Origin of the sequence: Vibrio sp. Vb1127, from assembly GCF_033338735.1 — a bacterium.
In the GTDB taxonomy this organism is placed as follows: domain Bacteria; phylum Pseudomonadota; class Gammaproteobacteria; order Enterobacterales; family Vibrionaceae; genus Vibrio; species Vibrio alginolyticus.
In genome coordinates this window covers 1-57,671 of the sequence record NZ_JAWOTF010000019.1, presented here as the reverse complement: position 1 = coordinate 57,671, position 57,671 = coordinate 1, and the positions used below count along the sequence as shown (strand labels likewise).

At 45.3% G+C, this 57,671-nt stretch carries 42 protein-coding genes, 1 tRNA gene and 1 riboswitch (1 of these 44 running past the window's edge); of the genes, 10 read left to right on the top strand and 33 right to left on the bottom strand.

All coding sequences use genetic code 11. From position 1 onward, the window contains the following. Positions 1-244, top strand: the 3' portion of a protein-coding gene (gene mgtE / locus R7H07_RS19430; protein ID WP_005381121.1) for a magnesium transporter. The gene continues 1,115 nt to the left of window position 1, outside the view; only the last 244 of its 1,359 coding nucleotides appear in the window; its start codon lies off the left edge, out of view; its stop codon occupies positions 242-244. A gap of 64 nt (positions 245-308) precedes the next feature. Here mgtE and pmbA read toward each other — a convergent pair whose 3' ends face one another. Further along, positions 309-1,652 carry a metalloprotease PmbA gene (gene pmbA, locus R7H07_RS19425; protein ID WP_065274892.1) on the bottom strand — a complete coding sequence of 448 codons (1,344 nt, stop codon included), beginning with the start codon at positions 1,650-1,652 and terminating at the stop codon, positions 309-311. A 110-nt stretch (positions 1,653-1,762) separates the two neighbouring features. Between pmbA and yjgA the strand changes: the two genes are divergently transcribed. Beyond that, a complete protein-coding gene (gene yjgA, locus R7H07_RS19420) occupies positions 1,763-2,290 on the top strand; it encodes a ribosome biogenesis factor YjgA (protein WP_005381124.1) in 528 nt (175 codons plus the stop codon). Positions 2,291-2,378: 88 nt separating this feature from the next. On the opposite strand, the gene R7H07_RS19415 is transcribed toward yjgA, so the two are convergent. Both R7H07_RS19415 and R7H07_RS19410 read right to left on the bottom strand, forming a co-directional pair. Then, positions 2,379-3,341, bottom strand: a complete 963-nt coding sequence (locus R7H07_RS19415; RefSeq protein ID WP_065274893.1) for a D-2-hydroxyacid dehydrogenase — start codon at positions 3,339-3,341, stop codon at positions 2,379-2,381. 103 nt (positions 3,342-3,444) lie between these two features. Further along, entirely contained in the window at positions 3,445-4,197 is a 753-nt protein-coding gene (locus tag R7H07_RS19410) for a pseudouridine synthase (protein WP_005381128.1), read from the bottom strand. A 342-nt stretch (positions 4,198-4,539) separates the two neighbouring features. Between R7H07_RS19410 and R7H07_RS19405 the strand changes: the two genes are divergently transcribed. Beyond that, a complete protein-coding gene (locus tag R7H07_RS19405; RefSeq protein WP_005381130.1) occupies positions 4,540-5,805 on the top strand; it encodes an NRAMP family divalent metal transporter in 1,266 nt (421 codons plus the stop codon). Between the two features lie 108 nt (positions 5,806-5,913). Here the strand turns inward: R7H07_RS19405 and rapA are convergent, their stop codons facing one another. Then, on the bottom strand, positions 5,914-8,823 hold the full coding sequence (gene rapA, locus R7H07_RS19400) for an RNA polymerase-associated protein RapA (protein ID WP_005388434.1): 2,910 nt from the start codon (positions 8,821-8,823) through the stop codon (positions 5,914-5,916). A 561-nt stretch (positions 8,824-9,384) separates the two neighbouring features. Between rapA and R7H07_RS19395 the strand changes: the two genes are divergently transcribed. After that, the gene (locus R7H07_RS19395; RefSeq protein ID WP_005381133.1) at positions 9,385-10,761 is read left to right on the top strand and encodes a PhoH family protein; all 1,377 of its coding nucleotides are present in this window, start codon (positions 9,385-9,387) and stop codon (positions 10,759-10,761) included. A gap of 66 nt (positions 10,762-10,827) precedes the next feature. Here the strand turns inward: R7H07_RS19395 and tldD are convergent, their stop codons facing one another. The 26 genes from tldD to R7H07_RS19265 all read right to left on the bottom strand — a co-directional run bounded on the left by tldD (position 10,828) and on the right by R7H07_RS19265 (position 41,582). Continuing rightward, positions 10,828-12,273, bottom strand: coding sequence for a metalloprotease TldD (tldD, locus tag R7H07_RS19390; protein ID WP_065274895.1), 1,446 nt, complete (start codon positions 12,271-12,273; stop codon positions 10,828-10,830). A gap of 11 nt (positions 12,274-12,284) precedes the next feature. Beyond that, the gene (locus tag R7H07_RS19385; protein ID WP_085344285.1) at positions 12,285-13,106 is read right to left on the bottom strand and encodes a carbon-nitrogen hydrolase family protein; all 822 of its coding nucleotides are present in this window, start codon (positions 13,104-13,106) and stop codon (positions 12,285-12,287) included. Between the two features lie 33 nt (positions 13,107-13,139). Next, a complete protein-coding gene (locus R7H07_RS19380) occupies positions 13,140-17,021 on the bottom strand; it encodes a YhdP family protein (RefSeq protein ID WP_206959932.1) in 3,882 nt (1,293 codons plus the stop codon). Positions 17,022-17,033: 12 nt separating this feature from the next. Continuing rightward, positions 17,034-18,503, bottom strand: a complete 1,470-nt coding sequence (gene rng, locus R7H07_RS19375; protein WP_005381138.1) for a ribonuclease G — start codon at positions 18,501-18,503, stop codon at positions 17,034-17,036. Between the two features lie 18 nt (positions 18,504-18,521). Continuing rightward, the gene (locus R7H07_RS19370) at positions 18,522-19,091 is read right to left on the bottom strand and encodes a Maf family protein (RefSeq protein WP_048626847.1); all 570 of its coding nucleotides are present in this window, start codon (positions 19,089-19,091) and stop codon (positions 18,522-18,524) included. 4 nt (positions 19,092-19,095) lie between these two features. Next, positions 19,096-19,584 carry a rod shape-determining protein MreD gene (gene mreD, locus R7H07_RS19365; RefSeq protein WP_012841380.1) on the bottom strand — a complete coding sequence of 163 codons (489 nt, stop codon included), beginning with the start codon at positions 19,582-19,584 and terminating at the stop codon, positions 19,096-19,098. Continuing rightward, on the bottom strand, positions 19,574-20,473 hold the full coding sequence (mreC, locus tag R7H07_RS19360) for a rod shape-determining protein MreC (RefSeq protein ID WP_046873599.1): 900 nt from the start codon (positions 20,471-20,473) through the stop codon (positions 19,574-19,576). The genes mreD and mreC overlap by 11 nt, the downstream gene beginning before the upstream one ends. A gap of 150 nt (positions 20,474-20,623) precedes the next feature. Beyond that, entirely contained in the window at positions 20,624-21,667 is a 1,044-nt protein-coding gene (locus tag R7H07_RS19355; RefSeq protein WP_005381144.1) for a rod shape-determining protein, read from the bottom strand. Between the two features lie 151 nt (positions 21,668-21,818). Next, the gene (locus R7H07_RS19350) at positions 21,819-25,874 is read right to left on the bottom strand and encodes a DUF6701 domain-containing protein (RefSeq protein WP_206959930.1); all 4,056 of its coding nucleotides are present in this window, start codon (positions 25,872-25,874) and stop codon (positions 21,819-21,821) included. An 8-nt stretch (positions 25,875-25,882) separates the two neighbouring features. Beyond that, entirely contained in the window at positions 25,883-26,317 is a 435-nt protein-coding gene (locus R7H07_RS19345) for an MSHA biogenesis protein MshP (RefSeq protein ID WP_186584633.1), read from the bottom strand. Continuing rightward, entirely contained in the window at positions 26,307-27,020 is a 714-nt protein-coding gene (locus tag R7H07_RS19340) for a PilW family protein (RefSeq protein ID WP_104979757.1), read from the bottom strand. The genes R7H07_RS19345 and R7H07_RS19340 overlap by 11 nt, the downstream gene beginning before the upstream one ends. Beyond that, on the bottom strand, positions 27,020-27,601 hold the full coding sequence (locus tag R7H07_RS19335) for a prepilin-type N-terminal cleavage/methylation domain-containing protein (RefSeq protein WP_132937235.1): 582 nt from the start codon (positions 27,599-27,601) through the stop codon (positions 27,020-27,022). The genes R7H07_RS19340 and R7H07_RS19335 overlap by 1 nt, the downstream gene beginning before the upstream one ends. Then, positions 27,598-28,077, bottom strand: coding sequence for a type II secretion system protein (locus R7H07_RS19330; RefSeq protein WP_206959928.1), 480 nt, complete (start codon positions 28,075-28,077; stop codon positions 27,598-27,600). The genes R7H07_RS19335 and R7H07_RS19330 overlap by 4 nt, the downstream gene beginning before the upstream one ends. 124 nt (positions 28,078-28,201) lie before the next feature. Further along, the gene (locus R7H07_RS19325) at positions 28,202-28,426 is read right to left on the bottom strand and encodes a type II secretion system protein (RefSeq protein ID WP_199266800.1); all 225 of its coding nucleotides are present in this window, start codon (positions 28,424-28,426) and stop codon (positions 28,202-28,204) included. Positions 28,427-28,503: 77 nt separating this feature from the next. Then, positions 28,504-29,010 (bottom strand): type II secretion system protein, encoded by a 507-nt coding sequence (locus R7H07_RS19320; protein WP_047103654.1) that lies wholly within the window; start codon positions 29,008-29,010, stop codon positions 28,504-28,506. 291 nt (positions 29,011-29,301) lie between these two features. Then, on the bottom strand, positions 29,302-29,763 hold the full coding sequence (locus R7H07_RS19315; RefSeq protein WP_054579426.1) for a hypothetical protein: 462 nt from the start codon (positions 29,761-29,763) through the stop codon (positions 29,302-29,304). A gap of 3 nt (positions 29,764-29,766) precedes the next feature. Further along, positions 29,767-30,990, bottom strand: a complete 1,224-nt coding sequence (locus tag R7H07_RS19310) for a type II secretion system F family protein (RefSeq protein WP_206959926.1) — start codon at positions 30,988-30,990, stop codon at positions 29,767-29,769. A gap of 8 nt (positions 30,991-30,998) precedes the next feature. Continuing rightward, positions 30,999-32,723, bottom strand: coding sequence for a GspE/PulE family protein (locus R7H07_RS19305; RefSeq protein ID WP_005381188.1), 1,725 nt, complete (start codon positions 32,721-32,723; stop codon positions 30,999-31,001). Next, a complete protein-coding gene (locus R7H07_RS19300; RefSeq protein ID WP_206959925.1) occupies positions 32,720-33,814 on the bottom strand; it encodes a tetratricopeptide repeat protein in 1,095 nt (364 codons plus the stop codon). Before R7H07_RS19300 ends, R7H07_RS19305 begins: the two co-directional genes overlap by 4 nt. Next, complete coding sequence (locus R7H07_RS19295; protein WP_053303467.1) at positions 33,811-34,656, bottom strand: ExeA family protein; 846 nt, start codon at positions 34,654-34,656, stop codon at positions 33,811-33,813. The genes R7H07_RS19300 and R7H07_RS19295 overlap by 4 nt, the downstream gene beginning before the upstream one ends. 44 nt (positions 34,657-34,700) lie before the next feature. Continuing rightward, positions 34,701-36,341, bottom strand: a complete 1,641-nt coding sequence (mshL, locus tag R7H07_RS19290) for a pilus (MSHA type) biogenesis protein MshL (protein ID WP_005388471.1) — start codon at positions 36,339-36,341, stop codon at positions 34,701-34,703. Positions 36,342-36,361: 20 nt separating this feature from the next. Further along, entirely contained in the window at positions 36,362-36,694 is a 333-nt protein-coding gene (locus tag R7H07_RS19285) for an MSHA biogenesis protein MshK (protein WP_065274907.1), read from the bottom strand. Further along, positions 36,687-37,337, bottom strand: a complete 651-nt coding sequence (gspM, locus tag R7H07_RS19280) for a type II secretion system protein GspM (RefSeq protein WP_005381197.1) — start codon at positions 37,335-37,337, stop codon at positions 36,687-36,689. Before gspM ends, R7H07_RS19285 begins: the two co-directional genes overlap by 8 nt. After that, the gene (locus tag R7H07_RS19275) at positions 37,334-38,779 is read right to left on the bottom strand and encodes a hypothetical protein (RefSeq protein WP_005387799.1); all 1,446 of its coding nucleotides are present in this window, start codon (positions 38,777-38,779) and stop codon (positions 37,334-37,336) included. The genes gspM and R7H07_RS19275 overlap by 4 nt, the downstream gene beginning before the upstream one ends. Positions 38,780-38,790: 11 nt before the next feature. Further along, positions 38,791-40,800 carry an RNase E specificity factor CsrD gene (gene csrD / locus R7H07_RS19270; RefSeq protein WP_005381201.1) on the bottom strand — a complete coding sequence of 670 codons (2,010 nt, stop codon included), beginning with the start codon at positions 40,798-40,800 and terminating at the stop codon, positions 38,791-38,793. A 242-nt stretch (positions 40,801-41,042) separates the two neighbouring features. After that, the gene (locus R7H07_RS19265; RefSeq protein WP_005381235.1) at positions 41,043-41,582 is read right to left on the bottom strand and encodes a single-stranded DNA-binding protein; all 540 of its coding nucleotides are present in this window, start codon (positions 41,580-41,582) and stop codon (positions 41,043-41,045) included. Positions 41,583-41,859: 277 nt separating this feature from the next. On the opposite strand from R7H07_RS19265, the gene R7H07_RS19260 reads away from it, so the two are divergent. From R7H07_RS19260 to R7H07_RS19245, 4 genes are all read left to right on the top strand, one after another. Next, positions 41,860-42,504, top strand: a complete 645-nt coding sequence (locus tag R7H07_RS19260; RefSeq protein WP_005381237.1) for a LuxR C-terminal-related transcriptional regulator — start codon at positions 41,860-41,862, stop codon at positions 42,502-42,504. A 159-nt stretch (positions 42,505-42,663) separates the two neighbouring features. Then, a complete protein-coding gene (galU, locus tag R7H07_RS19255; protein WP_005381239.1) occupies positions 42,664-43,536 on the top strand; it encodes a UTP--glucose-1-phosphate uridylyltransferase GalU in 873 nt (290 codons plus the stop codon). Positions 43,537-43,685: 149 nt separating this feature from the next. Beyond that, positions 43,686-46,508 (top strand): excinuclease ABC subunit UvrA, encoded by a 2,823-nt coding sequence (uvrA, locus tag R7H07_RS19250; protein ID WP_206959923.1) that lies wholly within the window; start codon positions 43,686-43,688, stop codon positions 46,506-46,508. Between the two features lie 67 nt (positions 46,509-46,575). Beyond that, a complete protein-coding gene (locus R7H07_RS19245; RefSeq protein WP_206959913.1) occupies positions 46,576-48,357 on the top strand; it encodes a PglL family O-oligosaccharyltransferase in 1,782 nt (593 codons plus the stop codon). 59 nt (positions 48,358-48,416) lie between these two features. Here R7H07_RS19245 and R7H07_RS19240 read toward each other — a convergent pair whose 3' ends face one another. Then, positions 48,417-49,538, bottom strand: coding sequence for a pyridoxal-phosphate-dependent aminotransferase family protein (locus R7H07_RS19240; RefSeq protein ID WP_206959912.1), 1,122 nt, complete (start codon positions 49,536-49,538; stop codon positions 48,417-48,419). A gap of 220 nt (positions 49,539-49,758) precedes the next feature. Beyond that, a riboswitch (Lysine riboswitch) is annotated at positions 49,759-49,937 on the top strand. Between the two features lie 101 nt (positions 49,938-50,038). On the opposite strand from R7H07_RS19240, the gene lysC reads away from it, so the two are divergent. Continuing rightward, positions 50,039-51,391, top strand: coding sequence for a lysine-sensitive aspartokinase 3 (gene lysC / locus R7H07_RS19235; protein WP_206959911.1), 1,353 nt, complete (start codon positions 50,039-50,041; stop codon positions 51,389-51,391). Between the two features lie 86 nt (positions 51,392-51,477). Here lysC and metH read toward each other — a convergent pair whose 3' ends face one another. After that, positions 51,478-55,158, bottom strand: coding sequence for a methionine synthase (gene metH, locus R7H07_RS19230; RefSeq protein WP_053306798.1), 3,681 nt, complete (start codon positions 55,156-55,158; stop codon positions 51,478-51,480). A gap of 191 nt (positions 55,159-55,349) precedes the next feature. Between metH and R7H07_RS19225 the strand changes: the two genes are divergently transcribed. Further along, on the top strand, positions 55,350-56,681 hold the full coding sequence (locus R7H07_RS19225) for a cation:proton antiporter (protein WP_053306797.1): 1,332 nt from the start codon (positions 55,350-55,352) through the stop codon (positions 56,679-56,681). Positions 56,682-57,444: 763 nt separating this feature from the next. Here R7H07_RS19225 and R7H07_RS19220 read toward each other — a convergent pair. After that, positions 57,445-57,521 (bottom strand) — tRNA-Asp (locus R7H07_RS19220). Positions 57,522-57,671: the final 150 nt, after the last annotated feature.

The window sequence follows — 57,671 nt, the reverse complement described above, 5'->3', positions numbered from 1 at the left end:
GTGGGCGCTGATTATTGGTGGTATTGTTGTTGCTTGGAAAGGTAACTGGATGCTCGGAGGAATCATTTCCGCCGCCATGCTGACCAACTTATTGGTCGCAGGTATTGCAGGAGTAACGATTCCAATCCTATTGAAAAAAATGAACATCGATCCTGCTTTAGCTGGTGGTATGGCATTAACGACGGTGACGGATGTGATTGGTTTATCTGTCTTCTTAGGGCTTGCCACAATACTGATTACCTAACAGAAAAAACGAAAAAGCCTGATGAACACATCAGGCTTTTTTGATTCTGAATTGCTAGAAAAGCTTATTCACCCGCCACTTTCATGGTATCCAGTAGGATAGAGCCCGTTTGGATTTGTGAGCGCGTTTCAATATCACTACCAACCGCCACAATCTTGGTGAACATGTCTTTTAGATTACCTGCGATGGTAATTTCTGATACTGGGTATTGGATTTCGCCATTCTCAACCCAGAAGCCTGCGGCACCGCGAGAGTAATCCCCCGTTACCACGTTCACACCTTGTCCCATGACTTCTGTCACTAGAAGACCAGTACCGAGCTCTTTAAGCATTTGTTCGAAGTTTTGGCCTGTCGACTTCACGTACCAGTTATGAATCCCACCAGCGTGACCTGTCGGCGTCATCTTCATTTTACGTGCGGCATAACTGGTTAACAGATAAGTTGTTAGCACACCGTCGGTAATGATCTCACGGTCTTGAGTGTACACACCTTCACTATCGAATGGACTTGATGCCAAACCACGCAATACATGCGGACGTTCTGAGATATTGAACCATTCAGGAAGCACTTGTTTGCCTAGATGGTCAAGTAAGAAAGAAGATTTTCGGTACAGGTTACCACCGCTGATCGCCATAACGAGATGGCCAATCAAGCCTGTCGCAACATCAGCCGCAAACATGATTGGGTATTGACCTGTTTTTAGACGCTGCGCATCTAAGCGGTTAACCGTATTCTCTGCCGCCTTACGACCCACCGTTTCTGGGGTCCATAAGTCATCACGATGACGTGCCACGGTGTAGCTGTAATCACGTTCCATCTCGCCGTTTTGACCAACGCCAATTACACAACAGCTAGTACTATGGCGGCTAGACGCATAACTAGCTAATAAGCCATGGCTATTGCCATACACTTTCACGCCGTAATGACTATCATAACTCGCGCCATCACTTTGTTTGATTGCACTGTTATAACTTAGCGCCTCTTTTTCTGCTGCAATCGCCACATTGGCAGCATAGTCTGGATCGGGTGCGTCAGGGTGGAAAAGATCAAGCTCAGGGATCTCTTGCACCATGTATTCTTTCGCTGCAGGGCCTGCAAATGGGTCTTCAGATGTGTAATGTGCAATATCTAGCGCCGCTATAACGGTTTGCTCGATCGCAGCTTCACTTAAATCAGACGTGGAAGCACTGCCTTTGCGTTGACCTCGGTAAACGGTAATGCCCAGCGCACCATCGCTGTTGAACTCGACATTTTCTACTTCACCCATACGAGTTGAAACACTTAAACCAGTGCTTTTAGTAATTGCGACTTCGGCGGCGTCAGATTTTGCCGATGCAAGCTTTAAGGCTCTTGCGACGGCTTGCTCTAGCTCGGTACGTTGCTCAGCAACCTGCTGTTTAATATCCATTGTCTTTCACATCTTGTCTTTGATGAACAATAGGATAACAAGAATTTCGCTTTCTCCCCATGATTCTTGTTAAAATAGTCATAATATTAATCAAAACACAGGCAACTGAAATGGCACGTAAGAATCAAAAAGCGCCATGGGAACCAGAAGAAGAGATCATCTGGGTAAGTAAATCCGAGATGAAGCGAGACATGGAAGAACTGCAAAAGCTAGGTGAGGAGCTTGTCGGCCTCAAACCTTCAGTTCTAGAAAAGTTTCCATTGAGTGAAGATTTGCGAGAAGCAATTGCTGACGCGCAACGTTTTAAAAATGAAGCGCGTCGTCGCCAATTACAACGTATTGGTAAATTGATGCGTTACGAAGATCCAGAGCCAATCCAAGCCGCACTGGATAAAATTCGTAATAAGCACTCTCAATTAACGGCGGTATTCCACAAACTTGAAGCGTTGCGTGATCGCGTAGTGGAAGAAGGTGACAAAGCCATTGATGACGTAATGGAAATGTACCCAGAAGCGGATCGTCAGCGTCTACGCCAACTTGCTCGCCAAGCAGCGAAAGAGAAAAAAGCTGGGAAACCAGCAAAAGCGTACCGCGAAATCTTTCAGATCCTTAAAGGTCTAAACGAAGAAGAGTTTTAATTCGACGGCTCAAGCAATGAGCATTCGATTTAAACGCAAAAAGCAGACGTCAATGTCTGCTTTTTTATCTTTGGTTTTACAGTCAGCGTTACACTAAGCGATTAACGCGGTCTCCGCGCTCGAAAGCGTTAATGTTCTCAATCAGGATTTCCGCTAAACGTTGGATAGATGAGTCGCTGCCCCATGCAACATGCGGTGTCAGTAACAAATTAGGTAAACTCATATTGGCAATCAGCGGATTGCTCTCATCAGCCGGTTCTTGTGTAAAAACATCAAAACCAGCCGCTGCAATTTCTTGCTGTTTTAAGGCATCCACCAGCGCGCTCTCATCCACCAAACCTCCACGCCCTGTATTAATCAAAATGGCGTTGGACTTCATTTGTTGCAACTCTGCTTGACCAATTAAATTCTGAGTATGATCGTTGAGCGGGCAATGCAAAGTCAGCGCATCGGAGCGTTTTAATACTTCCTCAAACGGCACATAACCTGGTCTACATTCTGCCGCCCCTTTACGCTCAGAAAACAAGACGGTCATTCCTAACGCTTGAGCCAGATTCGCCGTCGCTTGCCCTAGTGCCCCACTACCAACAACACCTAACGTGCTACCACCAATATCCCCGATTGGGTGAGTAAAAAAACAAAACTGCTGGTTACGCTGCCACTCACCTGCGGCAATATCTTGGTGGTACCCAAATAAATTCCGTCTTAAAGCGAATAACATTGCCATCACGTGCTCGGGCACCGAACGCGTCGCGTAACCACGTACATTAGCAACCGCAATATCATGATTAGCACAGTAGTTCACATCGACGTTGTTAAAACCAGTTGCGGCAACCGCGATCATCCGTAATTTTGGTAGTTGCTCTAATACATGTTGGTCAAGCAGGACTTTATTGCTAATCACGATATCGGCATCTGCTAACCTTTCTATTACCTGCCCAGGCGCAGTTAGGTCGTACTCACGCCAGTGGTGCGGAAAGCCAGGTCGTGGGATCTCAATATGTTCTGGGATGGTCGCTCGATCTAAAAATACGATGCTTGGCAAAGACATAACAACTCCTTGTTCACGGCTGAAAGACAGGATACATCAACCACAGTAACGAAATAGCCAAAAATAGCGAACTAGAAAGAACCGCTGTTGAGTGCAATTGGCATTAAGGGTGTGGCAACGTTTTATAATCAGGCAATGTACGCTCTGGCGAAAAATAGTTAAAGATCATCGCCTCGGCTTCAGAATAAAAGTCACAGGGTACAAAAATACTGCTCAGCTGATCCGTAGCTGGATGATAAAAACTTAGCTCCGCAGCGTGCAACTCTAAACGTTCTGAAAACTGATACGCCTCTTCGCTTGCATAAAACTCATCACCCACAATCGCATGACCAATCGCCATCAAATGCACGCGTAACTGATGCGATCGACCAGTAATGGGCAGTAGTCGCACAACGGTCGTATGGGTGCCATCAGGGTGCACTTCACGCTTCACTACTTGGAATAAAGTTTGAGATGGTTTGCCGTCGTCAAAACATACTTTTTGTCGTGGACGATTTGGCCAATCACAAATTAATGGAAGATCAATATTCCCTTCTTGCGACTCAACATGCCCCCAAACACGTGCGTAATACACCTTGTGAGTGAGGCGATATTGGAACTGCTTTTTTAATGCTCGCTCCGCGGGTTTGTTTTTCGCCAGCAGCATCAACCCTGATGTCGACATATCCAAGCGATGCACAACTTGAATTTCTGGATGCAACTCTTTGAGGCGGCTCCACATGCTGTCGTAATGCTCTGCAAGGCGACCAGGGACAGACAGCAGCCCTGATGGCTTATTCACTGCCAGAATGTCGTCATCCTCAAAAACGATATCAACCCAAGGGTCGGTGGGAGGGGTATATTCAAGCATTGCCATGGGAGATCTCTACAAAATAAAAACGCCGCGATTATATACCCAAATAGCACCCAGATGCAGGATTCTGAAGAAAAGTTCAACCCAATAAAACAAAGTCAATCCTTTAGCATAAAAACTAAAAATAGCACGTTGTAAATTTAGTTTGACAACAAGACGCATAACTGAATAGAGTGCTAGATGCACACAGCATGGTATTCGCAAAGAATACTTAAAATAAATACACCAAAACACAGCATTTAAAAGACATTACCGTTGCGCAGTATAGGGCGAGCGCTCAGTTTGTCATGTACTGCGGTATGTATCTCTTTAGAAAGATACATAAGATAAAAAGGACAATAAGCAATGGACTCCGCCGTTATAGATAAACCCCAATCCAAACTTTCCTTATTTTTTCGTTCACTAGGCCCCGGCATATTAATGGCATCTGCTGCGGTCGGTGGCTCTCACCTCGTGGCATCAACCAAGGCTGGTGCGATTTATGGTTGGCAATTGGCTGCACTGATTCTGCTCGTAAACCTGTTTAAATACCCTTTTTTCCGAGCGGGCGTACAGTACACCATGGGGACAGGGCTCACCTTGGTTGAGGGCTACGCGAAATTAGGTCGGCCTTATCTATGGCTATTTCTATTTCTTAGCGTGGTATCGGCCGTCATCAATACCGCCGCTTTGTTGATGTTTAGCGCTAGCTTGCTGGGCTACTTCATTCCGTTTTCACTATCAATGGCATCACTCAGCATCATTGTGATTGTCACCTGCCTGATCATATTATTTGCTGGCCATTACAAAGCGCTCGATACGCTATCTAAGGTGATCATGTCGGTGTTAACCATCGCGACTTTACTCGCTGTTTCTATCGCCTTTGGTAACCCTGTTGAGCAAGTAGCCAACTTCGAGCCGCCGTCACCTTGGTCTATTGCGGCTATTGGTTTTATCGTCGTGACAATGGGGTGGATGCCTGCACCGATAGAGATCTCCTGTTTAACCTCAGCGTGGCTAAAACGCCAATCAAGCCAGCAAGAAGTAACATACCGCTCTGCTCTATTTGACTTTAATGTCGGTTATATTGGCACGGCGTTTCTTGCCATTATCTTTGTATCTCTAGGCTCTTTGATGCTTTATGGTTCTGGCGTTGCGCTTGAAAGCTCTGGCGTTGGCTTCTCCCACCAATTGGTTGGCTTATATGCGGCAACGATTGGCGAATGGTCTCGTTACTTAATCGCGGTAATTGCGTTTTTCTGTATCTTTGGCAGCACGATTACCGTTATTGATGGCTATTCGCGCGTTATTTCGGATTCTCAACGCCTACTGCGCTCACAACCAGACACTAACCCTAAAACCACTTCAGCGATCATGCTGGTAGTCTCCTTACTTGCATTAGGTATTGTGGTTTTCTGGGCTTCTGCGTTATTGCCTATGCTGAACTTTGCGATGATTCTCGCCTTTATGACCACGCCATTCTTTGCTCTGCTAAATTACACCTTAGTGAGCAAAACTGAGTTACCTGAGCCTTTGGCTGTTGGACCTAAACTAAAGTGGTTGTCGATTGCAGGCCTGATTTACTTGTTTGGCTTCTTGGCTGTATTTATCTGGTGGAAGTGGTTGATGTAAATGAGATAGCTATCAGTGATTAATGCATTCCGCATAAAGAAACTAAACCGTAAATAAAGAAAAAGGTCTTCAACTGAAGACCTTTTTTAATGAGCAATAAATACTTACTTAGTTGTGGCTCACCACAATCAAACGCAGCGAGTCGAGCTGAACCTGAGCTTGGTTGATATAACCAGTAAGCTCTTTAATTTGTGCGTCGATAGCTTCAATTTCTTCGTCACGAATATTTGGGTTCACCGCTTTCAGTGCTTGCAAACGCTCAAGTTCTGCATTCAAACTATGCTGCATATCTTGATGAGCTTGCTTGCGTACTTCTTCGACCTTCTCTTCAATAAGAACATCACCAGCTTCAATTAAGCGGTGTACGTCTTTCTGTACCGACGTAACCAACTTGCTACCTAAGTGACGGTTTACAGGGCTGAGCTGGCGGTTAAAGCTTTCAAACTCCACTTGAGCAGACAAATCATTACCACGCGAGTCCATCATTAAACGGATTGGCGTTTTCGGTAAGAAGCGCGCGATACCACTGCGTTTTGGCGCTTGCGCATCTACCGCGTAAATCAACTCAAGAAGAATAGTCCCGACTGGTAACGCTTTGTTTTTCAATAGAGATACCGCAGACGTCCCCACCCCTTCACTCATAAGAAGATCGATACCACCCTGGATCATTGGGTGTTCCCAACTGATAAAGTGCATATCTTCACGAGATAACGCTGTATCACGATCAAACGTGATCGTCGCTCCTTCGTATGGCAGACCTGGGTAGCTTGGCACCATCATGTGCTCAGATGGGGTCACAATCAGGGCGTTTTCACCTTTATCGTCTTGATTCAGGCCAATCGTGTCAAAAAGAGAAAGTGCGAAGGTGACCAGATTGGTATCGCCGTCAGTTGATTCAATTTTCTCAACGATTTGTTGTGCTTTTTCCCCGCCATTCGAATGCATTTCTAATAGGCGATCACGGCCTTGCTCCAATTGGGATTTCAGCTCTTTATTCATTTTTGCTGACGCTTCAATGATCTCATCTAGCGTGCTGGTATCACCAGAGGCAAGAATTTCAATCAGATCATCGGAGTACTTATCGTAAACAGCACGGCCTGTTGGGCAGGTTTCCGCAAAAGCGTTCAGGCCTTCATCGAACCAACGTGCTAAGATCGCTTGCGATGTGCCTTTCAGGTAAGGAACATGAATGTCGATATCGCGATTTTGACCGATACGGTCCAAACGACCAATACGTTGCTCAAGCAAGTCTGGGTTGAATGGCAAGTCGAACATGACAAGTTGGTTGGCAAACTGGAAGTTACGACCTTCAGAGCCGATTTCGCTACAGATAAGAACTTGTGCTCCACCTTCTTCTTGCGCAAAGTAAGCCGCCGCTTTGTCACGTTCAAGAATCGACATACCTTCGTGGAAAACGGTGGCGCGGATACCTTCACGCTCACGCAGTGCTTGCTCCAATTGCAGCGCGGTACTCGCACGAGAAGCAATCACGAGGATTTTCTCGCTGCGCTTCTCTTTTACTTTTTCAAGCAACCAATTCACACGCGAGTCAAACTGCCACCAGCTCGCGTCATCGCCTTCAAATTCTTGGAAAATTTCTTCCGGGTAAAGGTTCTTCATCGCACGTGCTTCAGAACTCATCTTACCGCCAATCATCCCAGCAACACGCATTGATGTAGTGTATTGCGGTGGAATATCCATTGGCATCAGATGCACGTTACGCGTAGGGAAGCCTTTGATGGCCGCGCGCGTATTACGGAACAGAACACGCCCTGTACCATGACGATCCATCAAGTTATCGATCAGCTCTTGGCGTGCCGACGCTTTAGCTTCTTCGTCCGCTTCACTTTCGATAATACGGAAAAGTGGTTCTACGTCTTGTTCAGACAACAACTCAGTGATCTGGTTTTTTGCTTCATTAGGTAGCTTTTCACCGGAAAAGAGTGAAGTAATCGCATCTGCTACGGGCGCGTATTGCTCTTCTTCCTCAACGAACGCTTCGTAATCATAGAAGCGGTCTGGATCCAACAAACGCAGACGAGCAAAGTGACTCTCACGACCAAGCTGCTCTGGCGTTGCAGTCAGTAGCAACACACCTGGAGTACGTTCAGCCAAGCCTTCTACCACTTGGTATTCACGGCTCGGTTTATCTTGGCTCCATTCAAGGTGATGCGCTTCATCGACGACCAGTAGGTCCCATTCACCTTCCAGTGCTTGTTCAAAACGCTTGCGGCTCTTGCGTAGGAAATCCAAAGAACACAGCACATATTGCTGAGTATCAAATGGGTTTTCTGCATCCGCAAAAGCTTCGATACAGCGCTCTTCGTCAAAGATAGAGAAATGCAGATTGAAACGACGCATCATCTCAACCAGCCATTGATGCTGCAGTGTTTCAGGCACCACAATCAAAATGCGTTCGGCACGACCAGACAGAACTTGTTGGTGGATGATCATGCCCGCTTCGATGGTTTTACCCAAACCTACCTCATCCGCCAACAAGACGCGTGGCGCGTGACGACGGCCAACTTCGTGCGCGATGTAAAGCTGATGAGGGATCAAACCTGCACGCATACCACATAGGCCACGCATTGGGCTCTTATGCTGCTCAAACTGGTTGGTTAGCGCACGGTAACGCAGAACAAAGTTGTCCATACGGTCGATTTGACCGGCGTACAACTTATCTTGAGGTTTGTTAAAACGAATTTGGTTGCTAAGAAAAATCTCACGCAGAACAACAGCGGTTTCTTGCGTGTCTTCACGAGTACCGAAATAGGTGTAAAGACCTTCATCTTCCAGTACTTCTTCTACTTTTAGAGACCAACCTTCTTGGCAATCGATGACATCCCCAACATTAAAGGTGACTCGGGTAACAGGTGCATCGTTACGTGCGTAAACTCGGTTTTCCTCTGACGCTGCAAACATCAATGTCACAGTACGAGCATCCATTGCTACAACGGTACCTAAACCTAAATCGCTTTCCGTATCGCTAATCCAGCGCTGCCCCAAAGCAAATGTCATGAATTGACTACCTCGTTATTAGTTCTTGATTCGTATTTCTTGTTGGTCTACTCATGCCCGTAGGCATGGATAATAGTTTAGATCTGATTCTGGCTTCTGCTATGCCGATAGCATTCGTCATTCCAGTATGAACTGAGTATTTTTTAAGCCAGCTCAACATGATAAATCGGACGTAGCCTATACGCAGAAAAAGGTCGCTAATCTTACTTGAAGCTGTGATTTAGGTCACGCCGAAACCGCACCAAGCAGAAACTTTTTTTCCCAAACTCTAAATGCAATCAAATTGTAAAATACTCATGCCAATTATTAAGTTGTAGAACGTAAATATTACGTATACTTCTAATGAGGGGCGTTTAAAACCATTGCATATGATTTAAGCGCGTTAGTACACGATTAGGATCAACACGGGTTTGCAGTAAGTTGTCTTGCTACTCGGTTGCACACTAGCCGACATCAGCCCGACAACCTCTATTGCAAGCAATCAGAGTTAGGTCACTTCACACCTATTTGGAAACGACCTAACAACTCGCATGCAGAGCCGTACTACGGCAAGGAGACGCTATGGGCGATACCGATCGGAAACTGTTTGTACTCGATACCAACATTCTTCTTCATGAACCCTTTGCCATCTTCTCTTTCCAAGAACACGATGTCGTTATCCCCATGACCGTGTTGGAAGAACTCGACCGAATCAAAGACAGCAAGCGCGACGTTGCAAGAGATGCGCGCGTAGCTATTCGCACCTTGGAAGATTTGTTTAAAGAAGCAACGCCAGATGAAATCTCTGAAGGTATTCCTGTTTCTAAAGACAACCCCGACCAAGGTACCATTTCCATTTTGGCGGATTTTGAACTGCAGGAAACCGTCAAAGCCTTCGCCGACAAGGCCGGTGACAACCGTATTCTCAACGCGGTGCTTTATCTGCAAAATAAACGTGCACCACGTGAAGTGGTACTGATCACGAAAGACATCAACATGCGTCTGCGAGCCAAAGGGGCTGGTGTACGCTTTGTTGAGGACTATAGAACCGACCAACTGATTGACGACATTCAATACCTAACCAAAGGCTTTCAATTGCGTGAAGGTGATTTCTGGAGCGGTATTGAGGAAGTAGAAAGCTATGCACTGGGCGGAAAAACTTACCACAAACTCAGTCGCGAACCCTTCGACCCAACCTTTATCAACCAATACGTTATTGATGAAGACAGTGACTTTGCTGGTCGCGTAGAAACCATCAATGAAGACAAGCTAACGCTTCTCGACCTGAGCCGCGAACGTCTAATGCATCGTAAGGCTTGGGACATCACACCTAAAAATATCTACCAGGGAATGGCGTTAGATGCCTTACTCGATCCAGAAATTGACTTGGTGATTCTAACGGGTGCAGCGGGTAGTGGTAAGACATTACTGGCAATGGCAGCAGCATTGGAGCAAACCATTGAAAAAAGCATGTTCGATAAAATTATCGTAACACGTAACACGCCAGATATCGGTGAATCCATCGGCTTCTTACCCGGCTCCGAAGAGGAGAAAATGATGCCGTGGTTAGCGGCGGTGACCGATACCTTGGAAGCACTACATAAACACGATCACTGCACTGAAGGCTCATTGAAGTACATCTGCGATAAAGCCAACATTCAATTTAAATCGATCAACTTTATGCGTGGCCGTTCGATTCAAAATGCGTTTGTACTGCTTGATGAGTGTCAAAACCTCACTGCATCACAAATCAAAACCATCATTACCCGCTGTGGCGAAGGAACCAAAATCGTCTGCTCCGGTAACTTGGCGCAGATTGACTCTCATTACCTCACCCCAGTGACATCAGGATTGACGTACATGGTTGAGCGCTTCAAGAACTTTGAAGGCAGCGCAAATATTCACCTCAACGGCGTGGTTCGTAGCCGCTTGGCGGAATTTGCTGAAGAAAACCTGTAATTGACACCGACTCACAAAGCAAAAGAGCGCTCTAATGAGCGCTCTTTTTATAACGATTCGACTGAGTTACTCCGTGCCACCCACTGTCAGTGAGTCCAGCTTCAAGGTCGGCTGACCAACACCAACTGGCACACTTTGACCTGCTTTACCACATACGCCAACGCCCTTGTCGATACTTAGGTCGTTACCGACCATAGACACTTGCTGCATTGCTTCGATACCTGAGCCAATCAACGTCGCACCTTTAACAGGGCGCGTAATTTTACCGTTTTCAATCAAGTACGCTTCCGATGCAGAGAACACAAACTTACCCGAAGTAATGTCCACCTGGCCGCCACCAAAGTTTGGCGCATACAACCCTTTCTCGACCGTCGAGATAATTTCTTCTGGCGTATGTTCACCTGGAAGCATGTAGGTGTTGGTCATACGAGGCATTGGCAAGTGTGCATACGATTCACGACGACCGTTACCTGTTGGGTTCACACCCATTAACCGCGCGTTTAGCTTGTCTTGCATGTAACCTTTCAGCACACCATTTTCGATAAGCGTGTTGTACTGGCCGTTTACCCCTTCATCATCCACATTCAATGAACCACGAAGGTCTTTTAACGTGCCATCATCGACGATGGTACATAGTGAAGACGTCACTTGTTGACCCATTTTTCCAGAGAACACTGACGACTCTTTGCGGTTAAAGTCACCTTCTAGGCCATGACCTACCGCTTCGTGTAGCAACACGCCTGGCCAACCTGAGCCTAATACCACTGGCATCATGCCTGCTGGTGCGGCTTCTGCTTCAAGGTTGATTAACGCCATTCGAATCGCTTCGTCTGCGTAATGGAAAGCTTGTTTCATACCATTGCTTTCCGTTAAAAAGAAATCGTAACCGAAACGGCCACCGCCACCAGCGCTACCTCGTTCACGTCGTTCACCTTTTTGAGCGAGCACGCTAATAGACAAACGCACCAAAGGACGAATATCGCCTGCATAAGTACCGTCTGTTGCCGCAACAAGCATCTGCTCATGCACACCGCTGATGCTGATCGAAACTTCTTTAATCAATGGTTCTTTAGTGCGGATGTAAGCATCTAGAGATTTGAGTAATTCTGTTTTTTGCTGCTTTTCCCATTCAGCTAGTGGATTCACAGCCGCGTAGTACGCTTGGTTTTCGGTGCGTTTAAACGCTTGGACTTTGCCATTTTGCCCTTGCTGAGCAATACCGCGCGCCGCCATTGCACTCTGCTTCAGGCCTTCAGGCTGGATTTGATCAGAGTAGGCAAAGCCTGTTTTCTCGCCAGTTACTGCACGGACACCAACACCACAATCAATGTTAAAAGAGCCATCTTTGATGATGCTGTCTTCTAGAACCAGAGACTCATGCCAGCTGGACTGAAAGTAAATGTCCGCATAATCGATCTGGCGCGTCGCAATGCTGGCAAGCGTGTCAGCAATGTCTTGTTCTGTCAGACCATTTGGGGCAAGGAGTGCCTGTTCTATTTGGTTTGTGCTCATAGTTAGCTCTTTTATTTCCGTCTCAATTCATTTTGAAAGCGACTGTGTTGAGTCAGCGGCATATTCTGCCTTACTTGTTGGCTTTGTGACAAATCTATCTCCGTCACCAATAAACCTACTTCATCCTGAAGCTGTTTATGGATACGTCCCCAAGGGTCAACGACCATTGAGTGTCCCCATGTTTTTCGTCCACATGGATGCGTTCCAGTTTGTCCGCTTGCCAAAATCCAACATTGTGTCTCAATCGCTCTAGCTCGCAATAATACTTCCCAGTGAGCTTGCCCCGTCACAGCGGTAAACGCAGCAGGCACCACAATGATATCCGCGCCTTCTTGGCGTAATACTTTATAAAGCTCAGGGAAACGAAGATCGTAACAGATGCTCAATCCAACGCTGCCGATATCGGTTTCCGCCACGACTATTTGATTACCCGCCATAAACGTATCCGACTCACGATAACTACCATAACCATCGGCTACGTCGACATCAAACATGTGCAGTTTGTCATAGTGAGCAATGCATTTACCGTGCGGCGGTAATACCAGTGTTGTGGTCGTGACACCTTTTGCAGTTTGAATGGGCATGCTTCCTACAATCAGTGTTAACTGGTTCTTTCTTGCGATTTCAGAGAGCCGCTGTTGAATCACGCCACTCCCAAGTGGCTCTGCATGTTGATGGTACGCTTCGCGGTTGGCAAACAGCACCGTATTTTCAGGGGTAAGGACAAGCTTGGCACCTTGCTTACTCGCCAAAGCACACTGTTTTTCAATAAAGTCCAGATTCGCAGTGATATCTGGACCCGATGTCATTTGAATAATGCCAACACGTTCCATGTGTTTCCTCCTTATTCCATTTTAGTCGGTGAGTTATTTGGCCTGTTCACGCAGCTTTTCTGGCAGTTTGTATTCACCTTTACTTCGCGAAATTTCTTTCACCGTTGGTGAATCTAGTGGACCTTTCACTTCATAATTGACTTGAGTGAAGACCTCAACCACCGGAGAAATCACTGTTGAAATGGCTAAAACATACAACGCGGTTTGTGGCGCTACTGCAAACGCGGTCAGCATTGGTAGGCCTGATGTGATGTCTGGGGTGAACTTCACTTCCGCATCGACCATTCTGCTGTTCATATTGGCGATGCCGCGGATCTGCATTTCTCCTGCTAAGGCATCCATCACGATATCGTTGGTGATAAACACGCCATCTTGGATTTTGCCCGTGCCCGTGATCGAGTTAAACGCCATGCCTTTATCGAATACGTCGGTAAAATCGAGCTGCATCTTACGGATGATAGAATCCAAGCTGAACAAACCTAACAAGCGTGCCGCACCACTGACTTCACTGATCACGCCTTTACCAAATTCCGTTGAGACATTCCCTTGCAAGGTTTGTGTCTTCATCGACCAAGGCGCGCCGTCCCATTCCATATTGGCATTGATCTCAAATGGTGCCTGCTGAATACCCGATGTGATACCAAAGCGCTCCATAAGATCAGTGTTGTTATCACCTTTCATTTTCATGGTTAAGTTGGAATGGCTACTCTCTTTTGTCAGGTCCCACCAACCGCTCATATCAATACGGTTTTTGCCGCTGCTAAAGGTGATATTTTTCCACTCCAAACGGTTCTCGCGACGCTGCAAATCAACATTCACCTTCCCCACTTTGTAACCTTGCAACCAAAAATCATCGATGTTCAAAGTTAAGTTTGGCATCTCAGCGTGAAACTGGCGGTCAAAATTGGTAATCAAAGGCGCGTTTTGGTCTTCACTGGCAAAGAGCGAGCTGCGCTCTTTGGTCATCTCTTCAAACCCTGGAATATACAGGTGCAAGTGCTCCAAAGAGACCGATAAGTCATACGGCTTCAGATAGTTAGCCTTACCTTTAACCTCTTGACTGTCCACATCGAGTTGCCAGCTCAAATTCTTTTTGCTTGCGGAGAAGTCCACATCATGAAACTCAATTCCACCAAGCTGCAAGTTAGGCGTTTCAACATCAATCCGTGTCGGCAATGGAATACTCGGCGTCTTCATGCTTGCCAAAACAGACGATGACGGCTTGCTTTCTGAGCCCTGAACCAGCTCTGCCCACTGGTCTAAATTAAGCTCCCCGACACGCACTGATGCATCGTGTCCGACAATAGGGCTGATCCTGAAACCACCTTTGCCGACCATTAAATGAGTCGCCGTCAGAACAGGTACATCGCCAGTTATATCTATCTCGGTTTGATACTTAACATTTGGTATCTGTAGTCTTGCTGAAATACTTTCTTGGTTGCCGGATGCCTGTAGTTTTGCTTGCCCGGACTCGCCAACTTGTTTCGCTAGCGGATAGGGATATTGACTCGCTAAACGATTTAGCTGCGCCAACACATCAAGTTGATAGGTGAAGCCTACATCATTAAGTTGTAAGTCAATGTCCATTTGCCACGGCGCATGCCCAGAAACAAGCTTTAGCCAACGCTCGCCAACATAAGGTTTGAGAGGCTCAACGTCCCAATCCCCTAATGTGTTAATCGTCACATTGTAGCCCTGTTCCGCACTCTCACCATGAAAATCGAGGGAGATAGGCTGGGTAAGCAACTCTGCAGACAAACCCGATGTGGTGACCACATCATTATCGAAGTGGATACGCCCTGTGGCTTTCTCCAGCGTCATTGGCGGCGCTTCAATATCGACACGGTTTTCTGTTAAATCGGCATAACCCCAAGCACGGGACTCTTTTTCAAAATCAAACGGAATGTTGAGCTGGAACTCAGAGTAAACCGGACCACTCACTTGCAGCGCCGTCAACGCTGCCCCGACCGAGTCCACCAATGGCGTCGCCATCATGTAGTCACGAACTTCATTGCCCGGCGCGCTCGCTTTGGCTTCAATCTCAATGTGTCCACCTTCCGCCAACTCAGGGATTCGCCCAGTAATACGCTTGGCATGAACACCATTTAGCGTAGCGGACTTTGAATCCAAATACATGGCATCATTTTCAAACAGCAAGTCCAGCTGCAGATCAGTGATGGTTGGCCACGCCGTATCAAAGCTAAATTTCGCGTCTTTTAAACCGACCCACGCCTGAAACATGCCATTATGATCTTTGTAAGGAAAATCCCCTAACTCGCCATACCACAGCAGCTTAGCCGTATTCACTTTACCACCTTGAATCGCAGTCGATAGGTAATCCGTTAAGTCTTGTCCGAGTGCCAGAGTCGGCAGGTAACGCCATGTTTCACCTGCGTTATAGAGATCTGCTTCAGCATAAAACGATAAAAATGGGCTTTGTTCTTTTGGAAAATCAAGACGGAATGCTCCTAGTACTTGAAGATCTGGTGTCGCTGCCGTCACTTTATCAGACCACAAGCGCCAGCCGCTCTCATCTTGTTGCCAGATAATATCGACTTCACCTTGTTTGATATTCAGCGGAGCTTGAAATACATCGCCGTACGGAAATACATCATCAATGACGGTTACTTTCGCTTTTGCCTGATCTAAATCACCAGATACACTGCCCTGTACATGATGGAATCCTGGTAGCAGTTCCCATTGCGTCATTGCAAGTTCATCCAGTTCCGCGGAGTAGCGTAACGTGTCTAAACCACCGTTCATGGACAAGCGAACATCTTCAACTCGGCCTTTCGGTGCCAATTTGTTGATAAGGTCACTGGTCGATTCCGACTCTGGAGCCAATTTGATGAGCGGAATAAGTGCTTCTATATCGAGTTGAGAAAGGTTGAGCGTCCAACCATTCGGTTGCCAATCAAACGCTGCGTCTAATTCCGGCCAAGGGGTGTTGTCGGTTCGGATCCGAAGTGAGTGACCATTTACTTTCCAACCTTGTTTATCTGGTCGAAGATTGAAAATACCTGACTCGATAAACAGCTCATGACGACCGTTTTCATTCCACACCAGCTCAGAAGGCAACAGTTCAACATACGCATCATTCGGTTGGCTGTGTTTCAGCGTCAGCCAAGTGTTTAAGCTGACCTTACCCGACTCAGCACCCGATTCTTCTTGCATGTAAGTGGTTAACCAAGGCGTCACCGAGACATCTTGGGCACTTACGTAAAACTCACCAGACACATCACGTAGCGAACCATGATCTTTAAAGTTAGCGCTCACTAACAATGAATTCAGACGAACATCGGCAATGTTCACGGTGCCTTCGGCTAAGTGGTGCTTGCCTTGGTTGCTCCAACGGAGCTGCTCGATATCTAAACGGCGAGTCTCACCAGATACCGATTTATACCAAATCCGTGAGTCGGTAATGGTGAAGTCTTCAAACTGACGTAAAAGAAGTGAGTCGAGTTGGTCGATGAGCTTCACTTCGCTCTTGTCCACACTCGGTTCCTGCTCTTGACGACTAGAGGTCGGCAGAATGTCTACGGTGTGAATATCCAGAGCGAGGTTATGGATGGTGAGGTCTGCGACCACCGGTTTGAGTTGCAAAAGAGATTGAATGAGATCGAATTCAATTTGGATTTCTTCAACGGCAAAGCGTGCATCCTGAATATTCGGCAGGTTCGCTTCTAAACCGAGTAGCGCGATGGAGGGGTGATTATTGCGCCACGTCCCTGCGACGTTGGCGATAGAAAAGTCAAAACCTGTGTCCTGCTTGACCCAGGTTTTGATCTCATCTTGGAAGTGGTTAAGTTGTGGCAATGTGACGCGCAGTGTGGTTACTAATATGGCCAATAACACCAGTACAGTAACTAAACTCCACGCACAAAAACGCCCAAAACGGTTAACACCAGAATTCACAAATGTTCCAAATTACATCATTACGACGTCAAACTGTTCCTGAATGTACAGGGGCTCAGCCTGAACTCGCACTTGCTTGCCAATAAATACTTCGAGCTCAGCCAATGCATGAGACTCATCACCCAACAGCGCTTCAGCGACAAACGGCGATGCGTACACAACAAAATTATCGGCGTCGTAAGCACGGTTTACACGAGTAATCTCGCGTAATATCTCAAAGCACACGGTTTCAACCGTTTTCACACTGCCACGGCCCTCACAAGTAGGACAGCCAGAACACAAGATATGTTCAATACTTTCTCGTGTGCGCTTACGCGTCATCTCGACTAAGCCGAGCTGAGTAAAGCCGTTGATGTTGGTTTTTACTCGATCTTTAGCCAGTGCGGTTTCCAATGAGGTGAGCACTCGCTGACGGTGCTCTTCAGACGCCATATCGATAAAGTCGATAATGATGATGCCGCCGAGATTGCGCAAACGCAGCTGACGAGCAATAGCTTGCGTTGCCTCAATGTTGGTATTAAAGATGGTCTCTTCAAGATTACGACGACCAACAAATGCACCAGTGTTGATGTCGATAGTTGTCATAGCTTCAGTTTGATCAATGATCAAATAGCCACCCGACTTTAGCTCAACCTTGCGCTCTAAGGAGCGCTGAATTTCATTCTCGGTGTCGTACATGTCAAAGATTGGCTTGTCACCTTCGTAAAGCTCAAGCTTGTCTGTTAACTCAGGTACATACTCAGAAGTGAATTCTTTCAGGTTTTCATATTCGAGGCGGGAGTCGACCATGATTTTATCGAGCTCTGTGCCGACAAAATCACGCAGAATACGCTGGGCCAAACCAAGTTCACCGTAAAGCGTTGAACGCGTCTTGTATTTTGAACGACGCTCCATGACTTTTAGCCACAAGCGCTTAAGAAATGCCGCATCTTGAGAAAGCTCTTTTTCATCTGCGCCTTCCGCTGCGGTACGAATGATAAAACCACCGTGCTCATCACAGTAATGGTTCACCACTTTTTTCAGACGCTCGCGCTCTTTCTCACTCTCAATACGCTGCGAGACACCAACATGGCTGGCACCCGGCATAAAGACAAGATAACGTGAAGGTAATGTGATGTCAGTCGTTAAACGCGCGCCTTTCGTGCCGAGCGGATCTTTGACCACTTGTACAACAATGTCTTGTCCCTGACGTACCAGCTCAGAGATATCACGGACTTGAAACTGCTGTTTTTCGTTCTCTGCCACACATTCGGTATGCGGGACAATATCTGACGCATGTAAAAACGCCGCTTTATCTAAACCGATATCGACGAAAGCCGCTTGCATACCTGGCAGTACTCGGCTGACTTTGCCTTTGTATATATTGCCCACAATGCCGCGACGCGATTCGCGCTCGATATGTATTTCTTGTAGTACTCCACCTTCAATCATGGCCACACGAGTTTCACTCGGGGTCACGTTAAGCAGCAATTCTGCACTCATGTGCACACCTCAAAACAATTATAAAAATTCTTGAATTAGCTGATCGGTTTCGAACAAAGGTAAGCCTACTACAGCGTGATAACTGCCTTCGATTCGGGTGACAAATCGCCCTCCGAGTCCCTGAATACCATAACTTCCAGCTTTATCGCATGGCTCTCCTGACTGCCAATATTGTTCGATTTCTTCGTGAGTCAGTTGTTTGAACCACACGTCAGTGGTGACGACCACTGAATGTTGTTGTTCCGATGATACGACGCTCACCGCAGTCATCACTTGATGACGACGACCGGATAAGTCAGTAAGCATACGCTTTGAATCTTCAAAACTTTTTGGTTTTTCTAGCACACGGTCATCACATACTACGACCGTGTCAGAGCCCAATACAACGGAATCAGGCTTAGCTAATGCTAAGCCTGCCTGAGCTTTTTCCAAAGAAAGACGCAGCACGTACTCTCGTGCCTGCTCATGAGCCTGTTTAGCTTCCTCAATATCAGGCAATACGATCTCAAAGTCATAACCTAGTTGAGCAAGCAGCTCTTTTCTTCTCGGAGAACCCGAAGCGAGAACGAGAGATAAGCTTTTCTTCACCGCTTTACCTTACGTGCCATGCACGACGAACTCGTCGCATTAATAAAAACATCCATGGCCAAAGTATACAGTTTATTGCCGCCGTCCACAGAGATAATGGATTAAATACTACGTCCTGGTTCAAATATTCCCCACAGAATATCAAAACTTCCAATAACGCAGTAAAAAAGGCAATTAAAATCGACTGTTGCCACAATGCCATGTTACGAATCAACAGGAAATTCAACGCCACCAGATAGATGACAATCGACATCATCATGCCGCGAATTCCAAGCGTTGAACCGATCAAGATATCCCATAATAAGCCCAGTACTAGCGCGGTTCCAACGTTCACTCGGTGCGGCAGTGCCAACACCCAATAACACGTTACAAGGAACAACCATGATGGACGTAAAACATCTAACACACCTGGCCACGGAATGGTTTGCAACACCAGCGCAACGAAGAAACTGACACCAATCACCATTCGGCTACTCACTACATTATTGGCCATCAGTTACCTCTTGTTCTTCTTGCTCTAACCCTTCTTCCACATTGGATCGCAGCACTTTGTGTTGACGATCTTCATTCGGCCAAATCAGCAGTAGGTAACGTAAACGATCAAACTCTACAACTGGCTCAGCCTTGATTGACGCAAATTCTTGGCGCGTATCGTGATCCACATTGGTAACCGTCGCGACTGGGTACCCTTCTGGGTAAATCCCACCTAGGCCGGATGTCACCAGTAGATCGCCAACCTGAATATCAGTACTGGTTGGAATGTGCTCCAGTTGGATTTCATCCATTTCACCATTGCCCGACGCGATCACTCGAATATCGTTACGGATCACCTGGACAGGAATCGCATTTTTCGCATCCGTTAGCAACAGAACACGTGCGTTGTGCGCTGCGACAAACGTGACCTGACCAACAATGCCTTTTTCGTTGATCACTGGCTGTCCGACGTACACACCGTCTATTTGTCCTTTATCAATCACCACTTGATGACGGTAAGGTGAGGTATCAACTGCCATCACTTCAGTTACGACTTTCTTTTCATCCCGGACAAATGAAGAGCCTAACAATTTGCGTAGACGTTGGTTTTCTTCTTTATATTGATCGAGCAAGATCAGCTCGCTTTTCAGGCGTAGCACTTCTCGCTTTAAGTTGCGATTGCCTTCAACTAATGCCTGACGAGTATTAAAACGTTCAAATACGCCATCGAACATGCTGCGAGGCAAATTGGCTGCGTATTGAATGGGCGCAACCATACTGTTCAATAAGTATCGGACGTTGGAAAACGTATCTAGACGACTATCAGCCAGCATTAAGCTCGCCGACACGATGACAGCAAAAAACAGACGTAATTGCAGAGACGGACCTCTGCCAAAAATCGGTTTCATCTTGTTTTTGACCTGATTGCTTCCATGATTATTGAGCCTTACTTGGCAACCTAAAAATACTTAAATAAATACTTTTAGGTATGGAGCATGTTTGAATTACAGAGAGAGCAGAAATGAAGGTGAAGCCCGACATGAGCTTCACCTAAACCTTTATTCTTCAGAGAACAGATCGCCACCGTGCATGTCGATCATTTCTAGTGCTTTACCACCACCACGCGCAACACACGTTAGTGGATCTTCCGCGATAACCACAGGGATACCGGTTTCTTCCATTAATAGACGATCGAGATCTTTCAGTAGCGCGCCACCACCAGTCAGAACCATGCCGTTTTCAGAAATGTCTGAAGCAAGCTCTGGTGGACACTGCTCTAGTGCAACCATGACTGCTGAGACGATGCCAGATAGCGGCTCTTGAAGCGCTTCTAGGATCTCGTTTGAGTTCAAGCTAAAGCTGCGTGGCACACCCTCTGCAAGGTTACGACCGCGAACTTCAATCTCTTGAACTTCATCGCCAGGGTAAGCAGAGCCGATTTCGTGTTTGATCTTTTCAGCCGTTGCTTCACCAATTAAGCTGCCGTAGTTACGACGTACGTAGTTGATCACGGCTTCATCAAAGCGATCACCACCGATACGTACAGACGATGAGTAAACCACACCGTTTAGAGAGATAACCGCAACTTCAGTTGTACCACCACCGATATCAACCACCATTGAACCTGTCGGCTCAGACACGCGCAGACCAGCACCAATTGCTGCCGCCATTGGCTCGTCGATTAGGTAAACTTCACGCGCACCAGCACCGAGTGCTGATTCACGAATTGCGCGGCGCTCAACTTGGGTAGAACCGCAAGGAACACAAACAAGAACACGTGGGCTTGGCTTTAGGATGCTGTTATCGTGCACTTGCTTGATAAAGTGCTGAAGCATTTTTTCGGTTACGTAGAAGTCAGCGATTACGCCGTCTTTCATTGGGCGAATAGCGGAAATGTTGCCAGGTGTACGACCAAGCATCTGTTTTGCTGCGTGACCGACTGCAGCAACGCTTTTTGCAGAACCTACACGATCTTGACGAATAGCAACTACAGAAGGTTCATCAAGGACAATTCCTTGCCCTTTTACGTAAATTAGAGTGTTGGCTGTACCTAAATCGATAGATAGATCGTTAGAAAACATGCCACGAAGTTTCTTAAACATACTCTTCGCTCATCCTGCAAAAATATAGAAGACAAAAATTGCTCTAAATGTACCAATGCCTCGCTGTCACAGCAAGGTATTGGTACACAAACATGAGCAGAAAGCCTCAATTTCTTGCAGTTTCCTAACTTAAGGGCAAAAACCTAAGTTGTTACTGTCCGGTTAACCCTGGCTCACCACGGTAAATCACGCGATCGTTACCTCGATGAATACCAAAGGTGACGACGGATGATGGGTTTTCTTCGGAGCCATCATTGTTCCAGTCGTATTTGAGCCAAGGGAGGTTGTTACCACTAGGGTCGAGATTAAGCCAAACTTCAGCTTGTTGACGTCCACAGTCTGCGCGCTCTTGCTTAGCAATAAGTTCACGCATGGCACCATCGTTAACCGTCGTTCTGACGCCTTCAAGTAAAATGTCGCAGTCGGAGCCATCATCAGGCCAAACTGGCTCCTGGCTTTTTAGAGTTGGGGACACTGTTGTCCCGTTATCCTTACTGTTTAAAACGAATCGGGTATCTCTCCAATACTCCACTCTAAGGGGGATATTAACAGATTTACCCTGATTCACTCCCACATCATCCAGAGCTATGCGACCAAACCTGACATCAGGTTGCGATAGTAGCTGTTGCGAAACCATTCTATCTTCAGTGCTATTTTGCCCTTCTTTTAAGAACATCGTAGGATCAACATAGCCAGATACTTTAGTTCCATTATTATTAAGTGAAAGCGAAATAGACGTTTCGATGGAACTATCCTTGTCTGCCGGTAGTTTTGAATTAAATGGACCATCGGGACTCGGCAAAGATAAATCTTTACGCCAATAAACTGAGTTATCCCAAGTTTTGCTCCACACAGCTCCCGACCAGTTATCACTAGTCAAATCGGAATCCAAAATGCTAAGTCTATCTGAGTAACCACCAGCCAAATACAAATCTGCTTTTAAAGAATTGGCAAAACCACCATAATTTTGAGTTGTGTAACCGTTAGCGTTATATGCTGTGACTTCAAACTTAACCGATTCAAAATTCTGTCCCATATATACAGATTGATTCTGATTATCAGGGTAGGTCCACTCTGTCCCGGTGACTTTAAAGTAATCCGGATAGAAGCGCCCAATGGTTGACTTACCATCGGCTATTTTAAATGCATTACTACCAAGATATAGAGATGTGCCAATATCATCGCCATTTTCATCTTTAGCAACTGGTGCCTCAGCAATAAGCTCGAAAACACCGACTTCTGAAACCGATTGATCAAACGTCACACTGCCACGAGACCATTTACTTGATTCTGGTAGCTTCTCATTTAGAAGTTTGGCTAATGAACCATTAGACGGGTACTTCACTTTATTACTAACCGTAATAGTCTTCTCTTGATAGTTCTCAGCAACCGTATCATCATCTTGCAATGCCGAGATGGTTAACTCAAAAACTTCACCAGCAGCAACAAACCCCGAAGAACAGCCATTTTCACTGTTGGTGCACTCTCCGCTCTTATCACCACTCTTTGCAGTAACTTTCAGTTTTGAAGGAAAACTAACGAAGCTGCCGAATCCATCCGAGTCATCAACACCTTCAACACTGGCTTTAAGTTTGACCTTTCCAGCTTCAGAGTATCTCAACTTAAAGAATGCCTTGCCTTCATCATCAAAATAAACATTAGGCAGGTATTTATTAGCTCTGGTTAGCTCGACATTTGAACTCCATTCCACAGCCTGATCTTTCACTTTTTTCTTGTAAGAAATCACGACAGGTTGAGAGCTATCGATCGGTGCCACTTCATAATCAATCGACATATTAACACCGCGAGATTCTCCGCCGTCTTCAGTTCGAGTTGAACAAAACGATAGGTAGTCCTCCCCCGTAGTTTCGCGACTAGCAACTACATCATTAACATTCACCGCAAGCACATTTGAAGCGAAGGTTACATTACAGTTGTTAGCAGATAGTGGCCCGCCATTAATTCGACATCGTGCCCCTTCAAAGCCAAACTGTGGTACGGAACTTTGATCGATACCCAAAGTAATATCGCCAGCTCTTGAACCTTGCAGCTCAAGCTGAGTTTCATTCTCAAACTGTACATTTGTACCACCAACCCAGTTGGCAACATTATTGCCAGTAGATGGAAGTAAAGTGACAGAGAGAGGCGTTAAGCTGCCATCATCGTATGCATCTCTAGGATATTGCTCAGAACAACTTTCATTCATACAAGCTCTAAGTGTCACATCAGAAGCCTGACACGTACTGCCTGAGCCTGAGTAGTCAAACTCGAAATGATGAATACCATCTGTTAATCGCGAGTACTTGTCCGCACAGACTCGGAAGTTATCAATATCATGCGTATTGGTAAGCATACCTGTGGATGCCGTTACCGACAGACGGAAGTTATCTGGAATATAGTTAAAACCACCTTTTTCCAAAACGTTAAACTCTTCGATAACAGGATCCCATCCGCCATTTTTTCCGACTTTTCGAAATACAGCCAGCGTTATCGTATCGGTGTTACGCGAATTTAAAACTACTTTATAACGATGCAGTTTCTCTTTACCTTTTCGATTATCCAACGAGCTGCTGTATTTTTTGCCAGTGATATACGGATAACCTTTCAACCACTTACCATTCGCATCTTGGACGCCCTGTCCACGCACCCCAACATTATCAGCAACACTATTTGAAACGATTTTCTCGCTCCCTTCACGAATGTAGTTACCAAACTCATCAATACCAATACCTAGCCAACCACCAGCAAAGCCTTCTACATCTTTGGAGACTTCAGGGTAGTGATTCTTTAGAAGCTTCATCCCGTAACCAAGCGGACCACCAAATGCCCCGGTTTGAGGAGGGACACTCGCATCAGAAATCACCAGCGCAACACCGTCAGCACCATTCCCACCATATGCATTGTGATCAAACTCAATCTCTAAATAGTTCTGATCTGAAGGAAAAATATAGTTATATGCAGAGGCTGTTGCCTGCTCTGGTTTATTTGAGTTTAAGATGAAACGTCCATCAGAGATATGGGGCTCGTCACTGGTACCAAAGCCCATCACCGACCAGTTTGACAATGAACCTGAATTGAAGTTTTCTTCTGGTAATAGTGAACATTGCTGTGTTGGCGGAATAACAGGAACTAATTCAGGACAAAGTGAGGCTACAGCCTCTATTGGGCACTCTCCGGTCTGGGGGGGCTGACAGTTGGGATCATCTACACCACAATAAATGTCACTATCATTGTACTCGTAAGAATGTGATTTTGAGTTAACAGAACCACAGACGGTCGAGCTTTTTACTGTGGCTTTCCCGTGGGACTGAATCGCTTCACTAAGAGTATAAACACCTCGATTTTGATCGAGTTTAGAGTTAGTCAACGATACTTCGCTACCTGTTGATTCTACCCGGCCACAAACCAATGAGTTTTTAATATCGACTTTATGTAGAGCGAGAATATTTCCGTGTACTTGGTTATTGGCTTCTAAAATAACCTCTAAGCCCTTACTGGTAACGTCACCCGTAACCTTTGTTTCATTTAATGTAACCCGGCTTGATGCAGAAATATCACCTTGAATTTCATTCCCGCTTTGCTCAGTTTTCACCTCACCACCGATACTTGTCACGCTACCTTCGACATGGGTTTGCTTCAACGTAACCGTTCCAGCAGCTTCAACGTTACCGCGAATGATATTGTCGCTTTGTTCGGTTTTTATCGTGCTCGTTTTACTCGTAACATTTCCTTCAATAACCGCTTGAGAAAGAATAACCTCCCCATGCGTGGACAAGATCGAACCATAAACATGCGATCGGTTCTTAAGTTGAATTTTACCGTGCGACTCAATATCACCATAAATATCATAGCCACCGTTATCTCCGATAACATCGCTGGTCTCGTTAATAAGGTCAATATGAGCATTAGATTTACCGATCTGGTTGTTGCCAGCGAGTTGAATAGTACCTCGTACACGAATCGTCATTTTACTATCAGACACAATAGTATCGCCGTTATTCAACGTGAGTCCGTTCGGGCATACGTAGGTTGTAGGCCTAACAAAAAAATTAAATCGATCTTGGTAACTACCGTTATCACACAAATCGCTTGCACCTTCAGGGACCCACCTCACCCAGTCCCAACTTGGCGTAATATCGTGAACCTTAGCGAGAACGTTCGCCGTACTCATCATACATATCAAGGCTAAGCAAATCAGTTTTTTCATTCTTGTTATTACTCCCGAACCCAAATCTCTTGCTGGCGCTCAACTTGCGATAAGCCCGAGCCACAAACGGCCGTAGCTTGCACCCTAAATAGTGACTCTGCTGCTGGTGTTCCTAAGTTTAAAGTGCCTAAATCTACACAACTCATTGGGCTAAGCCTACATCCGGTCCCTTGTGTGACATTAGGCATTGCACCGCTTACCGTATTTGTGCAGATTGTCGCGACGCTATCACTCGTACCATTGATGGGATATAACCTTGTCAATGCCCACTCATTTGCAGACTGAGCAACAAACCAAGCTTTTGTTCCCAAAAACTCTCTTGTTAATCCGCTTTGATTCGACCATGTCACTTTCATTAAAGAGGAAGCCAAATATCCCATTACAATAATGACGAACAACACGATGATTAGTACATTTCCGCTGGAGTTTCTTCTATGGGACATTGAGCACCTGCACATCTTGTTGATACACACTACGTTCACCATCCTGCTCAAACTCTAAATTGATATGAACTAAACCACCTCGTTGCAGAGTTGGCTCTAGATAACGCATACCACTTACGGACGAATCGACACTATCCGCAACCGTAATACCATTTCGCGTAACTCGCTTGGTATCAAAACAGTAGCGAACCTCCGACTTCTCTTGATAAATATAAAGACGGCTAGAAACAGAGGATCCCGTAATCGTACTTGCCCCCCCACTAACAACAAAAACCTTACCTGTTTTAGCTAAACCACCAATGGCTATATTTCGCGAAGAAGTTGATTGTAAATCTTCATATCGGCTCGGATTTATCACCATCCTGCGATTCGCAGGAATAGGATTAAGCGTTGAGTCATTACCTAGCAAAAACTCTAAATCATTATTCTTAAACGTGTAAAAACCAGAATATTCAATCGGCACAAACTCTAGACAATTAGTTGTTCCTTTTGGCACATGAAAACTATTAGGTACAGCATGGCGGATTTCTCGGGTCATCTTTTCTAAAACAAACTGAGCCTGTGTTTGTATTCGTTGGCGATCGATAGTATCAGCGTAACCTTTCATTCCTAACTGGACATACCCAGCTATCCCCAACATGATGAAGCTGCCGACCACAATCGTAACTATCATTTCCATTAAGGTGAAACCACGATCTTTCATCAGTAGTTCCCCTTAATAGCTGTTAAAGTAAGGGGCTGCGTGTTCCCCGCAAAAATCCTTAATGTTACTTTTTTGTATTCGGTTATTTCATCGGGAGCTTTATCCGTCAGATCATCATAGGCAACGCTAATTTCTAATCTAAAGTTTTTGTACTGCTCAGTACTGTCCGCACCAAGTACATCACTAATATTCCCTCTAGGGACACCATCACACTGAGAAGCCGTTGTAGATGTGCTCCAACACCCGATATAGTCATCGACATCATTGAAATCACTAGGCGTTGTTTCCAAGGAACCGTCTAGTTTTTTATCCGCACCTAATTTATTTACGTCAGTGCAGCTCACTCCATTCTCACCACACCGAACGGTGCCACCATCAAAGTCGCTGTTTTCATCGAAGCCTCGCGACAATATCTGAGACATAAAACCTTGGCCTAATGCAGCGGCACGAGTTTGATAATGAGGTATAGCTGAGTCTCGAATTTGAGGGACAAGAAAAGAAGTAAACGCCACCATCGCAATGCCCATTAAAACAATCGCGATGATCATTTCTATTAACGTAATGCCACTAGATTTCTTCATGAGCATGTACCTTTAGAAACATAACCTTGAGAATTAATTTCAACTTGGCAGCGGCTTCGACCATGTTTATCTTCAATTAAGATGTTTACAGCACCACTTACAGGATTGCCGAGAAGGTTAAAATTAACTGTATTTTCGGCACCGCTGATAACAGAAAAATTTGCGGACTTATCGATAACCACGTCACTACGAGCATCTCGTGCACTGCCTGTTAGTGCACAGGCAGCAACCGAACCAACACATGAACTAGAAACTTGTAAACGAAAGTTGTTATCAGGACTTGTAGCATTCGACTGCATACGATTCACCTGCACTTGGCGAATCACAGAAATCACACGTTCTTGTAATGCATATGCAGAAAAACTGCCAGAGCCCATAAAACGGCTGGCTGCAAAAAGTGAAAGGATGGAGAGGAGAACAATCACGAGGATTAACTCCATTAACGTGAACCCTAATGCAGAGCTGCGAATTTTCATAACCCAACCTTAGGCTTAGAGCAAGCGAGATAAGTATACGATGAAATTATGAGATTAATGATAGGTTTATAATTTTTCGATTCGAAGTGTGAACAGACGAACAAATAACCAATGTCTAGTTACTTTACTCTTTTGAACGGCCAATCTCTTCTTCAATTCGATCGTAAGTTTCTTTATTGCTCAGCGTTTCAGAAACGTGCTCAGCGGTCTGCTTGGTTTGCTCCCACTTCGCTTCGTAAGTTTCTGGTTCAAAGCTGATAAATCTTGGTAATACCACATAACCGATCACACCTAAGATAATCAGCACAACGACAAACTCTATTGCACTAAGGCCCGATGATTTACGCATATGAACTATTCCGAGATTAACCAAAATAAAGAGATAAAGGTCAGACTAGCTGACCTTTAAAGGAACTTCTTAACTGATTAACATTTAGTGTCAGTTACTGTTGTTTTAGCACCCTCATCGATACCTTTACCTGACGCAGAGGTATAAGTAACGTAACATTCTGTCTCTTTAATCTTATCTACAGTATTGTCAGTGCCGCCTGCTTTCAGCGTAGAAGTTGGGAAAGTAGCAACTAATGTACCCACTGCACCCGAAGCACTTGCTGTTGATGCCCATGCCCAATCTTCATTCAGACCAGAAACTGCCTTAACTAGGCCGTTAGTATCAGGTTTTGGATAACCAAAGTCCGTCTGGATACCATTTTCTAACGTTTGACCAAATGTGGCTTCTTTTCCTTCAATAGCCGCTTTACCAAATACAATACCGGCAGCACCATCCATAGCCCCTTTCAAACCTTGAAGAGCTGATTCACGTGCATCAGATTGTAGGTTAAGGAAACGTGGTGCTGCAGTTACCGCTAGAATACCTAGGATTACAATTACCACTACCAATTCGATAAGGGTGAAACCACCTTGTCTTTTCATTGTTTACTCTCTCTATGTAAGCATGCAGTACAACTGCAAAGTTTCGTTTAGGTCACGCGACCATTTTGGATATTGTCAAAACGGTTTGGGGCAGCAACCTTCACTAAAACTGACCGTGAAGTGGATACTGTATCTACCGCTTGAGCAGAATGACGATTCGCCATTATTCAGTTCATGCTGCAATGAGAAAAACACATTATTGTTTACCCACTATTACAGCCTGTTACTTATGGTTATGATTGCATTATACCGACTTTCATTACCAATTATAGTGCTTAGGTGTCAAAAAAATCACTCCGCCGATATTTCGACGTCTATTTTCAGTTGATTAGCAGTTGAGATAACTACAATCGACTGACCATTTTCATAAGTGTATTGACAGACATAACGATCAGTTTTGATGGCTCCACTGATATCTATTAACTTGTTGGTCATTATTTTACGTTGGGGGTAATGCACCGCTAGCCAATAACCACAATCTAATACACCTTGCTGAGTAAAGGGAGACACTAACCCGCCCTCAGTCATAGTAAGGTTTAAGCCATCCATCAGCATATGTTCTGGCTCGCCTTGTACTAGCCAAGCTTGACGATAACGCTGAACACTATCTTGCATCCAAACTCTCGCTAACTTCGCTCCAGTTACTTGTGCTTGCTCGGTCACAGGACGTAATTTGACCGCCAAACCCACCGCCATAATCGTAGCAATAACCCCAAATACAATAAGCGTTGCTCGGCTTTGATTTTCAACCACCTATTAGCCGCCTTTGATGATGTCGAGCATTCCCCACATTGGTAGGAAGATACCCAATGCCAGCACCATGACCATGCCTGCTACAATCACCAAAAGTAATGGTTCTATTCTTGCGGTCAGTGTTTTTAGATCGTAATCAACTTCTCGATCGTAAAAATCCGACACTTCCAGCAGCAACTCATCAATACGACCAGTTTCTTCCCCTACTGCAATCATCTGAATCACCAATGGGGTGAATATTTTACTGTTGATGGCCGTCACTGAAATGGTGCTACCCGCTTCAATCGCGGACTTCATCTCAAGAATTCGGTTTTCTAAAAAACGGTTCCCTAAGGCTTCCCCGGCCAAAGCCAAAGACTGGTTAAGTGGCACCCCTGATTTCAGCATCAACGAAAAGGTTCTGGCAAAACGAGAAAGCTGCGCACGATTAACGATATCGCCTACAATTGGCAGCCGAAGCCGAAACTTATCGAACTTCTCCCGACCATCAGCCGTCGCCACCCACGCTCTGAACACCGTAAACGCGCCAATCATTGCCACAACCAGCAACACCCAATAATTAACAAAGAAATTAGAAGTCGCGATCAAAATACGCGTCGGCAATGGTAGCTCAACCCCAAAGCGCGTGAACATCGATGCAAACTCAGGGATCACCAAGATATTCAATACAAACATGGCGATGGTGATAAAGATAATGACAAACGTTGGATAACGCATCGCCGCTTTAATGCGTTTGCGAGTCTCAAGTTCCTGTTCGTAGTAATTCGCCAGTTGCAATAGCGCTTGGTCAAGCCGACCCGTATTCTCACCGACGTTGATCATAGAAACGAACAGTGGGCTGAATACTTTACTGTGTTGCTGCATCGCAGAAGACAAACCTCGGCCATTACTCAGTTCAGAAACGACATCTTCTAGCGCCTCTTTGAGCTGTTTGTTTTCGCAATTTTGCAACAAGCCACGCATAGAGCGCAGCAAAGGTACGCCAGCTTTAGTCAAACTAAACAACTGGCGAGAGAAAAGAATAATTACTTCCAACGGAATAGCAGGCACAAACAGCTTAGATAAGCTCACTTGGCTTTTTGCCGACTCTTTCTCTAACCGTATATTGACCGGGATGACCCCTTTATTCATCAAAGCTTCCGCCGCAGCTTCTGAGTTCACTGCTTCGATTTTGCCGTTAGTGGATGAGCCGTCTAGCGTGCGGCCTTGATAACGAAAAGTTGGCATTCACTTACCTATATGAAAATGGGATCAGTCTTACCAGAAGCATCGCCCTCACCTAGGGTCATCACTTCGTCCAAACTGACGGTGCCTTGTAGCGCCAGTTCCATTGCAGAAGCAAGCAGTGGCTTATAGTTTTCTGAGCGGCGCGCGGCTTGCGCAAAGCCAACCGCATCATTAGCGCGCAACTTATCCATCATCTCTTGCTCAAGTTCGAGCATTTCAAACACACCGATTCGGCCTCGATAACCAGTCAAATTACAGTTTTGGCAACCTGCGCCTTTATAAAAAATGGTGCTAACTTGATTTGGGAAACGCCCAGCTAACCACTGCTGGCGAGACTCATCTAAGTGGTCTTCTGTTTTACAATCGGGGCAAACTCGGCGCACAAGACGCTGCGCTACCACAGCTCTGACTGCACTAGCAACCAAGTAACCCGGCGCACCCATGTCGATCATACGTAACGCACTGTCGACAGCATCGTTGGTGTGGAGAGTGCTCAATACTAAGTGACCCGTTAGTGCAGCTCGCAGACCAATTTCTACCGTCTCTTGGTCACGCATCTCACCAACAAGAATGATGTCTGGGTCTTGACGTAAAAAGGTTCTAAGAACACGCGAGAAAGTTAGATCGATCTTGCTGTTAACCTGTACCTGAGTGATGCGAGGCAGACGATATTCAACCGGGTCCTCTGCTGTAATGATCTTTTTCCCAGGTTCGTTGAGCTCACTCAATGCGCCGTAAAGCGTGGTGGTTTTACCGGAACCTGTCGGCCCGGTAACCAAAATCATGCCATGCGGACGCGCCAACTGTCGACGTAAGCGAGCAAGCAAGTCTGGCGGCAAGCCCGACTCTTCTAACGGACGCAAACCAGCGGACTGGTTAAGCAGGCGCATTACTACAGATTCTCCGTACTGCGTTGGTAACGTCGACATACGAATATCAATTGATTGGCCACGAACTTTGATATTGAATCGGCCATCTTGCGGCAAGCGCTTTTCAGAAATATCTAGGTGTGCCATCAACTTCAGTCGAAGAACCAAAGCCGATGCAATATTCACTTCATTTAAGAGCGTTTCATGCAATACGCCATCAATTCGCTGGCGCAAACGCAATACTTGATCGTCTGGCTCAATATGAATATCCGAAGCTCCAACCTGTACCGCATCTTCAAACATGGAATTAACCAGCTTTACAACGGTAACCTCTTCACTATCGGCTTCATCAATACCGTAATCAAAGCTTTGTACATCTTTATGCTCTTCATGCAGCTGTTCAGCAAAGGAGGCGATCTCTTTAGTACGGCGGTAATAACGGTCAAAGCTTGAAATAAGCTGACGCTCCGAAGCCACAATGAACTCAAGGTTGTATTGGCCCAACAAGTTCATCAATGATTCTTGGATGAACAAGTCCGCAGGGTCACTCATAGCAACGCGCAGTGTGTCCCCATTTCGAGCAACGACCATCGCACGTAAGCGACGTGCGTGTACCTCAGGTAGAATCTGCACGGCTTCGGCATCCACAGGCGCACGACCAAGATCGATCAGTGGCAAACCAAGCTGCTGAGACAAGAAGTCCAACATTTGCTTTTCAGTAATAAAGCCAAGGTCAATTAACGCATCCCCTAACTTCTGCCCGGTACTGCGTTGTGCGTTTAGTGCTTGCTGGATTTGTTCTTCAGAGACGATACCTTCCTCAACCAGAAGATCGCCCAAGCGTTTTCTCAACTGAATTTTCATTGTGCGCTCTCCAACTCTTTCAAGATGCTCAAACGGTCACGGATAAATGCTTGCGATTGATTCGAAATGCCAACTTTACCCAGAGCTTGGTTGTAAGAGTTAATCGCGGCAGTAAAAGCCAGGGCGCGCTCTTGTTGAATAGCCAAACCTAACCACCAGCGCGCGTTTTCCGGCTCACGCTGAGTGAGGAGTTGATAGCTCTCAAGCGCAATGTCATTTTGCTTGTGTTTTTGTGCCAATGCCGCACGCATCGCCAAGTAATCTCGACTTGGTACTGGAGGCAAATGAACAAGCGGGCTCAGCGCCGCTTCAGGTTGATTAGCTTTCACTAACAACTTAGACAAGGCCAAGCGGAGTACTTGGTTGTTCGTATCTAGGTTGATACCTTCTTGAATAATCTCATATGCTTTACGCGTGTCACCTTTACCAAAGTACAACGCTGATAACTTTTGACGCGTGTCTGCATTCATTGGCTCATAACGCAACGCCTCGGCATAAGCCGATAACGCCGTTTGCATATCGTTAGCATCCAGTGCTTTTTCCGCTCGGCTAACCGCTTTAAGAGATAATTGGCGGTGAGTAAGCTCAACCTGCTCAATACGCATTGAGCTGTTTTCTGATGTTGTGTGGGTTACGTGATCGTATTGCTCCTCGCTCGGCATCGTTGCTAACTGCGCGAGTAAAACTGCATCATCAGAGGCGATATTTATCTCAGATCTTGGCGTGAACCTATCAGTCTCTTGCATGTGAGGCTGTTGCGCTACCGGCTGTGTGGCTAGTTTGGTGTAAACCACTTGAGTTGTATCGGGCGTCATTTTACTCGTTGGCGAGTGAGTGCGCTCCGATGAAACAATTGGTGAGACATTCACAGACGACAGTGGCATAGCGTCGGTTTGAAACTGTGATAGCTCGCCTGAAGGGACAGGACCGCGAGAGACCGCCCAGCTACCAACCGCAAGGCTTAACGAAAAACCGGCGACAAGCCAAAGCCAAGGTTTACTGCGTGAGACACTTGGAATCTCCGCACGAGTAAGCTCTGACGGCGATGTTTTTTCAGCAAGTTCTGATAATGCTTTATTGATGGCACTCAAGGTTGACTCCATCCCCAAAATACGGGTGTTTTAAACTTAGGTTTACGGGCATCAAACGTATCGTGCATAGCGGCGTAAACGTGATGATTTTTCAATAGTGTGCAACGCTCATTAAATGCAGCAAGCAACGACTTGTGGCTAATTTGGTTTATCAAGCGCGGAATCCCCATGGATGAACGCCAAATCGCTTTTTTCTGTTCAATAGAAAAAATGTGCGCCCCATTGCCTGCTTTATCTAAACGATTATTGATGTAAGCCACGCCTTCATCGATAGAGAGAGGACGTAACTGGCAACTAAACGTAATGCGTTGACGAAATTGCCTTAGCTCATGGTTAGCCAATCTTTCATCCAACTCAGGTTGTCCGAATAACACCAATTGAATGAGCTTATCTTGTTCCGTTTCTAGATTGCCAAATAGACGTAATGTTTCTAAAGCTTGTGGGGAAAGAGCTTGCGCTTCATCAACGATCAAGACGGTTTTCTTTCCCAAGTAATGTACTTGAATCAAGTGCTCTTGAATGAGGGAAACGATACGCAGCGGATCATCGTTCTCGATACCCAACTCTCTGGCGACAGCAAACTGCAACTGTTCCCCATTCAACACTGGATTGGGTAAGTAAATAAGCTCAACTTCAGATTCAATCTGCTCGATCAGCTTACGGCATACCATGGTTTTTCCAGTGCCTACTTCTCCCGTCACCTTAATCACCCCTTCTCCCATTTGCACGGCAGCTAGGATGGTTTGGATCGCCTCATAGTGAGGGACTAACCCCAAGAACATTTCTGTATTTGGGGTTAACGAAAAAGGCTGAACTCGGAATCCAAAGTGTGACAAGTACATACTCGAATCACAAACCTATTGAAAAACAGAACCTTTCCCAGCGCTTATTGCGCATCTGGGAACCACTCTTGCAGCAGATCACGAGAGCGCTCTAGCTCTTTCTGCCAAGAGTTCACGCCAACTACGGTCGGTTTTAGCAAGATGACCAATTCTGTTTTCTCAGTTACGTTATTCACGTTGCGGAACAAATGCCCCAGTGCTGGTACATCGCCCAAAAATGGGACTTTAGAAACAAGCTCACGATTTTGCTGTTTCATCAACCCGCCGATAACCACAACATCGCCATCTTTAGCACGAATAACCGAGTCTGATTCACGAATAGAGCTTTTCGCTAATGGCAGTTGGATGTTTTGGAAATCTCCGCCCAAGTTCAATTGCTTCACTTCTTCCGTGACTTCAATAACTGCGGGGTGAACATGCAGGAACACATTGCCTTTGTTATCAATTTGCGGAGTCACATCGAGGGAAATACCCGAGAAGAATGGCGTCAGTTCCACTTCAGGAACTGCATTTGAGTTTTCACCGTTGCCTGCATTGCTCGATAGCTCTGTAACAAAGTACTCATCAGTACCGACCTTGATGACAGATTTTTGGTTGTTGGCAGCGGTAATACGAGGGCTCGAAAGGACGTTCAAGTCACCTTGCGTAGACATGAAGCTCAACACGGCATTGAAGTTACCATCCGAAATCGTCACGTTGGTTTGACCGCCCAATAGCGTGCCAATCGCATCCAATGGTGGTAATGTCGACGCAGGGCGGTTGACTACGATACTACCCGAGTTACCAATTGACGCCGATAAGTTTGACCAGTTGATGCCTTGTTGGTAGCCATCATTCAACGTCACTTCTAGGATTTTAGCTTCAAGAATGACCTGGCGCTGCATGCGCTCCTGCGATACACCTAAGAACTCGCGTACTTCGCGAATATCATCTGGAAATGCTCGAACCGTAATAACTCCCGCTTGTGGCGTTACAACCACACTTTGCCCTTTGCCTGAACCAATTAGATTCGCAACAGCTTGCTGCAGCATCGGCCAGAAGTCACTTTCAGTGATGGTTTCAATGCGTGTACCACCCGTAGATGTGGTCGAGCTATCGTTGTTGTTTCCATTGTTAGAGTCTGACGAGTCAGAACTGTCTGAGCTACCACCAGAATTAGACGTACCAGCCGAGGTTACAGAGCCCGTAACAATACTGGTTAATGAGCGACCAGAACGCTTGAACTGTAGATAATCGACTGGAATGGTCACAGTACGCATACCTGCTGGGTAGATTTGAATAACTTTGCCAGACTTCACCACGTCATAGCCATACATATTCTGTACGACATTCAGAACTTCATCCAATGTCACATCTGACAAGTTGACAGTGATATTACCTTGTACCGATGGGTGAATCGCCACGCTGTACTCTGTGCCTTTCACCAACGAGGCGAAAAAGCTTCTTGCATCGACCGCATTCGCTTGAATACGAAAACGCTTCGAGGTGCCTTGCTCTGATGCAACGTTCGAGTCTAAATTTGGCATCAAGTCTGCCTCAACAGAAGAAGGGATTTCTTCCAATGTGCGGCTGTTCGCTTGATTGATCGATTCATTGAGCGCTTCTTTAACTTCCACTGGATTCCGATGACCCATTGAACATCCCATTAAAGAAGCAATCGTTATTCCTACAACTAATTTGCGCATATCTGATCGGGCTCTGGTTATTATTGTTTTACGTTTAAATCAAAAAGCTCTAGGTCCCACTGACGGTTACCACGCTTTAAAGTTACAAATTCACTATTAATGCTCGCGACGCGATAACCCTTAAATAGCTCGCCTTTTTCGACAAGTTTGTTATCCATAATCGCGATACAATCAGTACTTGGCTTACACACAATACTGTTGAGCTTAGGCAGTCGGTACCGTTTAACTTTTGGTTTCGCTGACGTTTCAACCGCTGGTTTTTCCCAACCAAGTGGGGCCGTTGGGTCTTGGTTTGCCCAAGCGGTTCCTACCGCTGCCATTACAAGCAATGAGATGATGAGTTTGTTAACCACCAATAAACTCCTCTCTAGATCCTAGTGTGTAGACTTCTAACACAAGCTTCGCTTTCGGGTACTCTTCGACTTTATAACTAAAGCTGCGCCAGTAATAACTCGCAGGAAGGCTCTCCAATTTATTCAGATAATTAGCAATAGAAAAATAGTCACCAGTCAGTTCCATACGAACAGGATGCACGTAGTAACCAGAGTATTGCGATGCTTCTTTATCTTCCGTTATTGGCTCAGATGGCAAGGTTTGCAGAGACAAAAGGTGAATGCCACTTTGCTGCTCCAACACATTTTCAAGCAGCTCAGCCATTTGCGAAGGTGTAATAAGATGCTCGATGATCTCCGCTAATTGCATCGAAAGATGCTGACTCTCAGCTAACAGATTAGATATCGCGCGATCAATCTCAGCATTTGGATCTTTCTTAAGTTGCGCCTGAATACGTAGCGTATCGATTTCAATCTTTTGATTGGCTTGCTTTAAATTACTTAGTTGCCTCTCATTACTGATGATCTCGTTAAGCTTTGGCTCCAATACCAGCGTAAAGAGCAACATGATCACGACAACTAAACCGCACAATGCGGTGAGCACTTTTTCACGCGTACTCATTTCGCCAAAGCGCCCTTCTAATGAGAGCCAGAATTCGTTCATTTCTCTTTATCCTCGCGCGTTTTTAGTTCAAACGTCACAATATCCTTATCATTTCGACCTATTTTGACGTCGTCAAACGTTCGACCAACCAAGCTAATTTCGTTTTTAAATTGGCTGACCCAATTTGGCACTGAGCTCGGTTTTTTCGCTAGCCCCTTCAGGTCTAAGGTATGGGTATTGATTCGAATTTCGGACAAAGAAATTTCTTGGTTTCCTAGCTTCGCTAATGATTGCATCACGCCAGAGTAACCCGTGCGTTGCGAGTCATCGTATTTCCCGACAGCTTTAAGCGAGTCTCGCTTCGCCTTGACTTCACGCTCTAAGCGGGCTTTAGCTGCCAGCTTATTATTGTCAGGTTGATGTTTACGTAGCTTGACTTGATAACGTTCAAGCTCTGACTTCATGATATCGCCTTTACTTTTTACAATAGCAATCTCATCTTCCAAACCGCTGCTCTGCCAAGTGACATAACCGTAAGAAAATAGAATTGCAGCCGCCGCAACGCCCCAAGATAACGCGATATTTTTTAGCGTCAGGAGCTCTTTTTTCGGCTTTAAGTAATCGGGATATAAGTTGACGCGTCGAGTATTTGAAGTAGCCGCAGTGTCAGCCAAAACATGTCCTGATAGCTCATGTTCTGGTGGTAATAACGGTGAAACCTTAGTACTTAAACGGTAGTTCAGAGCCTGAACAAGCTCGCTCTCATCCTCTTCATCACAGCACACTTTCAATTGATGTAATTGCACGTGGCGTAACTGAGATGAAAGATAATCAATCGAACGTTGCAGTTCTAACGACAGACTGTCCATCTGTAAATCGCTAGACGGAACCCCCGTTAACGGTGGCGTCACACTGCGAATAGAGCGGTGGAACGCAATAGTATTTTCGACAAAAGCGCTTATACGGAAATGACCACGCACACTGCGTTGTAATAATAGGAAGTTTCCTAGTTCACCCGCAGTCTCTCCCCAAATATCGTCTTCAGGAAGAATGGCCTCTAATGGTAACTGGGCTCGACTGGCCAGTAACACAATCTTATCCAATATTTTTCGCGATAAGACGTATGCTTGCACTTTGGTTGAATTCGGTAACTCGACCGCATCGGCAATAATGTCGATAGCACGCTCAGAGATCAGTTCTTTCAACAAAAACGGTAATGCGGCTGGCCATTCTTGACGCGGCATGACTGGTTTGTCGATTTGGTACATCTGGTAATAGTTATGAGAAAGAATAACCGTTAATGAATCATACGCACTCGCTGCAACGCTCAATGCTTGCTCAACGGCTTTTTCCCAATTGGACTCAGAAATATCAAATTGGTATGGACGACTACTTTTGATTGAAGATGATAAATAAACGGCGTCTGGCTGAATAACCAAAAAGCAGGAGCGATCACCACTAGATGATCGCTTAAGCTTGTCGAATAGTGCTTTGAAATCCATGATTATTATCTTTATTTTTTCCGCCAGCGATTTCGTCTTCCCAATTTAACTTGGGATTCTGATTGAGAATTCGGCAACGCTTGGGGACGAGGAAGAAACTGCTGCTCCGCAGAAAAGTAACGCCCTTGCCCACCATAAACCCCGAGCTCAATTAATGTGTTGAGCTCGTTCTGATTCTCAATTCCCACTGCTATAATTTTAGTTTTACTGTTTGCCGCCGCACCTAGCATACTGCGGACAAATAGCTGGTTTTCATGTCGTTGGTCGATTTTTGCTACTAAACTGCGATGAAGTTTAAGGTAACGAATGTCCACTTCTTTTAAATAGTGAGTGCTGACGATGGTACGCCCAGCCTGCCCAACCATTAAGTGGCACCCTAAACCGGCCAGCATTTTAGCGACTGGTCGCATAAAGTCTAAGTGTCTTACAAATTGTGCTTCAACAAACTCAAAACTGAGACACTTTCTCTGCTCACGTGACAACTGTAAGAGTTCATCACGAAACCATTTAAAGTACTCTCGGTTAGAAAATGGCGTTACATTCAAATTGAGCGCATACGATCTTGAGTTATCAAAATTGTCCTTAAACTCTCTTAAGAATTTATTAATAACCGACTTATCCATTTGCGCTTCATAACCAACCTGTCTGATCGCAGAAATGAACCGAGACGCTTTAACAATCCCATTCTCAGGATCGCGAATCCGACATGTTAACTCTTCATATAATGATTTTTTATGCGTCGCGTCACTTATTGGGTGCACAGATTGTGCGTAGAGTATCACACTTTCAGGTGTAAGTGCTGTGTCAAATAACGTTCTCCACCTCACACTTCCGCGAGCTTCTTCATCGTGGTTCCATTTTTTGAAGCGACTCCAATTATTGTTATTTTGTAGTTGCGCACTACGCAAAGCAGTCTCGGCTTCATCAATGATTTGGCTGTGTCGCTCACCTTCTTTATAAGTGGTGATGCCAATATGGCACCAGTTGTCTGGATCAAGTGGCTCTGGCGGCATTAACTTTTCTAACTGGCGAATGCATTGCGAGGCAAGGTTAGCCACATCTTTCGCACTTTGGTGCGGTAGAAAAAGCGCAAAATCAGCATCGTAATAACGGGAAAATACAACATCTGGGTATCGTTGAACTAAATTGGACAATAAACTCCCAACTTCAACAATAAACTCATCCGTAATTTGCTTATCTTGCTCTTCTTCAACCAGTTTCCAGTCTTGAATACGCACTAGCAACACGGCGCCGCGAGCCCCACTTTCTAGTAACGCCGATTCCAACTTGCTATCAAATAACACTCGGTTAGCGGTACCGGTTAGCTTATCAAGGAAGGTTTGAGTTCGAATAAAGGTATCAAATCGGCTTCGCTCTTGACGCGCATCTTGTAACTCTTCGATTAATACATCGAGCGCTTCACTGGCGGTGTAAGGCCATTCTTTTTTGTCACCTTTGGCATACTGCTCCACCCTACCAGCCAGGATCATTCTGCCTCGCTCTTCGAGCATTTCGGAGCCTTCTAATTGCTCCTTAAGCCATGCCACGCCGCGCATTAAGCAGAAGATGATCAATATCACGGCAAGCGTGATCGACCAAAGCGCCTGCATTGAGTAGCTGTAACCTAAGTAAGGGGGAATTGCTTTAAAGTGAATCGTGTAATCTTGATTGTGAGTCAGCTGGTACTCTGCCTCAAACAAGACTGACGCTTCCATTTGATGAGAAGTATCTTTGAAGCGATAAACAACGGCGTTGTTAGTCGACAACGTCATTTCGACAATATTGGAAGCCTGCAGCATTTTCGGCATCCAGCGCTGCATAGAATAAGCGGCGTCAGGATCTTCCATCTCCTTGTCGACCACCTCTACGATCCCTTCTAAATAATGGGTGAGATATTCCTGCCCAAGACGTTTAAAAGAGAGGGTGCCACCGACAAACAAGATAAACATGGCGCAGATAACGATCATGGTGACAAAGGCCACCAGCCGTGTGCTTAACTTAAGAGTTGGGGTATACCTCATGAATACCAAATTCCTTTTTTATTCATCATATACCTTATTGAAATATTTATACTTGATAAGAGTTCATCAAACAATCGGATTAGTCTGATAGTGAGAGGCTGGAGCATAAAGAAAATCACACTCATTGATAAGTTTTATTGTTACGCCTAACCTTGCCAAGATAAGCCTGTGAGATCATTAGATTGCGACAATAAAAAAGGCCGCGATATTCGCGGCCTTTTCGATTCAAGCATAAGCAGAATTTAGAACGGGATATCGTCGTCAAAATCCATTGGTGGCTCATTGTACTGCTGCTGTGATTGCTGCGGAGCCTGTTGTTGTGGTTGCTGTTGCTGAGGCGCATTGTACTGCTGCTGAGCTGGCTGTTGAGGCTGACCCCATCCACCTTGTTGCTGCTGTTGACCGCCCATTGGTGCGCCGCCACCTTGAGCACGACCGCCAAGCATTTGCATCACACCATTGAAGCCTTGAACAACGACTTCAGTTGAGTAGCGATCTTGGCCACTTTGATCTTGCCATTTGCGAGTTTGCAGTTGCCCTTCAATGTAAACTTGAGAGCCTTTACGCAAGTACTCACCTGCTACTTCCGCAAGTTTGCCGAACAACACAACACGGTGCCATTCCGTTTTTTCGCGCTGTTCGCCAGTCGCTTTATCACGCCATGAATCAGAAGTCGCAATAGTAATGTTTGCTACTGCACCGCCATTCGGCATGTAACGAATTTCAGGGTCGTTACCTAGATTCCCCACCAAAATAACTTTGTTAATTCCACGGCTGGCCATGATGTGCTCCGTTTCACTCTGGATATATAAAATTTTAGCGTATTAGAATAGCACGCTTTAATGTTTTGATTAAAGTCTAATACCATTGTGATCTATTGAGTCACCCTCTAGAACCCAAATCGTATTTCAACTTACGTGTGTAGCATTTTTGATTCGCGTTGCAGACATCGTTTCGTGAAGCTTTGAATTCGAACGCATTTATTCAGTAAAGCGATGGTTATGGCCTCTCTTTAATGCCAGTTTATGGCTTCTATTGAACCCAGGGAGATTGGAACACGTGAGAAAGTCGGCTTACGCAAGAAAGCTATTTCTGATCAGTATGGAAGATAATGCGCAAAAAAAAGTGGCGGCACTCGAAAAGTACGTTGATATGAGCATCCCGGTGATTTCAACCGCAGCACTCATGGAAGCCAAGCCACAACACCGTAATAAAATTCTACTGATCGACTTCAGTGAACATAAATCACTTGTTCAATCGATCAAAAACTTGCCTCTTGTATGGAAAAACTTTGAAACCGTTGTCTTCAACGTGCCTAAAAGACTAACCACGGATGAACTTCTTTCATTTGGTCAATTAAAAGGTGTGTTTTATTCTGAAGATACGCTAGAGCAAATTGGAGAAGGGTTAAAAGGCATTGTTAACGGTCAAAACTGGCTGCCGCGTAATGTAACCAGTCAACTTTTACACTATTATCGCAATGTCATTAATACTCATACTGCACCAGCTACGGTAGACCTAACCATTCGTGAGCTACAAGTACTGCGTTGCCTACAAGCTGGCGCCTCGAACAGTCAGATGGCCGAGGAGTTATTCGTCAGTGAATTCACCATCAAATCGCACTTGTATCAGATATTCAAAAAGCTATCCGTAAAGAACCGAGTACAGGCAATCGCCTGGGCAGACCAAAACTTAATGTCGTGATGCAATGTGAGCGGCTCTGATAACTGAAATGACGAGTCGCTCATCTTTTTTCCGCACCGAGTCTCACATTTTTTCCTACTTTATTCATGATTCATTGATACCTCTCGTGTTAAAGTTATGCGCAGATTCTTGATAAAAACGAGATAGGATATTCCCCCAATGATAAAAAAATGTCTGTTCCCTGCTGCAGGCTATGGCACACGCTTCCTACCGGCAACGAAATCTATGCCAAAAGAGATGATGCCAGTCGTGAACAAACCGCTTATTGAATACGGTGTCGAAGAAGCAATCCAAGCTGGTATGAACGGCATGTGTATTGTGACGGGTCGTGGCAAGCACTCGATCATGGACCACTTTGATAAGAACTACGAACTGGAACATCAGATTAGCGGTACCAACAAAGAAGAGCTGTTGGTAGATATCCGTGAAATCATTGAATCTGCAAACTTCACTTATATACGTCAACGCGAAATGAAAGGCTTGGGCCACGCGATTCTAACTGGACGAGAATTGGTAGGCGATGAGCCATTTGCTGTTGTTCTTGCTGATGACCTTTGTGTGAACGAGCAAGAGGGCGTACTGGCTCAGATGGTGGCACTATTTAAGCAGTTCCGCTGTTCTATCGTTGCAGTGCAAGAAGTACCAGCCGAAGAAACGCACAAATACGGCGTTATCTCTGGTGAAATGATCAAAGACGACATCTACCGCGTAGACGACATGGTAGAAAAACCAGAGAAAGGCACGGCGCCTAGCAACCTTGCTATCATTGGCCGCTACATCCTGACTCCCGATATTTTTGAACTGATCGAAAACACCGAACCAGGTAAAGGTGGTGAAATTCAAATCACTGACGCGCTGCTGAAGCAAGCAAAAGCGGGCTGTGTATTGGCTTACAAATTCAAGGGCAAACGCTTTGACTGTGGTAGCGTTGAAGGTTACATCGAAGCAACTAACTATTGTTTTGAAAACCTGTATCTAAAAGATGAAAAAACCTCTGAGCTAGGTAAGCACGCAACACAAAAAGCAGTATAAAGCATCGTCTTAGTACGAAATTACTGTATCGAAAGCCCAGCACAACGCTGGGCTTTTTACTTTACTGTTTTTTTATCCAGTAATTTTCTTTGCACATTTCTCACACTATGTAATACTTGCCCCACTTGGTTATACATAGAGCAAAAACGATGGATAAAATAGAAGTTCGCGGTGCCCGAACCCATAACCTTAAAGACATTAATCTTACAATCCCTCGCGATAAACTGATTGTCATTACTGGACTAAGTGGCTCCGGTAAATCCTCTCTCGCTTTCGATACATTGTATGCAGAAGGCCAACGACGCTACGTAGAGTCTCTCTCTGCCTACGCTCGTCAGTTTTTGTCTCTGATGGAAAAACCCGATGTCGACCATATTGAAGGGTTATCACCCGCGATTTCTATTGAACAGAAGTCTACTTCTCATAACCCGCGTTCAACCGTCGGTACAATTACCGAAGTCTACGACTACTTGCGTCTGTTGTATGCTCGTGTAGGCGAACCCCGATGTCCAACGCACCATGCCCCTCTTGCTGCGCAAACCATCAGTCAAATGGTGGACAAAGTTCTGGAGATGCCAGAAGGCAGCAAAATGATGCTGTTGGCACCCATTGTCAAAGAGCGTAAAGGTGAGCATGTTAAAACGCTTGAGAACTTAGCGGCTCAAGGCTTTATTCGTGCGCGTATTGATGGAGAGACTTGCGATCTGTCCGATCCTCCAACGCTAGAGCTACATAAAAAGCACACCATTGAAGTCGTGGTAGACCGCTTTAAAGTTCGTCCAGACTTACAACAGCGCTTGGCCGAATCTTTCGAGACAACACTCGAATTATCAGGCGGAATTGCGGTTGTCGCGCCAATGGATGGCGACGGTGAAGAGATTATTTTCTCCGCCAACTTCGCTTGTCCACAATGTGGTTACAGCATGCAAGAGTTAGAGCCGCGACTTTTCTCATTCAACAACCCTGCTGGTGCATGTGGCACTTGTGATGGCTTGGGTGTTCAACAATACTTCGATCCAAGCCGAGTCATTCAAGATGATTCATTAAGCTTGGCACAAGGTGCGATTCGCGGTTGGGATCAAAAGAACTACTACTACTTCCAAATGCTCACCTCATTGGCCGATCATTATGGTTTTGACCTCCATGCCCCTTTTAATTCTCTGCCAAAGAAAACGCAAGATGTCATTCTAAAGGGCTCAGGTCGTACTGAGATTGAGTTTAAATACATCAACGATCGTGGCGATATTCGCGTTAAACGCCATCCATTCGAAGGTATTCTGAATACCCTAGAACGTCGCTATCGTGATACAGAATCCAACTCTGTCCGTGAAGAGCTTGCAAAATACATCTCCACTAAATCTTGTTCAAGCTGTGGCGGTACTCGTCTACGCCTCGAAGCACGTAACGTTTTTATTGCTGATACGACACTACCTGAGATTGTTGAACTCAGCATTGCTGATGCATTGGAGTTCTTCCATTCCTTGAAACTGGAAGGTCAACGAGCCCAAATCGCTGAAAAAGTGATGAAGGAAATCAACGACCGCCTGCAATTCTTAGTTAACGTCGGTTTGAACTACCTAAACTTATCACGCAGTGCAGAAACCTTATCAGGCGGTGAAGCTCAACGTATTCGTTTAGCAAGCCAAATTGGTGCAGGTCTTGTTGGTGTCATGTACGTCTTAGATGAACCGTCGATTGGCCTCCACCAGCGTGATAACGAACGACTCCTAAAAACACTGACTCATTTGCGCGATTTAGGTAATACCGTACTTGTGGTAGAACACGATGAAGATGCGATTCGCTGTGCAGATCATGTCATAGATATTGGTCCTGGTGCTGGCGTACATGGTGGTAATGTTGTTGCGGAAGGCACCATGGAAGAGATAGTCGCGAATCCGAATTCTCTGACAGGTCAGTACTTAAGTGGTGTTAAAGAAATCGCAGTACCGAAAGATCGCACGCCGCGAGATCCGAAAAAAACGGTTGAGCTATTAGGCGCAACAGGTAATAACCTTAAAAACGTTAACCTTTCAATTCCTGTTGGGTTATTCAGCTGTATTACAGGGGTATCTGGCTCAGGTAAATCAACGCTGATTAATGATACTTTCTTTAAAATTGCGCATACCCAACTTAACGGAGCGACAACGGCTCAGCCTTCACCTTATAAATCGATTAAAGGTCTAGAGCACTTCGATAAAGTCATCGATATTGATCAAAGCCCAATTGGCCGTACACCTCGCTCTAACCCTGCAACCTATACGGGGATCTTTACCCCAATCCGTGAACTGTTTGCAGGCACACAGGAGTCGCGTTCTCGCGGTTACAAGCCGGGCCGTTTTAGTTTTAACGTACGCGGTGGTCGTTGTGAGGCCTGTCAGGGTGACGGTGTTATCAAAGTAGAAATGCATTTCCTACCAGATGTTTATGTGCCATGTGATGTGTGTAAAGGTAAACGCTACAACCGTGAAACGCTCGAAGTACGTTACAAAGGTAAAACTATTGATGAAGTGCTAGAAATGACGGTCGAAGATGCACGCACCTTCTTCGATCCAGTTCCTGCCATCGCTCGCAAACTACAAACACTGATGGATGTGGGTTTGTCGTACATACGATTGGGTCAAGCGGCAACAACACTCTCCGGTGGTGAAGCACAGCGTGTGAAACTGGCGCGAGAGCTATCCAAACGTGATACAGGAAAAACCTTGTACATTTTGGATGAACCAACAACCGGCTTGCACTTCCATGATATCCAGCAGTTGCTCACTGTACTGCACAGACTTCGCGACCACGGAAATACTGTCGTGGTGATCGAGCATAACCTGGACGTCATTAAGACTGCGGACTGGATTATCGATCTTGGTCCTGAAGGGGGTCAGGGTGGCGGCGAGATAATCGCTCAAGGCACTCCGGAAGATGTGTCGCAAATCGAGGGGTCGCACACAGCTCTCTTCCTCAAGCCTATGTTGAAGTAGAAAAAACAGGTAAAGTATCGAGACCAGCAAGTGCTGGTCTTTTTTCATTCAAAACAACGCAATAACTATGGCTACTATACATGTAAGTGGAACAAAGCTTTCTCCCGAAAAAGTACAGGTTCCCCTCAATCGCAAGTTTCTCATTGCCTTGGCAACACTATTTGTGTTGGCAATGCACTTTTTCATGCCCAACCCCGGCGGTTCGGGGCTTTCGCTTTCGTTCAATGCGACAACTTGGATTGCTTTTAGCTTTGCATTAGGCATTGGGTGTTACCAACTTGCGAATAATCGAGTACTACGTTACTCAAAACTAACCATCGGCTTGTTCATTAGTGCTCTTATCATGACGGTGCCCATTCTGTACCCAAATGCGAATAGCAGTTTGGCAGCCAATAAGCTCATTGGCCTGTGGTGTGGTGTCCTGTTCTTTATTGCCTTACAACAATTTCATTTCAGTAATAAACATCGCCAACGCCTATTATGGTTCATTGTCCTTGCGGTTGTTATCGAAGCCATTTTTGGTTTGACACAATATCTGTATCTCAAACCAGGCAATCCGTTTGGTTACGACACGGTGGCCAATCGTCCTTATGGTATTTTCCAACAGCCCAATGTAATGGCCAGCTTTCTTGCGACAGGGTTGGTGATTGCCAGCTATTTACTTGCACGTCAGCCCTACAAATACGACCGTAAGTTAAGCGATGTTTACCTTCTCTATGCCGTACCAGTTTTAACTTTACCACTAATTGTGGCGTTGGCTTCACGCACTGGTTGGTTAGCCTCGGTCATCGCCGTGTTGTTGGTCATTCCATACATGTACCGCTTTGCAACCAAAGGGCGCTTTATCCGCTGGGTTGTGTCACTTGTAAGTGGGCTCTTACTCTCAGTCGTTGTCATGTATCTTGCCTTTCCTGATGGAGGTGGGTTAGCCGCAGAAAAAGTAAATATGGAGTCTCCTCGAGCGTATACTTTTCCGCAAACATTAGACATGGTGATTGAAAAGCCTTTTACTGGTTATGGATATGGCAAGTTTGAATCTGAGTACATGCTGTATACGGCTCGTCAACATGCCCTTAATGAGAATTACCCAGCAGGTTTGCCTGCCATGGATCATCCGCATAACGAGCTGCTTTACTGGGGAGTAGAAGGTGGCTTACTGCCAATACTCGGCATCTTCTTAGCGATGGCACTGGTACTGTATCGAATCTATCAAGCCAAACGCGGAACTCGTCTTGCGTTGCTGGCCTTGTTTATACCTATCGTATTGCACTCACAACTGGAATACCCTTTCTACCACTCTCTCGTGCATTGGTTGATCTTCGTTATCCTACTGTACTGGGTCGATCAGCGCGTCTCTCGTTATCGACAAGTCGGCTTTAGTAATGTAACCAAAAGCTTGCTGCGTGTTTTTAGTTTGGTACTTCCCGTTGCGTTTACGTTTTACATGGTAAGCGCATTACATACGAACTATGTATTGACGAAGTTTGAGACCACTAGACCAACTAACCCTGATATTCTGAATCAAGTCAGTAACCCTGTAGTTTGGAAAGACAGGTTTGATTGGGATGTCTATAGCACGTTTTTAAACCTTGGGCTGTACCAACAAGACGCAACCTTGATCAAGCCTTATATCGATTGGTCGCTAAAAATCATCAAAGATAAGCCTCGCCCTGCATTTTATAACAATTTGATTTTGGCCTACCAAGGCTTAGATGACTCAAGTAAAGCGGAGCAAATTAGAGCTGAAGCGCAGTTTTTGTTCCCGAAGATTGATTTCAGTGACGTCAATTACCAACCACCTTCTCAAGCAATCTCTGCCTCACCAGCCCCCACTTCAGGAGCTAAGTAATAAATACCAAAAAGCGAAGGGATGACCTTCGCTTTTCTTGATCTCATTGCTGTATGATTTTATTCAGTGAGTGACTCTTCTAACGCTTTTAAGCACAGCGCAACGTTTTCAGATCGAGCGCCGTAACCCATTAAGCCAATACGCCACGCTTTACCAGCTAATGCCCCAAGGCCTGCACCAATTTCTAGATTATAGGTTTCTAGCAAGTGAGCACGAACTTTTGCTTCATCAATTCCTTCAGGCACGTAAATCGCATTTAATTGTGGCAACCGATGGGCTTCGTCCACAACAAATTCAAAGCCTAACTTTTGTAAGCCATTTTTGAGTTTTTCATGCATCAGTTGGTGACGAGCCCAAGCGTTTTCTAATCCTTCATTTTTCAGTATCAATAAAGCTTCATGAAGCGCATACAAGCTATTAACTGGCGCCGTATGATGGTAACTACGCTTGCCTTCTCCACTCCAATACCCCAAAACTAAACTCTGATCGAGGAACCAACTCTGTACTGGTGTTGTTCTTGCTTGAATCTTTTCAATCGCGGCAGGAGAAAACGTCACTGGTGAGAGCCCAGGTACACATGACAAACATTTTTGACTACCAGAGTAAACCGCATCCAGTTGCCATTCATCCACTTTTAACGGCACACCACCAAGCGATGTCACCGCATCAACAATAGATAATGCATTATGCTGTTTCGCCAGCTTACCCAATGCTTGAGCATCACTGACTGCACCAGTTGAGGTTTCCGCATGCACAAAAGCAAGAACTTTTGTATCTGGGTGCTGTTCGAGTGCTTGCTCGACTTTATCAATGGAAACAGGTGCCCCCCATTCATCATCGACGATAACAACTTCACCACCAGCACGGACGACGTTTTCGCGCATGCGTTCACCAAATACACCGTTACGGCAGACGATAACTTTGTCGCCTTTCTCGATCAAGTTTACAAAGCAGGTTTCCATCCCTGCGCTACCAGGCGCTGAAACCGCAATAGTGAACTCATTGTCAGTTTGAAAGGCATACTTCAATAGCTGCTTGAGCTCATCCATCATACCGATAAACAGAGGATCAAGGTGACCTACCGTAGGACGGCTTAGTGCTTGTAACACTTGAGGATAAATATCAGAAGGACCAGGTCCCATTAAAATACGGTGAGGCGGAATAAAGCTTTGGATCGACATGTCAGCTCCTTGATTATCTTTTATCCTGAGCATTCTAAAAGTTCTATTCAATAACATGGCTCAGGTGTAGGGTTCTTCACCCTAATAGATTTTTCCTCTATCAGCAATTAGCCGTAAGTATGGAGGTCAAACCAGTGTCACAAAATCGTTAATAAAAAACACCATAAAGGTTGAAATATTGATTGACATTAAGGCCTCAAAACCGTTCAATGTTTGAGCTTTATGTAGAAGAGGAGCGCTACCCAGGTAGATGATTTGTGGAACCGCAATTCCAACACCAATCATTGAGGGGGAGTAGTGCCGAGGTAAGTCAAAGTTGCAGGATTTGACTTATCGGTTGAATTGGGCTGAATCCCATCAACTGTCATCAGCGCAGTCTGATGAAGGGCTTCTGAGGGTAAATTTTTCAAATAGCATTCTAAATACCTCTCTTTTTGCTCTGTTCCTTTTCTCACTAAACATTGGATGTACAATTTTTTAGGAAGTCGTGGGAGAACGCAGTGAGCGCATTTAACGTAGCTAAATTCGGTGGAACCAGTGTTGCCAACTTTGAGGCAATGAGTCGTTGCGCCACCATTATCGAAAACAATCCAAATACTCGCCTGGTCGTGAGCAGCGCTTGCTCTGGCGTCACCAACCTATTGGTAGAACTCGCCAACGGTGTTCAGGATCAAACGCACCGTACTGAGCTGCTGCAAAATCTGGCCAACATTCATGACGCCATTTTAACTCAGCTCGAAGACAGCACGAAAACTGCTGCCGAGGTGTATGGCATATTAGATACCGTAACCAGCCTGGCCGAGGCTGCATCTATCCAAGCTAGTGCGAAGTTAACCGATCATTTAGTCGCATGTGGCGAACTCATGTCGACGCATATTCTAACTCAGTTAATGTGTGAGCGAGGCATTCAAGCTGTGCGCTTTGATATCCGCGATGTGCTGCGTACTGATGACAACTTTGGTCGCGCGGATCCAAACATTGAAGCAATTTCGACGCTTGCGCAAGATAAACTCGTACCACTTTGCCAACAATCCGTTGTTGTTACTCAAGGCTTCATAGGATCTGACGAAGCCGGTAATACAACAACATTAGGTCGAGGGGGCAGCGATTACAGCGCCGCCTTAATTGCTGAGAGCGTTAAAGCAGCAGGGCTAGAAATCTGGACTGATGTTCCGGGTATCTACACAACAGACCCGCGAATTGCACCAAAAGCCTCACCAATTCCCGAGATCAGCTTTAGTGAAGCTTCAGAAATGGCTAACTTTGGCGCTAAAATCCTTCACCCTTCTACGCTAGTACCCGCATTACGCCACGACATTCCGGTATTTGTAGGGTCATCGAAAGAGCCAGAAAAAGGGGGAACTTGGATTCGCCACCAAGTCGAAAGCTCACCGTTATTCCGTGCGCTAGCTTTGCGTTGTAACCAAACCATGGTAACGCTACGCAGCGCCAATATGTTCCACGCATACGGATTCTTAGCGAAGGTTTTTGAGATCCTTGCAAAGCATAAGATCTCTGTCGATTTGATCACGACATCTGAAATCAGTGTATCGTTAACACTTGATCAAACTGATACATCTGGCGGAGCACCACAGCTGCCGCAAGCTGCACGAGAAGAGTTAGAAGAGTTATGTAAGGTAGAAGTTGAACATGACCTATGCCTCGTTGCTCTCATTGGTAACAACATGAGTGAGAGTAAAGGCTACGCGAAACAGGTTTTTGGCACGCTAGAAGACTTTAACCTACGCATGATTTGTTATGGCGCTAGCCCTCACAACTTATGCTTCTTGCTCCATGAATCGGTATCGAAACAAGCCATACAAAAACTCCACACTGAGTTGTTTGAGAAGTAAGTTCAACTCAATAAAACAAAGGGCTGCGTATCTGCAGCCCTTTGTTGTTTCAATAGTTGTTACATTTGGACGAGGTAAACATCAATTTAACCGTTAATGTTTGGCCCTAACCATTTTTCAGCCTCGATCCTATCCCACCCCTTACGATCGGCGTAACTCTCTAGCTGATCTTCTTGAATCTGTGCGATCGCAAAGTAACGTGAGTCAGGATGAGAGAAATACCAACCAGAGACTGACGCGCCCGGATACATTGCATAGCTGGAGGTTAGAGTCATGCCAATATTCTCTTCCACATTAAGTAGCTCCCAAAGCGGTCCTTTTTCAGTATGCTCAGGGCACGCTGGATAACCTGGTGCAGGGCGAATACCTTGGTATTTTTCACGAATGAGATCATCGTTAGATAAATCTTCATCCGCAGCATAACCCCAAATTTCTTTACGGACACGCTCATGCAAATACTCAGCAAACGCTTCGGCTAGGCGATCCGCCACCGCTTGAATCATAATTGCGTTGTAATCATCTCCCTGTGCTTTGTATTCATCAGCAAGCTCTCGTTCACCAATACCACCAGTGACAGCAAATGCCCCTATCCAATCATGCTTACCCGACTCTTTAGGTGCGATGTAGTCGGATAAACAATAGTTGAATCCTTTTGGTTTCTCGGTCTGTTGTCGCAAGTTACGTAATACTTTCACAACGTCGGTACGAGTTTCATCAGCATAAACTTCAATGTCGTCCCCCACGCTCGCAGCAGGGAATAAGCCACACATTCCACGCGCTTTTAACAGGCCTTCTCGCTCAACTCGATCAAGTATCTCGTTGGCATCTTCGAATAAACGTTTTGCTTCTTCACCAACTTCTTCATGTTGGAAAATTGTTGGATACTTACCCACAAGTGACCAAGTCATAAAGAATGGTGTCCAATCGATGTATTGACGTAATATAGCCACATCAAAATCATCGAAGATATGAATGCCAGGCTTAACAGGCACTGGAGGAGTATAAGCTTCCCAATCGATAGCAACTTTATTCGCTCGAGCAGCTTCTAATGTCACTGGTTTGGTTCTCGGTTTCTTTCGATTATGTTGATCACGTACTCGTTCGTAATCAGCTTCAAGTTTTTCAACAAATTCAGGGCGACGTTCATCAGACAGAAGAGAAGTACATACGCCCACTGCACGTGAGGCGTTGTTCACGTAAACCACTGGATGCTTGTAATTTTGCTCAATCTTAACTGCGGTATGGGCTTTTGACGTTGTTGCGCCACCGATGAGAAGAGGTAAGCTAAAGTCGAGACGCTCCATCTCTTTTGCAACATGCACCATTTCGTCTAATGAAGGTGTGATCAACCCTGATAAACCAATAATATCGACGTTCTCTTCTTGCGCTACTTTTAAGATCTTTTCGCAAGGAACCATGACACCAAGATCGATAATTTCGTAGTTATTGCACTGCAATACAACGCCAACGATATTTTTCCCGATATCATGTACATCACCTTTGACCGTCGCTAGCAAAATCTTACCGTTTGTTTGTCCCACCTGCTTTTCTGCATTGATGTAGGGCTCCAGATGCGCGACTGCTTGCTTCATCACTCGTGCAGATTTTACGACCTGAGGAAGGAACATTTTACCTTCACCAAACAAGTCTCCGACGACGTTCATCCCATCCATTAGTGGGCCTTCAATCACCTCTAATGGCTTTGAAGCGTTGACACGAGCCTCTTCGGTATCATCAACGATGAACTCAGTTATTCCTTTCACTAACGCGTGCTCTAAGCGCTTTTCAACAGGCCAAGTTCTCCACTCAAGTGCAGAGGCATCCTCCTCTTTACCTACCCCTTTGCCTGCATATTCCGCCGCGATATCTAACAATCTCTCAGTGGCGTCATCATGACGGTTAAGAACGACATCTTCCACAGCCTCACGCAATTTTTCAGGCACGTTATCGTAGATTTCTAACTGACCCGCATTCACAATCCCCATATCCATACCATTTTTAAAACAGTGGTAGAGGAACACCGCGTGAATCGCTTCACGTACATAGTTATTGCCACGGAAAGAGAATGAGACGTTAGAAACACCACCCGAGATCATCGCATGTGGTAAATCACGTTTGATATCGCCAACGGCTTCAATGAAATCCACCGCGTAGTTATTATGCTCCTCGATCCCCGTAGCAATGGCAAAAATGTTTGGGTCAAAAATGATGTCTTCTGGTGGAAAGCCCACTTCATCAACAAGAATTCGGTAAGCGTTGGTACAAATTTCTACTTTGCGCTCACGTGTATCTGCTTGCCCAATCTCATCAAACGCCATCACAATCACAGCCGCACCGTAACGGCGGATCAACTTAGCTTGTTCAACGAATTTCTCTTTGCCTTCTTTGAGAGAGATCGAGTTAACAATGCCTTTTCCTTGGATGCACTTAAGACCGGCTTCAATAACCTCCCACTTGGAAGAGTCAACCATGATTGGTACTTTTGAGATTTCAGGTTCTGACGCACAAAGGTTTAAAAAGCGAACCATACAAGCTTGTGCATCCAACATGCCTTCATCCATGTTGATATCGATAATTTGAGCGCCATTTTCAACTTGTTGACGAGCCACATCGAGCGCTTCATCGTACAGTTCTTCTTTAATCAAGCGCTTAAAACGCGCAGAACCGGTTACATTCGTACGCTCACCGACATTGATAAATAAAGAGTCTTTATCAATAGCGAGTGGCTCTAGGCCAGACAAGCGACAAGCAACGGGAAGTTCAGGTAATTGACGAGGGGCGATATTTTCAACCGCGAGTGCCATTTGGCGAATGTGCTCAGGAGTTGTACCACAACACCCACCAATCAAGTTTAAAAAGCCACTTTGAGCCCACTCTTTAACATGCTTAGCCATATCTTCTGGCGACAAATCGTATTCGCCGAATGCATTCGGAAGCCCAGCATTTGGGTGAGCGGAAACAAAAGATTCTGATATACGCGAGAGCTCTTCAACATAAGGACGCAGTTCATCCGGGCCAAGTGCACAGTTCAAACCAAACGAAATCGGTTTAACATGACGTAATGAGTTGTAAAACGCTTCTGTGGTTTGACCGGATAATGTTCTACCGGAAGCATCAGTAATAGTCCCCGAGATCATCACAGGTAACTCAATACCCATCTCTTCAAACACACTTTCAACAGCAAATGAACAAGCCTTAGCGTTAAGAGTATCGAAGATGGTCTCGATAAGAATAAGATCAGAACCACCTTTAATCAGCGCTCGAGTCGATTCAGAGTAAGCCTCAACTAACTCGTCGAAAGAAACATTTCGATATCCAGGGTCGTTTACATCAGGAGAGATAGAACAAGTGCGGTTCGTCGGCCCTAAAACCCCTGCGACATAACGCGGTTTATCGGGTGTTTTTGCGGTCCATTCGTCTGCAACTTCACGTGCAAGCTTGGCAGCAGCAAAGTTAATTTCTTCACTTAGGCTTTCCATCTCGTAGTCAGCCATCGCAATGGTTGTTGCGTTAAACGTGTTGGTTTCGAGAATATCTGCACCCGCTTCTAAATATGCAGCGTGAATTTCCTTGATAAGTTGAGGCTGACTTAGAACCAACAGGTCGTTGTTACCTTTTAGATCACAATGCCAATCCGCAAAGCGCGTTCCTCGATAGTCTTGCTCTTCAAGTTTGTACCCTTGAATCATGGTTCCCATACCACCATCAATCAAAAGAATACGTTGCTTCAATTGAGCTTCAATCTGTTGTCTTACGTTACTTCCCACAGTACAGCCTCATTCCTTTAGTTATCTTTCCATCCTATCACACAAACTTCAGGAGTCTAGACGTCTAAACGTGGAATTAATGATTATTTTATCTCCTTCTTAACTTACAAAATAATCACGAAAAAATGTTTGCTATTTAAGCAGCATCAGCCGAGAATTCCATTCATAAAATGTTACAAATAGAGAGCTCTATGTCGGTCTATCATACTTTATGTTTTCTATCCGCAGCTGCGATGCTAATTGCTTTTGTAAACAGCAAGATAGGAAAGATGCAAACCACCATTGCGATTACCGCAGGTTCAATGGTGCTTTCACTTCTAATCTTAATTGCGGGTCAAAACAACTGGTTCCATCTCACCGAAATTGCGACGGAGACGGTCACAAGGATTAACTTCGAAGATTTCTTGCTCAAAGGCATTCTTGGCTTCTTACTATTTGCTGGTGGACTAGGCATCAAACTCCCGAACCTTAAAGATCAAAAGTGGGAGATCACTGTTTTAGCCCTTGGAGCCACACTGTTTTCCACGTTCTTTATTGGATTTGCACTGTATGGGTTTTGTCAGTTAATTGGCATCCAATTTGATTTGGTCTACTGCTTACTATTTGGTGCTCTAATATCGCCAACTGACCCAATCGCTGTATTGGCTATTGTGAAAAAACTAGATGCTCCTAAACGTATCTCCACTCAGATTGAAGGAGAATCGCTCTTCAATGATGGCTTCGGTTTGGTTATCTTCGTCACTCTATTTACGATTGCATTTGGCACTGAGGCACCAACTGTAGGTAGTGTCACCTTGCTCTTCATCCAAGAAGCTATCGGTGGTATCACATATGGTTTCGTCCTCGGTTTGCTATTCCACTACTTGATCAGTGCCACCGATGATCACTCAATGGAATTGTTACTTACCATTGGTGTCCCAACAGCAGGTTACGCATTTGCTGAATACATCCATGTATCAGGCCCACTCGCGATGGTTGTATCCGGTATTATGATTGGCAACTGGACACGCTTTATTGGCTTTTCAAAAGAGAGTGAAGATCACCTTGACCATTTTTGGGAGCTTGTTGATGAGTTCTTGAATGGCGTGTTATTCCTACTGATCGGCATGTCGATGCTGCTATTTGAATTCCACAAAGAAGACTGGATTATGATGGCTATTTCAGTCCCTCTTGTACTAGCAGCTCGCTATTTAAGCGTATTTCTCTCGTACATTGGCTTTAAGCGTTACAGAAAATATAACCCGTGGTCAGTACGTATTTTGACGTGGGGCGGCTTACGCGGGGGCCTTGCATTGGCAATGGCACTTTCCATTCCATCTGGTATTTGGGTGATTCAAGATAAGTTAATCGATGTAAAAGAGATTATTCTTGTAATGACCTACTCCGTCGTTGTTTTCTCTATCCTCATTCAAGGCTCAACAATCACCCCAATGATTGAAAAAGCAAAAGCAGAAGAGAAGAAGATGGAAGAGAACAACCAAGCAATAACCACTCCGGAACATACGGAGCCAGTGGACTCTTAAAGACACGTAACTTAATAAATAAAAAGCAGCTACCTAGCTGCTTTTTTCATAACTAATTTTCAGACTCCCCTTCAAGGACGAGTGCTCCTTATTCTTTGATATACCTTCAAATATACTAAGAATCGCTACGCTGCATTTTCATAGATACTAACTATTGCCGATAGATAGTATTCATAGACGAGCCTTTTAATTTACCCATTTATCACTTCTCTTCTCTTCTCTTCTCTTCTCTTGGCAATATAGGCTCCTCGCAAATATCAAAGCTAAACTTCCACAATACTTAGCAATGAGCGAGTTTGTATTTTAATGAGAAAGATACATTTAGGGTGATTGCGTTCAGAACCCAAACAGGTTAGCAATCTCACCAAGATAAAACTGAGCTAGCATTCAGGTAGATCAAAGCCTTAACAGAAATTTAGTCCCCCTCTCTCTTGAACTCAGTGAGACTAAACTTGTATTCAAAGTCGTCCTGTTTTCAAAATTGGAACAAGTGACACCTCAAACAATTAAACTCTGTCACATAACTAGATTTTCTAATATCGAACAAAAGGAGCTTTGGTGAATGAAGAGGCTCAAAACTAGCGCTCGAGACTGCAGAAACCACACAAAACTGCGTTCCACTTCACTCATACAGGGCTTAGAAAGCATAGCCAGAGGGAAGCCGGCCTCTCGATGCAAGGTTTCAATATGAAAGTGGGTTTAAGGTAAGTCGGGGAACCAAAACGAAAAAAGCCTCAGTCTTTCGACTGAGGCTTAATATAAGTGGCGGAGTGGACGGGACTCGAACCCGCGACCCCCGGCGTGACAGGCCGGTATTCTAACCAACTGAACTACCACTCCGCAGTGGTATCACTCGCTTTAATAAGCAAGCGTCCGCTTTTGTCTTCACTTTTCGAAAAAGTGAAAATAAAACTAAAGCCTGGCGATGTCCTACTCTCACATGGGGAAGCCCCACACTACCATCGGCGCTATTTCGTTTCACTTCTGAGT

Excerpts from the sequence above, each read along its gene's own strand:
- pmbA (WP_065274892.1), bottom strand. The coding sequence starts at position 1,652 with ATGGATATTAAACAGCAGGTTGCTGAGCAACGTACCGAGCTAGAGCAA.
- yjgA (WP_005381124.1), top strand. The coding sequence starts at position 1,763 with ATGGCACGTAAGAATCAAAAAGCGCCATGGGAACCAGAAGAAGAGATC.
- R7H07_RS19415 (WP_065274893.1), bottom strand. The coding sequence starts at position 3,341 with ATGTCTTTGCCAAGCATCGTATTTTTAGATCGAGCGACCATCCCAGAA.
- R7H07_RS19410 (WP_005381128.1), bottom strand. The coding sequence starts at position 4,197 with ATGGCAATGCTTGAATATACCCCTCCCACCGACCCTTGGGTTGATATC.
- R7H07_RS19405 (WP_005381130.1), top strand. The coding sequence starts at position 4,540 with ATGGACTCCGCCGTTATAGATAAACCCCAATCCAAACTTTCCTTATTT.
- rapA (WP_005388434.1), bottom strand. The coding sequence starts at position 8,823 with ATGACATTTGCTTTGGGGCAGCGCTGGATTAGCGATACGGAAAGCGAT.
- R7H07_RS19395 (WP_005381133.1), top strand. The coding sequence starts at position 9,385 with ATGGGCGATACCGATCGGAAACTGTTTGTACTCGATACCAACATTCTT.
- tldD (WP_065274895.1), bottom strand. The coding sequence starts at position 12,273 with ATGAGCACAAACCAAATAGAACAGGCACTCCTTGCCCCAAATGGTCTG.
- R7H07_RS19385 (WP_085344285.1), bottom strand. The coding sequence starts at position 13,106 with ATGGAACGTGTTGGCATTATTCAAATGACATCGGGTCCAGATATCACT.
- rng (WP_005381138.1), bottom strand. The coding sequence starts at position 18,503 with ATGAGTGCAGAATTGCTGCTTAACGTGACCCCGAGTGAAACTCGTGTG.
- mreD (WP_012841380.1), bottom strand. The coding sequence starts at position 19,584 with ATGGCCAATAATGTAGTGAGTAGCCGAATGGTGATTGGTGTCAGTTTC.
- mreC (WP_046873599.1), bottom strand. The coding sequence starts at position 20,473 with ATGAAACCGATTTTTGGCAGAGGTCCGTCTCTGCAATTACGTCTGTTT.
- R7H07_RS19355 (WP_005381144.1), bottom strand. The coding sequence starts at position 21,667 with ATGTTTAAGAAACTTCGTGGCATGTTTTCTAACGATCTATCTATCGAT.
- R7H07_RS19350 (WP_206959930.1), bottom strand. The coding sequence starts at position 25,874 with ATGAAAAAACTGATTTGCTTAGCCTTGATATGTATGATGAGTACGGCG.
- R7H07_RS19345 (WP_186584633.1), bottom strand. The coding sequence starts at position 26,317 with ATGTCCCATAGAAGAAACTCCAGCGGAAATGTACTAATCATCGTGTTG.
- R7H07_RS19340 (WP_104979757.1), bottom strand. The coding sequence starts at position 27,020 with ATGAAAGATCGTGGTTTCACCTTAATGGAAATGATAGTTACGATTGTG.
- R7H07_RS19335 (WP_132937235.1), bottom strand. The coding sequence starts at position 27,601 with ATGAAGAAATCTAGTGGCATTACGTTAATAGAAATGATCATCGCGATT.
- R7H07_RS19330 (WP_206959928.1), bottom strand. The coding sequence starts at position 28,077 with ATGAAAATTCGCAGCTCTGCATTAGGGTTCACGTTAATGGAGTTAATC.
- R7H07_RS19325 (WP_199266800.1), bottom strand. The coding sequence starts at position 28,426 with ATGCGTAAATCATCGGGCCTTAGTGCAATAGAGTTTGTCGTTGTGCTG.
- R7H07_RS19320 (WP_047103654.1), bottom strand. The coding sequence starts at position 29,010 with ATGAAAAGACAAGGTGGTTTCACCCTTATCGAATTGGTAGTGGTAATT.
- R7H07_RS19310 (WP_206959926.1), bottom strand. The coding sequence starts at position 30,990 with ATGCCAACTTTTCGTTATCAAGGCCGCACGCTAGACGGCTCATCCACT.
- R7H07_RS19305 (WP_005381188.1), bottom strand. The coding sequence starts at position 32,723 with ATGAAAATTCAGTTGAGAAAACGCTTGGGCGATCTTCTGGTTGAGGAA.
- R7H07_RS19295 (WP_053303467.1), bottom strand. The coding sequence starts at position 34,656 with ATGTACTTGTCACACTTTGGATTCCGAGTTCAGCCTTTTTCGTTAACC.
- mshL (WP_005388471.1), bottom strand. The coding sequence starts at position 36,341 with ATGCGCAAATTAGTTGTAGGAATAACGATTGCTTCTTTAATGGGATGT.
- gspM (WP_005381197.1), bottom strand. The coding sequence starts at position 37,337 with ATGAACGAATTCTGGCTCTCATTAGAAGGGCGCTTTGGCGAAATGAGT.
- R7H07_RS19275 (WP_005387799.1), bottom strand. The coding sequence starts at position 38,779 with ATGGATTTCAAAGCACTATTCGACAAGCTTAAGCGATCATCTAGTGGT.
- csrD (WP_005381201.1), bottom strand. The coding sequence starts at position 40,800 with ATGAGGTATACCCCAACTCTTAAGTTAAGCACACGGCTGGTGGCCTTT.
- R7H07_RS19265 (WP_005381235.1), bottom strand. The coding sequence starts at position 41,582 with ATGGCCAGCCGTGGAATTAACAAAGTTATTTTGGTGGGGAATCTAGGT.
- galU (WP_005381239.1), top strand. The coding sequence starts at position 42,664 with ATGATAAAAAAATGTCTGTTCCCTGCTGCAGGCTATGGCACACGCTTC.
- uvrA (WP_206959923.1), top strand. The coding sequence starts at position 43,686 with ATGGATAAAATAGAAGTTCGCGGTGCCCGAACCCATAACCTTAAAGAC.
- R7H07_RS19245 (WP_206959913.1), top strand. The coding sequence starts at position 46,576 with ATGGCTACTATACATGTAAGTGGAACAAAGCTTTCTCCCGAAAAAGTA.
- R7H07_RS19240 (WP_206959912.1), bottom strand. The coding sequence starts at position 49,538 with ATGTCGATCCAAAGCTTTATTCCGCCTCACCGTATTTTAATGGGACCT.
- R7H07_RS19225 (WP_053306797.1), top strand. The coding sequence starts at position 55,350 with ATGTCGGTCTATCATACTTTATGTTTTCTATCCGCAGCTGCGATGCTA.